We start from the raw sequence: 56,626 nt of genomic DNA on the forward strand, positions 1-56,626 counted from the left end.
CTTGAGGTCGTGCTTGGTACTGGTCACCAGCCAAGCGCCGAGGATCGCGCCGAACAACGCTTCCCCGTCGATGATGGGCGTGATGGTTGCCAGGCCCAGGCCCATGAGCAGGCCGGTCACGGCGCTGGAAGTCGGATCAGCCATGGTGTGGGTTTCCTTGGTTACAGGGGATCAGTCCCATAGCTGCACCATCTGCCGCTGCGGGGCGCTGGCTTGGGCTTCGGGCATGTTGACGACAAGGCCTTGCGGCAGGATTGGGCCGTGATCGGCCAGGCCTGGGTTGGCTTCAAGGACGGCCTCGGTGACGCCTGCGGTGCGGCCGTAGAAACGCCAGCACAGGATGTCGACCGTATCGTTTTGATTGGCACGGACGGCAACGGTCATTACTTGCCCTCGGGCTCTGGCGGCGTTAGCGGGTTGGCGTACTCAAAAACACCGTCGGGCGACACGTAAGCGCCGGGGGATGCACCTGTTTCAACTACCCTGAAAATCGCAAGACCAAGCGGGTGCATGATTTCCCGGTTGATGCGTTCGTGCAGGCCGAGGCGGCTGATTTCATTCCAGTCGATGACTTTCATGTCGCTCATCAGATCAACTCCACAGTGGTGCGCGTCCGGTCGAGGAAGTCACGCACGGCCCAGCGCAAGTCGCGGCGGTAATCGTCGATGGTGGGGGTGACTTCTTCGGCCTTCTGGCTGCCAGTATTGGTGGCGCTGTAATCGCGGTAACGCTCGCAGACTTCGGCGCCGGTAGCGGCTTCGATGGCGCGGCGGTAGAGGTGGGCCTTTACCGACACGTCATTGATGCGATCACCGGGTACGTCGTCCAGCTTGGCGTGGCCGGCTGCTTGCTGGGCTTCCCGCCATCCGGCCAGCTCTCGGTTGAGGTTGATGGCAGCAGAAATAACAGCGGTTTCAAGGCGGGCCGGGGTGACGCTGTCGTTGATGCGCAGGGTGGCGCGCAAATGGTCCAGGTCAATCGACGGCCAGAAGGGGTCGGTGTTGATATGACCGCCTGCGACTGGGCCGCTGGCTACAAATGCGCTCATGAACTGCACTCGAAAATAGGTCGCCGGTGGTCGGGGCTTCACGTTCAGGAGGAGCGGCCTGGCCGATCCGCCCCGAGCCGGCGGGGTGCGTGGGGACGCTCGGTTAGCTGCTTGGTGCAGCGTGTTTCTTGAGGAGACGCTCAACGCGCTCCAGATCCTTCTTGCCGCCGCAGTTGGTGTTCAGCTCAATAGCGCGGGCCAAATGTTTCTTCGCGGAGTCCAGGTAGCCGAAGACGATTACCTGATTTTCGGAGGTGTCATCGTCAGCAACCTTTTCGGCGAATGCCTTGCCCAACGCCAGATGCAGCTTGGCTTTAGCCTGGTCGGGCATGTCTTCTTCACCCGCGATCTGCTCGGTGCGCAGCAGCAGACCAAGATCAAAGGTGCCACCAGCCTTTTGCGCCTTCAGGGCCACTTCGGCGATTTCTTCCGCGACGATGGTGCCGGTGGTGCGTTCGAAGCGGTCAGGCATCAGCAGCGCGTAGTTGATGACGTATTCGGCAATGTCCAGGGCCCCGGCAAAGTCCCCGGCGTCCATCCGCCAGACCATTAGCGTGGTCAGCACCTGGTCCTGGGCGCCTTTGCCTTCGGCAAGAACGCCCTCCACATAGGGGACGTACTCCGGCAACAGCTGCCGTTTCAGCTCCGCTTTGCCTTCGGTCGACTGCACCTGTTTCAGGCGCAAATAGTCCTGCTGGAGCTTGGCGAGGTGCAGCTCGTAAACGGTTGAACCTTCCATGGTCATGGCAGGACCGGCCACGGCAGCCGCTGCAACGGCTGCTGTGACGCGCTGGAAGTGACGACGGCAAGGGTTGGTCATGATTGCCGGCCTCAGCTCAAGGTGATGTTTTCGGCCATGGCAGCGCAGCCCAGGTCTTCAATCACGTAGCTTTCATTGACCGATTCGAAGTTTTCGATGCGGTCGCGTTTGGCGTTGTCGACGACGGTGCGGCGGCGGGTGCCTTCCTGCCAGTAGATCGACAGGTTGTCGAGGCGGGTTACCAGCAGCCCGTTGGCCGGGAAGTGCGGCACACGCACGGCTGGCAGGTTGCCGATGCGCTTTTGGCTGGTGACGATATCGGCCGCCAGCATTTCGGTCGGGGCCTGGGTTTTGTTGATGATCGGGAAGTACTTGTCGGCCAGCAGTTGGCGACCGCAGATCACCACCAGGTCGGTGTCTTCTTGGTACCAGGGCTCGATGAATTCATTGACCATGCTCACGACCAGGGCGTCGATGTTTTCAAAGTCCTTGCCGGCGCCGATCTGAATTTTTCCGCTGCCGTCGACCACTTCCTTCATCACACGGGCGGGGTTTTCAAGACGCATTTTCTCCAGCCAGCCGATGTTGACGTCTTGCAGCAGTTGGTTGATTGCCGGGTTGGAGGTTGCGGCGCGACTGGTGCCGTTCCAGCCGATCATGATCCGGTTGAGCGCTTGGGCCTTGATGATGGCGTCACGAATACGCGCCTGGAAGTCCTTGAACTTGGCCCACTGGTCCAGCTTCTGGTAGCGAATGCCCGTGTCAAAGTTGGTCTGAGTGCAGACGTACCCACGGTTGTCCAGGCCGCTTGGGTCGCGGGGTTCGCGGTCCTTGAGGGTGGTGTCGGTGGTGCTGGCAATGGTGCCGTCGATACCAATGCCGATTTTTTCACCCGACTGCTCGGAGACGCCAAACACGTTGATGGCGCTGAGGAACGCGCTGGATTCCTGAATTCGGGTTTCCAGCGTCTGGGCGACGCTTGGGGCGGCGGTAAATTTGGTGGTGACGTCGCCCACCCCGTGCAATTGCGCGAGTTGTTGCAGGTAGGCGTTGAAAAGGACGCGAGTATCGTTACGCATGGTGTTCTCCGATGTTCCTTGGCTGGGTGTTGTCCGTGATGTGGATCAGCAGTCGGTGACGAGCTTCCCGTCACCGCCCGTAGCAGCAGGGCGAGCGGCGAACTGCGTTTTCGTGCCGGTGTTGTCCGGGGTGTTTTCGAGCTTTTTGACCAGCTCGCTGAAGTCAGCGGACAGCTTTTCGTGAGCGTTTTGCAGCTTTTCGCGTGCGGACTTCTCAGCGGCAAAGGCTTCGCCTTGGCTCGCAACATGCTCGGCCATGGCCTCAACGGCCGAACCGAGTTGAGTAAAAAGAGCGGCGTCCATGCCTACGTTTTCCTTGCTCTTGCCGAGGAGTTCGAGAACACGGTTAAACAGGCCTACGACCTTTCCGGCTTCGTCCTCAATTTCCTCGAATTCAAATGCGACCTCGATAGCCTCGGAAAACAGGTTGTCGGGGTTGCTTTTGCGACTTGCCAGCGGGTTTTTGTCCGGGTGCTGGGAGCTGAAGGCAAGCATTTCAGTACCCAGGCTCGCCGGGCTGTCGGTGACCGCGATACCGTCCAGATAGGCGCGGCCGGTGTCAGCGAACTTCGGGCGAATCTCGATGCTGGTGAACATTTTCTGCCGGGCCTTGTTCATGGTGACCAGGTCGGCAGTCGGTTCGATTTGGGCAAACAGCGCCAGCTTTTTAGCCCCGGCGATTTCGATTTCTTCAGTCTTCAGCGCAACCACATCGCCGTAGGCACGGAAGGGGCTGTCGGGCAGCATGCTGCGCATGTGTTCGATCCAAACCCGTGCCCCGTAGGTGTTTTGGCTGTAGGTCTCGGCAGCATCGACCAGCCATTGCCGTTCGATCTGGCGACCGTCAGTGGTGGCGCCTTCAACGGCGACGCGGAAAAACTTGGAGCGTTGTTTCTTGGCTGGGGTGTCGGTTTTGCCGGCCATGCGTGAATCCTCAGTGCGGTGGCTGTGTGCCTTGGCGATGAGCGCATGTTGTTGAGCGCGAGCGTGACGGGCAACGACGTGCTCTTGTAGAACGGGCTGTTACAAGGACGGGCGCGGGTACTGTACGCGCGCGGGCGGCAGCATCTGCGCCATGAATGCCATCGTCGAATTACCCACCGATCACCGCCGCCATGCCAAGCACCTGTATTGGCAGGGCTATCGCGTGTGCGAGATCGCCGAACTGATCGGGGAGAAGGAAAAGACCCTGCACAGCTGGAAGGCCCGCGACGAATGGGACCGGGCCACGCCTCTGGAGCGTATTCAGGCTGCGACCGAAGCGCGGTTGGTGCAGTTGATCCTCAAAGACCCCAAGTCAGGATCGGACTACAAGGAAATTGACCTGCTGCACCGCCAGCTTGAGCGGCAGGCGCGCATTCAGCGCTTCAATGAGGGCGGTACCGAAACCGAACTGAATCCGAACCTGGCCAAGCGCAACGAAGGTCCGAAGAAAGCGCCGAAACGCAACGAGTTCGACGAAGAACATATCGAAAAGCTGACCGAGGCCTTCATTGATGGCTGTTTCGGCTACCAGCTCGATTGGTACAAGGCAGGGAATCAACGCACCCGCGCAATCCTCAAATCCCGGCAGATCGGCGCGACGTACTATTTTGCTCGGGAGGCGTTGATTGATGCGCTGACCACTGGGCGCAACCAGATTTTCCTGTCGGCCTCAAAGAATCAGGCGCACATTTTCAAGGCTTATATCCAGGCGTTTGCCCGTGAGGTGGTCGGTGTTGAACTGACTGGCGACCCGATCATCCTGAGCAACGGCGCCGAGCTGCACTTTTTGGGTACCAACGCCCGGACGGCCCAGGGCTATCACGGCAATTTCTACTTCGACGAATTCTTCTGGACGTTCAAGTTCAAGGAACTGAACAAGGTCGCCAGTGGCATGGCGATGCAGAAGCAGTACCGCCGGACCTACTTTTCGACGCCTTCCAGCATGGCGCACGAAGCCTATACGTTCTGGACGGGGGAACGCTTCAACAAGGGCAAGCCAGCGGCGCAGCGGGTCAAAATCGACGTTTCCCACGACTCGCTGCAACAGGGCCGGCTTTGCGAGGACCGTGTCTGGCGGCAGATCGTAACCATCCTGGATGCTGAAGACCGTGGCTGCGACCTGTTCGACCTCGACGAACTGCGCCAGGAGTACGACGCCGAGGCGTTCCAGAACCTGCTGATGTGCCAGTTCATCGACGACGGCGCCAGTATTTTCCCGTTGGCAATGCTGCAGCCTTGCATGGTCGATAGTTGGGACCTATGGGCCGAGGACTACAAACCGTTTGCTGCCCGGCCGTTTGGGGATCGTCAGGTCTGGGTCGGTTACGACCCCGCCGAGAATGGTGACAGCGCGGGGCTGGTGGTAATCGGCCCGCCCACGGTGCCTGGCGGCAAATTCAGGGTGCTGGAAAAACACCAGTTCCGGGGTATGGACTTTGCGGCCCAGGCCGAAGCCATCCGCCAGGTGACCAGGCGCTATTGGGTGACATACATCGGGATCGATATCACTGGCATGGGCTCCGGCGTGGCGCAGTTGGTGAAGCAGTTCTTCCCGAACATCACCACTTTCAGCTATTCGCCCGAAGTCAAAACCCGCCTGGTGCTGAAGGCTTACGACGTCATCAAAAACGGCCGCTTGGAGTTCGATGCCGGCTGGACGGACATGGCGCAGTCACTGATGGCTATCCGCAAAACAATCACCGCCTCCGGGCGCATGTTCACTTACACGGCCGGTCGCACAGACGAAACGGGCCATGCCGACTTGGCGTGGGCGCTGTTCCACGCGCTGCACAACGAACCCCTTGAAGGGCAGACCACGGCGAATACCGGATTTATGGAGTCTTACTGATGAGCAGACGCAAGCGCGGAACCCAATTAGCCACCGCCCAGCCTCCCATTGAGGGGGATCTGCTGCCACCCGAGGCTGGACCCGTTGAGGCGTTTACCTTTGGCGACCCGACGCCGGTACTCGATGGCAGGGAAGTCCTGGACTATCTGGAGTGCTGGGCCAATGGGCGTTGGTTCGAAACCCCCATGTCCATGGATGGCCTGGCGAAGACGACGCGGGCCAGCGTGTACCTTCAGTCGGGGCTGAACTTCAAACGCAACATGCTGGCCCGCACGTTCGTTCCCCACCGGCTGCTGAGTCGCCAGGCCTTTGAGCAATTCGCCCTGGATTGGCTCTGGTGCGGCAACTGCTACCTGGAGAAGCGCAGCAACATGCTGCGCGGCACCATGGGCCTGCTGCCACCGCTGGCGAAGTACATGCGCCGGGGCGTCGACTTGGAGACCTATTACCAGGTGCGCGGCTGGAAAGATGAGCACGAATTTGCCCCCGGCTCGATTTGCCATCTTCGTGAGGCGGATATCAATCAGGAGATCTACGGCTTGCCAGAGTGGCTGGCTGCGCTGCAAAGCGCGCTGCTCAACGAGAGCGCCACGCTGTTCCGTCGCAAGTACTACAACAACGGCAGCCATGCCGGTTTCATCTTGTACATGACCGACGCGGCGCAGAAAGAGGAGGACATCGACTCACTGCGCACCGCGCTGAAGAACTCCAAAGGGCCAGGCAACTTTCGCAACCTGTTCGTCTACGCCCCGGCCGGGAAGAAGGACGGTATCCAGCTCATTCCTGTGAGTGAGGTGGCGGCAAAGGACGAATTCAGCTCGATCAAGAACATCAGCCGCGACGATCTGCTCGCAGCGTTGCGCATTCCGCCGCAGTTGATGGGCATTGTGCCGCAGAACGCGGGCGGGTTTGGATCGTTGCGGGAGGCTGCTGAGGTTTGGGCGGTCAACGAGCTGGAGCCGTTGCAGGCGCGGCTGGCTCAGGTCAATGAGTGGCTGGGGGAGGAGGTTGTCAGCTTCAAAGAATTTGAGCTTCCAACGGGGGGGAAGTAGTACCCCCGCGCAGTAAACGAGGCGACGAGCCGGTGCGCTAACACCTGCTCGACGCTGAATCACTCGAACACGCCGAGTGCTCCAACCAAGGCCTCGCCCCACTGCGCAGGGGGTGCGAAGCCTAAGCGAATCCAATTGTCGAAACAAGGATCACTTATGAGCACACCAATAATCCCGTGGATGGGCGGCAAGCGCCGCTTGGCAGATCGTCTAATTCCACTGTTCCCACCCCATGAATGCTACGTCGAGGTTTTTGCCGGTGGTGCCGCGCTTTACTTCATGCGGCCCCAAGCGGCCCCCGTTGAAGTTCTCAACGATATCAACGGCGACCTGGTGACGTTGTACCGGGTTGTCCAGAACCACCTGGAAGAGTTCGTGCGCCAGTTCAAGTGGGCGCTCAGCTCCCGCCAGGTGTTCGAATGGCAGAAGATGACCAGGCCGGAAACCCTCACCGATATCCAACGGGCTGCCCGGTTTTTCTACCTGCAGCACCATGCCTTTGCCGGCAAGGTCAGCGGGCAGACCTTCGGTACCGCCACCACTGGACCAGCCATCAACTTGCTGCGGATCGAGGAGAACCTGTCTGCGGCCTGGCAACGGCTGTCGGGCACCTATGTCGAGAACTTGGGCTGGCTGGAATGCGCCGAACGCTACGACCGGCCGCACACCTTCCATTACATGGACCCGCCTTACTGGCAAACCGCTGGTTATGGGGTGGACTTCCCGTTTGAGAACTATGAGCGGATGGCCGAGTTCATGCGGCGCTGCAAGGGCAAGGTGATGGTCAGCATTAACGACCACCCAGATATCCGACGTGTGTTTGCGGGGTTTCATTTCGAGACGGTGGACATTCGATACAGCACAACTAATCAGCGGCAGGTAAAGGCTGAGATTAGTGGGGAGCTAGTGATTATGAACTGGGCTCCAGAGGCGCTGGGGATGTTGTTTTGATTTAAAGGGGAGCGGGTATGAGGCCATACCCGCTTGACCTAAGCGCCGCAAAGACGGCTTTATGTTTCGTTACAGAGTAACCCCTGTATGCTTTTCTAGCTGCTGCTTGACCAATCCCTTCGCTAATTGGCCCAGTAGTTCGAATGTGAATCCGCTTGCTTTGAGCGCTCCTTCTTTCGTCATACTCCAAATTTTTTCGTCCCTGACCGAGTCGGCAAAATCGTGTCCAGATGGTGTGAGTCCAGAAAAAATATATAGTCCTCCGGCATTACGCGGCATATCAAAAAGTCCGCTTTGGATAGCGAGTTTGAGGTGGTACTCGACTTGGGCTGGGGTAAATCCATCAATTACCATGTCGCTCTCAAAGTCTTCGTAACTTACTAAATCGTTTGGTCCTTTATGATCTTTCTCGACTTCTAGAACAACAAGTCTCATCAAATCCATATCTCTTTGCATGTGTCTCTCCTGACGGATCTTGGCAGGGATGCCTGTAACCAGTAAAAGACGCTCCCACACCTAGTTAAAAGGGGGGATCTAACTGTAACTGGCGCTATTCGTAACGCAATAGAGCTTACTTTCGCATTCTTTTAGGCACCAGCAGACCAGCCGAGGCGGTCGGTTCAGCGGCACGGCCTAAATGGTACTCGGCATATTGGTCGTTACCATCGCGCCGGTCGAACAACCCTAATAACTTCCAGCCGTCATCCAGCAGCTCTTGGGCTTGCGCCTGGGTGGTCACCATTTTCAAAACTTTCGTGTCTTCAATCGCCATCGATCCAGCTCCTGGTTGAGTGAGTGCTCAGTGTAGGCACGGTGTTGGCCGTTGACGTAGTTTCAATGTGTCTTCGGTCGCGCAGATTGCACACCGAGGGGGATTGCTTGTTGTTGAAATATGTGTTGCTGGTGAGTGCGTTTTTCCGACTGTAACGCGTCTTCCCCTGGCGCGCGCCGTCGTCCCCCCACCTCGCCTGCGGGCTAAATGGGTCGCTTTTTCTGCACACCTGCAACCCCCTCAACACGGCGCTGGCCGGGGGCCTTTTTCCGATTTCCGAACTCGGAAATACCTGCGGAACCCTGCGCCGAGGGGATATTTTGTGGAGGGGCCCTGGAGGCTCTGTTGTTGAGGGGGAGGGGGGGAGTCTCAAAAAGAGTAATTTCAGTAATCTCCCCACAACAACGGTCTGGAGGCCACGTATTCCGTGGGTTAAGAGATTACAAAAAGGGGTAACAGAGAAGTAATTGAAAAGGTAATTTATTGTCAACTTATTGATTTTAAAGGGTTTTATAAAAGTTGAGAATTACATTTACAAAGAGTAATCAGATTACTTCAATATTACTTAAAGATTACCTTTTGCTCGAAACGTAAAACCCTTTAATTTCAATGGGTTGAGCGTAAATAGCGGTCAAGATTACTTATGTTACTCTTTTTTTTTGCCCAAAAAATTTCGAGTCTCAGCCCCCTCTACGTGCATGTGCGCACGTGTGAGCCGCTTCTGTTGATCACAGTGATTCGTCTGGGCGATAGGAGGTGCTTGGGCGGTGTGTGGATAGTGCCGATGTTGAGCCGTCATTTAGACGCAGTGTTGGCTTTCATTGGCAGATGATTGCTGCTGCATCAAGCACTTGATCTTGTGCGGATTCATATGCGGTGTTCTCGGTGGTAAACAACATTTTTCTGTCGCGCTTGGAACAGATCACCCGGCGCTTGGATTCCTGTCAGAAAACAGTGCTCCCTTTTCGGGCTGGCGATTAGTGGGCAGAGACTCCAGACCAAGCGGGCAATCTACAAATTTAGCAACACTATTGTGATGTTATCTCCATATCGGGGCTCAAGGTTCCCAGCCATGCCACTAGCCCCACAACTAAAATAGCTGCCGATAACTCGACCAACACGCTACGCCTTAATCTATTCGCGGCCATTTGATACTCCCCCTTGCGTAATGACTGCTCCAAAAGCGGGCCAAGGTGAAATCGGTTCAGTGCGGCCAGCACTAGCATCCCGGCAAACAACCCCACTTTAAAGATCAGCAAAATTCCATAGGTGCTGAGGATTACGTTATCGAGTTTTGGGCCCACGATGAACAGGTAGTTCACGATGCCTGTGACCGCGATGAGGGCCACGATCAATGCACCTACTATTTCGAACCGGGTGATGGCGCGGGCCAGCAATCTAATACGCTCTTCGGTTTTTAGCGTGTTGAGCTTTGCCATCCAGGCAAATGCAAATAACGCGCCGAGCCAGGCTCCAGCCGCCAGTAAGTGGAGTATGTCCGTTGAAAAATGCCAAAAACGACGACTGCCTTCATCCATCGCGCCATGACCGTTCCACGCCAGGCTTGCAAGGGCGATCCCTCCGGCAATAGCTGTAACTAACAAGCTAACGCAGGGCGCACGTGGATTGAATATCACCGCTAAACCACTGACGACCAACGCGATAATTCGCACGATGCTGGCTAGCCCTACGTTCGTTTCTAATACCATCATCTCAATATGCGGGCGCAGCTCAGCGAAGTCCGCCTCCCCGCTCATGGCGCTCGTCATCATCACCATGCTAGCGACAGACACCAACACACCGAGCGCCACGGTCTGCGCCAACATAGATTGAAATGGCAACACGGAGCCCGACACTCGCTCTTGCCCTTTAAGGCAGTACAAGCCAAAAAGCGGCACGCCAAAGAGCAGCATCAAATCCATGTACAGGAAGAAGCGCAGGGCAATGCTGGCCCAATCGCTCATCAATTACTTCACTTTGAACGTAACGTTGCCAGTGATCGGATGAGTGTCCGATGATACCGCGCGCCATTCGACTTTATAGCTACCAGCAGGCAATGGAGAGAGCGGCGTGATAACCATGGTTTTCGGGTCACTGCCGCCAGAAACCTTGGCTTTCATAGGCATTGGAGAGTGGGCCATGCCGGGCATTTCAGTCATGATCAGTTTTGCACCAGAGAACTGGGTCGTGAGGCTTTCGGAAAAGTGCAGTTCGATCTTGCCGGGAGCCATACCCTCCGCGCCTTCCTCCGGGGCTGAGGAGAGCAATTTCGGATGCGCCTGAGCGAGCGAGCTAAGAAGCAGGCTGGAGGAAAGTGCAATGGCAACAGCGGTGATTTTGATCAAGCGCATACAAGGCCTCTCACCGCTTCAAGCGGTAATTATTGTGATTGTTAAGTTGACGCATTCTAGAACCACAGCCGAATGCCAAGGACGAGACGTGCTTCGCTGCGATCCTCGCCGTCGTCGTTGGCATAATCAGCTGTTTTGCCGTAGGTGCGGTTCCAGGTCACGCCGATGTAAGGCGCAAACTCACGACGGATTTCATAGCGCAGGCGCAGGCCCGCTTCAGTGTTGGACAGGCCAGAACCGATACCTCGTTGCGGGTCGTTTTTGCCGTAAAAATTAATTTCGGCGGTTGGCTGCAAAATGAGTCGGTTCGTCAGCAGGATATCGTAGTCGCCTTCCAGCCGCGCGGCGGTTTGGCCGCCTTCACCAACGAACGCCGTGGCTTCGGTTTCAAAGTTGTACAGCGCCAAGCCTTGCACGCCGAACGCCGCCCAAGTTTGCGGGTCGCCGGGTTTGAAATCTTGGCGAATGCCGGTTACCACGTCCCACCATGGGGAGATCGCGTGGCCCCAGAGGGCCTGGATTTCCGCATCGTCGGTTTTGCCGTTGTTGCGCTCGCCTTCGGAGCGCAGCCAAAGACGGTCGATATCTCCGCCGATCCAGCCTGAGAGATCCCAAGCCAGGGTGCTGCCCTCATCGGCGTCCTGCCATTCAAGTTTGTCAGCGAGGAAGTAAGTATTGACCGCGGAGTCGTGCACATTATGTCCACCGGGGCTAACGAACACGGCGGCGCGATCAGCATCGGTCAATGTCGGAATCAGCGTGCGACTTTCGGTCGGCGCGGCAGACTGCATTTGGCCATCGTCCATGCTTTGCATCTGGCTGTGGTCCATTCCCTGCATCTGGCTATGATCTATGTGCTGCATGTCGTCCGTGGCCGCTAACGCCGAGGAAAGTGTCAGGCTCGCGGTCACGAGAACCAAAGAAATCGGGGTGATCCTGTTCATGGGTAGCGCCTCATTCTTCCACGCGAACTTCACGGAACATGCCCATTTCCATGTGGTACAGGAGGTGGCAGTGATAGGCCCAGCGGCCCAGCGCGTCAGCGGTCACTCGATAACTGCGCCGTGAGCCTGGCGGCATGTCGATGGTATGTTTGCGCACCATGAACTGCCCGTTTTCGTCTTCGAGATCGCTCCACATGCCGTGAAGGTGAATGGGATGAGTCATCATCGTGTCGTTGACCAGCACAATGCGAATTCGCTCGCCGTACTTGAGGCGCAGGGGGGCGGCATCAGAGAACTTCACACCGTTGAATGACCAAGCGAACTTTTCCATGTGGCCAGTTAGGTGAAGCTCTATGGTTCGGCTGGGATCGCGGCCATCCGGATCTTCGAAGGTGCTGCGCAGGTCGGAATAGGTCAGGACGCGACGTCCGTTGTCACGCAGGCCGAGGCCAGGGTCATCAAGCTTGGGGGAGGTGGTCATGGCTTGCATGTCCACCAGCGGATTGTTGCTTTCCGTCGCGGGGTGGGATTGCATTTCGCCCACTCCAGCCATACTGCTGTGATCCATGCCGGACATGCTATCCATGCCTTGCATCGAACTGTGGTCCATACCCGTCATTTGGCTGTGATCCATGCCCTCCATGCCGCCGCCCGTACCGCTGTGATCCATGCCGCCCATACCCATGTCATCCATGGTCAGCAGCGGCCTCGGGTCCAGTGGTGGTATCGAGGCGGACGCACCCGTCTTTACCGCAAGCGTGCCACAGGCATAGCCTGTGCGATCCATCGACTGGGCGAACAAGGTATAGGCATCCTGAGTTGGCTCAACGATCACATCGAACGTTTCCGCCACCGCGATGCGAAACTCCTCGACGCTAACCGGTTTGACGTGCAGACCATCTGCGGCGACTACCGTCATTTTCAGACCGGGAATGCGGACGTCGAAGTAGGTCATGGCGGAGCCGTTGATAAACCGCAGGCGCAGTTTCTCGCCGGGCCGGAATAACCCCGTCCAGTTCATGTCAGGCGGCTGTCCGTTCATTAAGTAGGTATAAGTCGCGCCGCTGACGTCGGCTAGGTCTGTGGGATTCATCTTCATTTCAGCCCACATCTTTCGGTCTGCGATCGTGGAGCCCCAACCTTTTTCACTGACATCGTGGATGAAGTCACCCACGGTGAGCTTGTTGTAGTTGTAATAGTCCGACTGTTTTTTTAACGTCTTCATCAGGCCAACCGCGTCTTCATCGGTCCAATCGGTAAGCATCACCACGTAATCGCGGTCATATTGGAACGGCTCCGGCTCTTTCGCATCGATCACCAATGGACCATAGACGCCGGACTGTTCCTGAAGCCCCGAATGACTGTGATACCAGTAAGTGCCGTTCTGCCGGACCTTGAACTGATATACATACACTCCACCCGGTTCAATGCCATGAAAGCTCAGGCCCGGCACACCGTCCATGTTGGCCGGCAGCAGAATGCCGTGCCAGTGAATGGAGGTGTCAGCTTTGAGTTTGTTCCTCACCCGCAACGTAACCGTGTCGCCCTCGCGCCAACGCAGCAGGGGGCCGGGTATACCGCCATTTATGGTCATTGCTGTTCGGGGGTTACCCGTGATGTTGACTGGGGTTTCGCCGATGAACAGGTCGAAATCTTTACCGGCCAGGACATTCGGCTCGCCGGGGCTGGTGATTGCCCAGACAGGTGTGCGCCATAGCCCAAGGCCACCGAGAATCCCGGCGGCTGTGAGTCCCTTTACAAAAGTTCGTCTTGATGCTTCAGGTTGCATGGCGCTTTTTTCCCAGTCAGTCGGATGACAGAGCAAGCAGGAGATACTGCCAAATTTGATGAAGAGTGTGATGGGAGCAAGCTTTCAGTTGGCTGAGCGAAAGATTACGGTTTTGTCAGTTTCATCCGCGGCTATGCCGTGACCCGCTGAATGGCCGCTCTTGGCCGGTTGCCGCCTATCGTGAGAGGGGGGGGGCTCACTGCATGGAGCGGTGTTGGTACGAAAGTGGTACGCAGGTTTCAGGTTGGCTCTGTAGGGCAAGGAATACGTGGCCTACAGTATTAGTGGTTCCAATCCATCATGGGGGCGACGGAGAAGCGACGGGAGAAAGCTTGTGGTGGAGCTGTGTGTTGGGGCATGAGGGTCTGAGGTGAGCTTTGCGAAGGGGAGCCTCTTGGGGAGGGATTGTTGGAGTTAAATAAATCTGTCTCCTTTCCATGTTCAACGATCAGTATGCAGTCAGTGGTGGGCAGCCGATGGAGGCGTTTGTTCACGCGATTCGGCAGATCATCCGTGAGACTAAGGCTGACCGCTGATCGTTATCTGCGGGTTTTTTCCCACTCAGTGGGAATCTGGTTTCAGTTAATGGAAAACTCGGTGCACCATGCCCGCAAGAGCATGAGGCCGATATGAACTACAACACGCCCACTGATCGCTTGCTGCAAATCCTCGTCACTCTGGGGCAATCCAGCGAGGCGATCTCCGCCAAAGAACTGTCCGAGCAACTGGCACAGCCGCTCAGCAGCACTTATCGCCATCTCAAGACCTTACTGCGCTGGGGGCTTGCCGAAGAGAACGGTCAGGGTCGCTATTTGCCAGGGCCAACCTGTTTGCAACTGGCCAAGAAATTCGACCGCGAAGCCGTGCTGGTGACCCTCGCCAAGCCGGAACTCAAGCGCCTGGCCGAGCAAAGCCAGGAAAGCGTGGCGTTAATGGTGCCCAGCAATGGCCAGGCGATTTGCATCGAGCTGGTCGACAGCCCACAACCGCTGCGTTGCTGCTACCAAAAAGGGTTGGCCCAGCCGCTGTTGGTCGGTGCATCGGCGAGAGTGCTGTTGGCCTATATGGATGAGGCGCAAAGCCTGTCGGCTCTGTTGGCGCAAGGCGTTGAAAGCGAGGAAGTCGCCACGTACCAGCGCAGTTTTGCCGATATCCGCGCTGCCGGTTATGCCGTGAGTGTGAGTGAAATCGACGACGGCATTTGGGGTATCAGCGCGCCGTTGCTTGACAGCCGCAATCGCCTGCAAGGCGCCATCAGCCTCATGGCTCCTGCCTCCCGGGCGCACACCCGCAGTGAACGCCTGATCCGCTGGACCCAGGACGCGGCCCTGCGCCTGAGTGCTCGGCTCGACTGAATTTGACTGGAGTTTCAAGCATGACTGCTGTTTCTGACATACCCCTATGGACAGGTCGTATCGACGCTGGCGAAGGGCAGGCTGCGCTGCGCTGGCATCAATGGGTCAAGCCCTTCTGCGAGGGTCAGTCTGCGGGTGCAGCACTGATTGGGCTGGCCTGTGATGAAGGAGTCAAACGTAATCAAGGACGCACCGGCGCCCGTCTTGGCCCGTCAGCACTGCGCAAGGCGCTGGCCAACCTGGCGTGGCATGGCCGGGCGCCGTTGTATGACGCGGGCGATGTGAGTTGCACCGACAGCAACCTCGAAGGCGCGCAGCAGATTTACGCTCACCACGTCAGCTATCTGCTCAACCAGGGGCATTTGCCGTTGGGGTTGGGTGGCGGCCATGAAATCGCCTTTGCCAGCTTTAGCGGCCTGGCCGATCACCTGCGCCAGGCCACCCCGCATGCGCGGATCGGCGTTCTCAACTTTGATGCCCACTTCGATCTGCGCCATGGTGAACAAAGCAGTTCGGGTACCCCTTTTCGCCAGATAGCCGAGTACTGCCAGCGTGCACGGATGCCGTTCACCTATTGCTGCCTGGGTGTCAGCCAGTTGAACAACACCCAGGCGCTGTTTGAGCAGGCGCAGCAACTGAATGTGCGTTACCGCCTCGACCGGCAAATGAACAGCTGGGACATACCCGCCTGCGAAGCGATGATCGATGAGTTCTTGCAAGACGTCGATCACCTCTACCTGACCATCTGCCTTGATGTCCTGCCCGCCAGCCAGGCGCCCGGTGTCAGTGCGCCGTCTGCCCATGGCGTGGACATGCAGATCGTCGAGCATCTGATACGCCATGCCAAGGCCAGCGGCAAATTGCGCATGGCCGATATCGCCGAACTCAACCCCGGCCTGGATATCGACAATCGAACCGCCCGCATTGGTGCGCGTCTGCTTGCCAGCCTGATCGATTAAGTTTTTCCGTAAATCCCTGAAACCGCTTGTTGAATCATAAGAAAAAGAGAAATTCGCCATGCTGACATTCGAACTGGATGCGCTGAGCACCCTCGCTCTCGCGCTGCTCCTGCTGGGCCTGGGTGCCCAACTGAAAAAACGTAGCTACTGGCTGCGTCACCTGTGTGTACCTGCACCGGTGATTGGTGGTTTTGGTTTTGCCTTGGTGATCTGGCTGTTACGTGATCAACAGCTGCTCAACCTGACCCTCGACACCAGCCTGCAAACCCCGCTGATGGTGGCGTTTTTCACCACTGTCGGTTTGGGTGGTAGCCTGGGTTTGCTGCGCAAGGGGGGCAAATTGCTGTTTATCTACCTGGGTGCGTGCTGGGGCCTGGCGCTGGTGCAAAACGTGGTGGGTGTCAGTGTCGCCAAGCTGCTGGGCATCGATCCGTTGCTGGGGATCATGGCCGGCGCGGTGTCACTGGAAGGCGGTTTTGGTGCGGCGGCAGCTTTCGGGCCGATTGCTGAAAACCTCGGTGCGGTCGGTGCGACCACTGCAGCGCTGGCAGCTGCAACTTTTGGCATGGTGGCAGGCGGCTTGCTGGGTAGCCCGCTGGCGCGCTGGTTGATCGAGCGCAACAAACTCGTGGTCAAGGCCGAAGCCGTTGGTAGCCTCAAGGCGTTCGAAGAAGTGGTCCATACCCCGCCGCCCGCGCTGGATGCTGCCACCTTGTTGCGCTTGTTGACCTGCATTGTGGTGATCATGGTGCTGGGATTCTGGCTGGGCTCCAGCTTGCAACAGCATCTGGGTATCGTGCTGCCGAGCTATGTGGGCGCCATGTTCGTCGCGATCATCCTGCGCAACCTCAATGACCGTGCTCAGGTTATCGAGATGCCCGACCAGGCCGTCAGCACCATCGGCGATGTGTGCCTGGGCATGTTCCTGACCATGGCAATGATGAGTCTGAAGTTTTGGGAGCTGGAGAAGCTCGGCTTGCCGCTGCTGGTGATTCTGGTGGTGCAGGTGGTGATCATGATTTTGCTGTGCGTGTTCGTCCTGTTCCGCCTGTTTGGCCGCAACTACGACGCGGCAGTCTTGTGTGCGGGCTTCATGGGGCATGGGCTGGGCGCGACGCCCAATGCAGTGGCCAACATGGGCGCCATTTGTGACCATTACAAGGTGTTCTCGTACAAAGCCTTCATCATCGTGCCGCTGTGCGGTGCCGTGCTGATCGACATTGTGGCTATCCCGATGATCACCTGGTTTATCAACGCATACAGTTGAGAATCACCTGGTTGCTTCATTGCTAAAGCGCGCCGAAGCCATCGCCGGCAGGGCGGCTTCTGTGTTGTGGGAGCCGACTTGCCGGTCAGGCGCCGATTGCCCGGCGTTTGGCCAGCGGCCGGGCCACGCGCATAGACATGCAGGACCCGAGCCCCTGCCAACCAATGCGCGTCCGGAAATTTTCTTCGTTGGCTCCGGTGACTATCATCACCTCACGCTGGCGTTTATTGCCGACTTGAAAGCGCCCATCAGCTTGATCCACTTCGATAACCACCCCGATTGGGTAGGCTTTGCGCCCAAGCGGTATTGTGGTTCGTGGGTCAATCGCGCGCTGAACATGCCGGCGCTCAAGCGCATTGAACCGCCCTGGGGTTCGCGGGGATAACGAAACCCCTTCAGAGATGTGGAAATCTTTGGATAAGCCATGACTCTGTGTTTATCAACGCGGGCCGCTATCCGTAAGGCCTAAACAACCTGACAGTGCCCCTGGAACACCTGATGGTGGATGACAGCATAGTGCGCGTTCATCACCATGGTGCGGCAAAAAACCATGTCAGGACGCCGAAGCCATGGGCAAGTCCAGAGGCGGACTGAGCACCAGGATTCATGCTGCCGTCAATGCCCTGGGGAACCCGGTACGCCTGCTGCTGACGCCCGTACAAGGCTCTGAATATGGCCAAAGGTTTACAAGGTTATGACTCAGATGCCTTCGTGGAGTTGATACAGCGCAATGGGGCTGAAGCCGTCATCCCCTCAAGAGGGAATCGTCTGACGCCCCGAAAGCTGGATCGACCTACCTACAAGGCACGTAATCTGGTGGAGCTTTTTTCTGAGGAGAGTACGGTTCCGGTGCCTTCCCACATCACTCGACGCGCCCCGGCAACATCCCCGCCAGTACCTTGTCCTTATCAACAAAATGATGCTTCAGCGCCACCATCACATGCCCACCTACCAGAGCGCCGCATAACCACGCGCTGTAGGTGTGAATCGCTTTTGCCAGGTCATAGAGGCTTTTATCCGGCTCCACCAGCGGCGGCAGCAGGAATAGGCCCGCAACCAGAATGGGTTTGTCAGCCACCGAGCTCCAGTACCACCCGGATATCGGCAATCCGAGCAGTGCCACGATGTACAGCAACAGGTGGCCAATAAACGCTGCACGCTTGAGCCGTGGTGTCATCGTATCGGGCATCGCCGGTGCTGCATGGGTCAGGCGCCAGGCGATGCGCAGGACGATAAGCAATAGCAGGGTGCTAGCCATCGCCTTGTGTAAAAACGTGAGTTGATGCTGCGGGTTGAATTCATCGCGCCAGTGAACGGCGACAATTCCCACCAGCCAGGCGGCAATCCAGATGAGTGCCATGCCCCAGTGCAGCCATTTTGCGGTGGCCGTATAGCTTTTTGTCTCTGTCATCTGGATGCGCGCCTGTGTTTTGGGTAGGCGCGATTATCGACAATTGGGCAGGGCGGAAAACCGTAAAAACTCGATGATTCCCATCGGCTTTTCTGATTTTCAGCATTTCTCTCCATCCTGCCGGGACTACAAACGCCGGGTCACAGGATGCCCTATTCCTCCGGTGGCGCTGAACCTGTCGCGAAGACGACCACCAAGTCCAGAACAGACGCCCGATCCCGCCGGAGCATGATATTCTGCGCGCCATCTTGGTCTATCCTTTCTCTGGTACGCACTCCCGAATGCGTACCGGCAGAGAGCTGTCGCCGAGGTAGCTGAAGCCAATAATGATAAAAAGTCAGCGCAGAAGGGACATAAAAGTGAGGTCGATACGTCGGCCTTGTGTGCCCACCCTGCAGTTCATGCGAGTACGGGACCCAGCCAAGCATTGCCTGATGTTTGGCGCACCACGGTTGCCGGAAGGTCAAGGACGGTAGGGCGGAAGGCGTTTTATCATAGGTGCTACGATGTTTAAAAAAGTGAACACTGCCCTGCTGGGGCTGGCTTTGTCGATAGGGATTACTTCCGTCCAGGCGGAAGAGGCAAAGAAAGTTGATGTGCTATTGATCGGCGGCGGCATCATGAGCGCGACCCTGGGTGTGTGGCTCAATGAGCTGCAGCCGGATTGGTCGATGGAGATGGTTGAGCGCCTGGACGGTGTCGCCGAAGAAAGCTCCAACGGTTGGAACAATGCCGGTACCGGTCACTCGGCCCTGGCTGAGCTGAACTACACCCCGGAAAACAAGGACGGCACCGTTGAGATCCCGAAAGCGGTCGAGATCAACGAAGCGTTCCAGATCTCCCGCCAGTTCTGGTCGTGGCAGGTTCAGCAAGGCGTTCTGAAGAACCCGCGCTCGTTCATCAACTCCACTCCGCACATGAGCTTTGTGTGGGGCGATGACAACATCAAGTTCCTGAAAAAGCGTTACGAAGCGCTGCAGGCGAGCCCGCTGTTTGCTGGCATGGAATACTCCGAAGATCCGGTACAGATCAAGAAGTGGGTTCCGCTGATGATGGAAGGGCGTGACCCGAACCAGAAAATCGCTGCGACCTGGTCTCCGATCGGCACTGACGTGAACTTCGGCGAGATTACCCGCCAGTTCGTCGCTCACTTGCAGACCACGCCCAAGTTCGACCTGAAACTGTCGAGCGAAGTGCAGGACATCACCAAGAACGCCGACGGTTCGTGGCGCGTCAGCTACAAAAACCTGAAAGACGGTACCAAGACCGAGACCGACGCCAAGTTCGTGTTTATCGGCGCGGGCGGCGGTGCCCTGCACCTGCTGCAAAAGTCGGGCATTCCTGAAGCCAAGGAATACGCCGGCTTCCCGGTGGGTGGTTCGTTCCTGGTGACCGAGAACCCAACGATTGCCGAGCAACACCTGGCCAAGGCCTACGGCAAGGCATCGGTTGGCGCGCCACCGATGTCGGTTCCGCACCTGGACACCCGCGTGCTGGATGGCAAGCGTGTGATCCTGTTTGGCCCATTCGCGACCTTCTCCACCAAGTTCCTCAAAGAAGGCTCGTATCTGGACCTGCTGACCAGCACCACCACCCACAACATCTGGCCAATGACCAAAGTCGGTATTCGTGAATACCCACTGGTCGAGTACCTCGCCGGCCAGTTGATGCAGTCGGATGACGACCGCTTCAAGGCGCTGCAAGAGTACTTCCCGAACGCCAAGAAAGAAGACTGGCGCTTGTGGCAAGCCGGTCAGCGTGTGCAGATCATCAAGCGTGACGAAGAGCAGGGCGGCGTCCTGAAACTCGGTACCGAAGTGGTCAGCTCCGCCGACAACACCATCGCTGGCCTGTTGGGTGCGTCGCCAGGTGCATCCACCGCAGCACCGATCATGCTGACGGTGCTGGAAAAAGTGTTCAAGGACAAGGTCGCTACCCCGGCCTGGCAGGAGAAGCTGAAGCAGATCGTGCCGAGCTATGGCACCAAGCTGAACGGCAGCCCTGAGCGCGTTGCGCAAGAATGGGCCTACACCGCCAAGGTGTTGCAACTGACGCCTCCGCCAGCCATGCCGCAAATGGCTGCTCCACAGGCGACCGAGGCTGCCAAGCCTGCGGCCGAGCCGAGCAAGCCGGCGGCTGACATTGCACTGTAAGCGGTTGACGCAGTCCTGAGACAGGATTGAATCGACAGTTAAAAAACCGCTGAACCGGTAACGGTCAGCGGGTTTTTTGATTGTGGCTATTCGGTCTGCTCAAAAGGGCCGAATACTGAACCCTTTTTTGATCTGCTCATGTAGGTGCAATGCCAGATGATTAGCGCTATCAGAAAGTAAATAAAGCTGATGCGGCGGCAGCCCAGGTAACTGTATTCCGGGGATGAGTTTGGTCAGCCCGGTGGGTTTGAAGAGGCAGGCGATGGTGCGTGCGTCGTAAACATCATGCCCAGGTCGCCTGGATAGGGTTCTTCAGGTCGGCTTTTTGGTTCCCAGCAGCCGCACTTCCTTGAGCAACGCCGCGCCCAATTGCTCCGTTCCCAGTTCCTTGTACCCAACCGCCTTGATCTCACCGTTCTCTTCCGCCTGGATGATGATCACCGGCGTTTCCTTGCCTGTGCCCGCTTCGACGTGCATGGCGTATTGGGGGATCTCCAGCTTGATGGGCGTGCCTGCCGCCTTGCCTTTCACATTGATCAGAAACGCCGCACAGCCATTGTCGACATCGTCGTTGGTGGCCGACCGGCCGCTGACGAAACAGGTCTCTGGAAGGTCCGGCCAGGCGATGGTTTCTGCCAGGGCGAGGGTGGGTGTCAGGAGCAGGGCTGCGAGCAGAAGCGTGCGCACGTTGGGCGGTCTCTCAAGGGGCAGTGGAATACAGGTTTTACCAAAGCAGGTCCGTTGCAGCAACGCCAGGATTCAGCCCAGGCGACGCATGCCGACGGCTTTCGCGGCGTCGATATCAAAGGTGGCGGTGTATTCGCACCCGGCAGCGTGGGCACAGCGTTCGATCAAACAGTCGGCGAAGTCAGCCTTGGTCGTGGTAAATCGGCGCACGGCCTGCCAGATGAGTTCGGCATCTTCGATGATCAGTTCACGGGTGCGCAGCAGGGTTTCCAGAACCGCCACCAGTTGCGTCTTGGTGCATTGGTAGCAGCTCTGTAATACCCATACCAGCTCCACGACCGAGACCAGGCTGACGAAGCCCGGTGAAACAACGGTCAGGGATTCGATCAGGTTCGAGGCCGTGGCCGATTGAACCGGATCGTCCTGAGTGACATAGCGCACCAGCACATTGGTATCCAGGCCAATCATCCCGCTTTCGCTCCCTGCGCGGCGATGGCCTGGTTCATTTGTTCAATGCTGACGGCCTTGGCGGGCTTGCGGATCAGGCCCTTGAGGTCCTGGACGCTGTGGTTGGCAGCGATAATGGCAAACTTGCCATCTTCCATTTCGACAAACTCCACCCGGTCTCCAGTGTCCAGGCCCAACGCGCTGCGGACTTGAACGGGGATGGTGATTTGCCCTTTTGAGGTGAGTGTGGCGGTGGCCATAATGAAGATCTCCATCGGGATATTCCTTACCTTAGGGTAAGGAATAATGGAGGACAAGATCCGTTGGTCCATAGGTCGCTCTGCTGGTAGGTGTCGGTGGTCGGAATAGATAAAACCCTAGTCCGCTTTCGCTCCCTCGACACCCCTCAGATGGCTCTAAAGCAATACAACCTATGACCTGGCAATCTGCCTTATTGCACCACGCGATAGCACGGCACATACGCCGCGCCGCCAGGCAGTTTCATCCGGTGCTGCTCCACAAACGCCTTCAACAGCTCATCCAGTGGTTTCATGATGGTCGGGTCGCCGTGGATCTCGTACGGGCCGTTCTGTTCGATCAGGCGGATACCCTTGTCCTTGACGTTACCCGCCACGATCCCCGAGAACGCCCGGCGCAGGTTGGCCGCCAGTTCATGGGGCGGCAGGGCATGGTTCAACTGCAGGCTGGCCATGTTGGCATGGGTTGGGTCGAACGGACGCTGGAAGCCTTCGTCGATCTTCAGCAGCCAGTTGAAGTGGAAGGCGTCGTTGCGCTCGCGGCGGAACTGTTTGACGTCCTTCAGGCCCGCGGTCATCTGCCGGGCGACTTCGGCGGGGTCATCAATGATGATCTGGTAGTGGGCCTGGGCCGCTTCACCCAGGGTCGCGCCGACAAACGCATGCAGCTGTTGCAGGTACGGCGCCGCCTGTTTGGGCCCGGTGAGGATGACCGGGAAGGGCACGTCACGGTTGTCCGGGTGCATCAGGATGCCCAACAGGTACAGGAACTCTTCAGCCGTACCGGCGCCGCCGGGGAAGATGATGATGCCGTGCCCGACACGCACGAAGGCTTCCAGGCGTTTTTCGATATCCGGCAGGATCACCAGTTCGTTGACGATTGGGTTCGGTGCTTCGGCGGCGATGATGCCCGGCTCGGTGAGGCCCAGGTAGCGCCCGCCGGTGATGCGTTGCTTGGCGTGGGAAATGGTCGCGCCCTTCATCGGACCTTTCATCACGCCCGGGCCGCAACCGGTGCACACGTCGAGGCTGCGCAGGCCCAGTTCGTGCCCGACTTTCTTGGTGTATTTGTATTCTTCGGTATTGATCGAGTGCCCGCCCCAGCACACCACGATCTTCGGCTCGACACCCGGGCGCAAGGTACGCGCGTTGCGCAACAGGTGGAACACGTAGTCGGTGATGCCCTGGGAGGTGCTCAGGTCGATGCGTTGGCTATCGAGTTCGTTTTCGGTGTAGACAATGTCGCGCAGGGCGCTGAACAGCATTTCCCGGGTGCTGGCGATCATTTCGCCATCTACGAACGCGTCGGCTGGCGCGTTCAACAGCTCCAGGCGCACGCCGCGATCCTGTTGATGGATGCGGACTTCGAAGTCCTTGTAGGCGTCGAGGATGGTCTTGGCGTTGTCGATATGGGCGCCGGTATTGAGGATGGCCAGGGCGCACTGGCGGAAAAGCGTATAGATGCTGCCGGAGCCGGCTTCGCTCAGTTGCTGGACTTCACGTTGTGACAGCGTTTCGAGACTGCCCTTGGGGCTGACGGAGGCATTGATGACTTGGCGTTGAGGCATTCTTATTCCCTGAAAGCGCAGCCACCGGGCGATGGACAGCCAGTGGCTTGAGGATGACGAGCGCCGAATACGGTCGCACAGGACGGGCATTTTCCCTGCCCTAAAGGCAGGACGCAAACTCTGTCCTGCCTCATCATGCCGCAGAACTTGCTGAATTCGCGCCCTTGTCGGAAAAATATAGTGCCTTTGGCTGGTGTGGATTGGATTTTGCGAACAGAAGAATTGCGACTATCGTGACGCTTCGGTTTTTCGGACGTCATAGACCAGTACGATTGACGCCGTAATGGCCACCATTGGCCATCGGCACCTTGGAAGAGGCAGAAATTTTATGATCATCAAACCGCGGGTTCGTGGCTTTATCTGTGTGACCGCCCACCCTGTTGGCTGCGAAGCGAACGTCAAAGAGCAGATCGACTATGTGACCGAACACGGTGCCATCGAAGGCGGCCCGAAGAAAGTCCTGGTGCTCGGTGCGTCCACCGGTTACGGCCTGGCTGCGCGTATCAGTGCCGCGTTTGGTTGTGGCGCCGACACCCTTGGCGTGTTTTTTGAAAAAGAAGGCGAAGAAGGCAAGCTCAGCTCTGCCGGCTGGTACAACAGCGCCGCTTTCCACAAGTTTGCCGCCGAAAAAGGCCTGTACGCCAAGAGCATCAATGGCGATGCGTTCTCTGACGAGATCAAGCGCCTGACCATCGAAACCATCAAGAAAGACCTGGGCAAGATCGACCTGGTGGTCTACAGCCTGGCCGCGCCGCGCCGTACTGATCCGCAGGGCGTGGTGCACAACTCCACCCTCAAGCCGATCGGCAAGGCTGTGACCCTGCGCGGGATCAACACCGACAAGGGCGTTGTGGTCGACACCACGCTGGAGCCGGCGACCCAGGAAGAAATCGACGGCACCGTCAAAGTGATGGGCGGCGAAGACTGGCAGCTGTGGATCGACGCCCTGCGTGACGCCGACGTGCTGGCCGAAGGCGCCAAGACCACCGCGTTCACCTACCTGGGCGAAAAACTGACCCAGGATATTTACTGGAACGGCTCCATCGGCGAGGCCAAGAAAGACCTCGACAAGAAAGTCCTGACCCTGCGCGACAACCTCGCCGCACTCAAGGGCGATGCCCGCGTCTCGGTGCTCAAGGCCGTGGTTACCCAGGCCAGTTCGGCGATCCCGATCATGCCGTTGTACCTGTCGCTGCTGTTCAAGGTGATGAAGGAGCAGGGCACCCACGAAGGCTGCATCGAGCAGGTCTACGGTCTGTTCAAGGACAGCCTGTACGGCAGCGATCCGAAGCTTGACGCCGATGGCCGCCTGCGTGCCGACCTGGCGGAGCTGGAACCGAAAGTCCAGGACGCCGTGGCGGCGCTGTGGAACCAGGTGACCGATGACAACGTCAACGAAATCAGCGATTTTGCCGGCTACAAGGCAGAGTTCCTGCGCCTGTTCGGTTTCGAGATTGATGGCGTGGATTACGACGCGGACGTCAATCCGACTGTGAAGATTGAAGGTCTGGTTCAGGTTTAAGCTCTAACAAACTAAGCGAAACCCTTGTGGGAGCTGTCGAGCCCCGGCGAGGCTGCGCTAGCGGTGGTTCAGGCAACATAATGTTGCAGTGCCGCCGCTATCGCAGCCTCGCCGGGGCTCGACAGCTCCCACATTTGCTTCATGCTGGGTGTTCCAGTGACCACACTCGGCTAACGGAGGATCTTCATGACGATTCGTGCAGTAGTTTTTGATTTCGGCGGTGTCCTGTTTGATTGGAGCCCGCAGCATCTGTACCGCAAACTGATTACCGGTGACGAGGAGCGCCAATGGTTCCTCGAGAACATCTGTACCCAGGCCTGGAACACCGAACAGGACGCTGGGCGCACCCTGGCTGAAGCCACCCACAGCCTGATCGCCGAGCACCCGCAACATGAGGCCCTGATCCGGGCCTACTACGACCGCTGGCATGAAATGCTGCGCGGCCCGCTCGCCGACGGCGTAGCGATTCTTGAAGACCTGCATGAGGCTAAAGTGCCGCTGTTCGGCTTGACCAACTGGTCCGCTGAAACCTTCCCCTATGCTCGCGCCAACTACCCCTTCCTGAAGTACTTTCGCAATATCGTGGTGTCCGGCGAGGTAAAGCTGATCAAGCCCGACCCTGCGATCTACCGCGCCAGCCTTGACCAGGTGCGCGCCCATTTGCCGGATATCCGCCCCGAAGAACTGGTGTTTATCGACGATGTGGCTGAAAACGCCCACGCTGCCAGTGCTGTGGGCTGGCGGGGTATTCATCATGTATCACCCGAGCAGACCCGCGGTGAGCTGAAGGCCCTGGGGGTGAATTTCTAACGCGCCCATTGTTCGATCACGAAGTCGACGAAGGCCCGCAGCTTGGGCAGGCGGTAGCGGTCCTGTGCATATAGAAGGTGCATGGAGCGCGAAGGTGACTGATAACCTGGCAGTAGCGCCACCAGTCGGCCCGCCAGCAGGTCGGCGGCCACCAGGGCGTCGGGTAGCATCACGATGCCCATGCCTTCGACGGCCGCGCGCTGCAGGGCCTGGGAGCTGTTGATGGTCATGGGCCCGGACACGGCGACTTCGACTTCACCCTCGGCCCCCCGTAGGCGCCAGAGCTTGTCGGCGTTGCGCCAGTCATCGGTCGATGGGTAGGCGAACGCCAGGCAGTCGTGGTTCTGCAAGTCCATGGGTTGCTGGGGTGTACCCCGGCGCGCCAGATAATCCGGCGATGCGCACAGGGTCATGGTGTAGTCCTGCAAGGGCCGGGCGATCAGGCTTGAAGGTTGCAGCTCACCCAGGCGGATCGCGACGTCGAAGCCACTGTCGATCAGGTCCATCGTTTGATTGCTCAACACCACGTACAGCTGGATCAGCGGGTAGCGGCGGGAAAACTCACTGAGCGCCGGTGCCAGGCGCTCGGCCCCGAACGCGGGCGGTGCGGTGATGCGCAGCAACCCTTGGGGCGCTTCGCGGTGGACCTGTTCCGCCAATTGCTCGGAGTTGGCCACCAGCCCCAGGACTTCCAGGCAGCGCTGGTAATACAGGCCGCCGAACTCGGTCAGGCTTTGCTTGCGGGTCGTGCGCTTGAGCAGGCTGACGCCGAGGCGTTGTTCCAGGGCGCGCAGGTGGTTGCCGACCATGGTCGTAGACAGGCCGCAGACCTGGGCGGCTGCGGTCATGCTGCCGGTTTCTACCACTTTGACGTAGACGCTCATTGCCTGGAACAGATCCATTATCAAGTCCTGATTTAAAGTCATTGCAGGTATGCGCAGTTTATCCAGCTTGAGTGGCTAACGATACTAAGGCCATGACCTTGATGGAGCCCGATGCCATGACCGCCGCTTGCCTGATGACCACCTATCAACCCCTGGCCCTGAGCTTTGCCCGTGGCTTGGGCACCCGCCTGTGGGACCAGCAAGGCCGTGAATACCTTGACGCGGTGGCCGGGGTTGCCGTGACCAATGTCGGTCACTCCCACCCGCGGCTGGTGACGGCAATCAGCGAGCAAGCCGGGTTGCTGTTGCATACCTCCAACTTGTACGGCATCGACTGGCAGCAAAGGCTGGCCCAACGTTTGGCCCGGCTATCGGGCCTGGATCAGGCGTTTTTCAACAATTCTGGCGCCGAGGCCAATGAAACCGCGTTGAAACTGGCGCGCCTGCACGGTTGGAAAAAAGGCATCGAGCAGCCGCTGGTGGTGGTCATGGAGAACGCCTTCCACGGCCGCACCCTGGGCACCATGGCCGCCAGTGACGGGCCATCGGTACGCCTGGGGTTCCAGCGTTTGCCGGGGGATTTCATCAAGGTCGGCTTTGGCGACCTGACGGCATTGGACGCAGTGACCCGTGAGTTTGGCGCCCGGATAGTCGCGGTATTGCTGGAGCCGATCCAGGGTGAAAGTGGCGTGCAACTGGCCCCGCCGGGCTATCTGAAAGCCTTGCGCGCCCACTGCAGCCAGCACGGTTGGTTGTTGATGCTCGATGAGATCCAGACCGGCATTGGCCGTACCGGCACCTGGTTTGCCTTCCAGCAGGAGGGGATTGTCCCGGACGTCATGACCCTGGCCAAAGGCTTGGGCAACGGCATTCCGATTGGCGCCTGCCTGGCCCGTGCCTCGGTGGCCAAGCTCTTCACCCCAGGCAGCCATGGCAGCACCTTTGGCGGTAACCCGCTGGCGTGTCGCGTGGGCTGCACGGTGCTGGATATCATCGAGGAACAAGGCCTGCTGGAGAACGCCGCGCGCCAGGGCGAGCGGCTGCTGGCGCGGCTGCGAGTGGAATTGAGTGAGCATCCGCAGGTGCTGGCGATCCGTGGTCGTGGCCTGATGATCGGCATTGAACTGGCCACGCCGCAGCGCGACCTGGCCGAACGGGCTGCACGGGAGCAGGGGTTGTTGCTCAACGTTACGCGGGGCAAGGTCATTCGCCTGCTGCCGCCCCTGACCCTGGACAGCAAGGAAGTGGAGATGATTGTGCGGGCCATCGCTCGGTTACTGTGAAGCGGGTCCGTTCAGCCACTCCTGGTTCAGCGTCTGGCTATCCCCCAGGTAGTCCAGGAGCCAGGCCATGGCGGGTGACAGTTTGTTCTGCGCCCAGGCCACGCAGGACGGGCTGGCCGGGAAGGGCCGGGACAGTTGCAGGGCCGCCAGTTCACCGCTGTCGATCAATGGCTGCACCAGGTGCGCCGGCACCATGCCGACGCACAACCCGTCCTGCAGGCAATCCATGGCCGATGCCCAGTTGGGGACCACCAGGCGCCGCTGGTTATCCAGGGTCCAGGTGTCGCGCTTGGGCAGGTTGCGCGAAGTGTCGGTCATGCACAGCGACGCAAAGGGTCGCAGTTGATCGTCACTGAGCAAACCGTCGAGCTGGGCCAACGGATGCCGGGCGCTGACCACACACAGCCAGTTCAACAAGCCCATATCACGAAATGTGAAGTGGCTGGCCACCGGCACCGCGCTGGTGGCGCCGATCACGATATCGGTGCGCTCGTCCGCCAGGGCGTCCCACACCCCGTTGTACACCTCGTACTCCAGCAGCAGCTCCACTTCCGGGAACTGGCGATAGAAGTCCAGCACCAGTTGCCGGCAACGCTGCTGTTTGACGATGGAGTCCACCGCCACCTTCAGCTGGCCGCTCCAGCCATTGGCCACCTGCTGGCACAGTCGGCGGGTGCCGAGCATGGTTTTCATCACGCCACGGGCTTCGTCGATAAACAGGCGGCCGGCGGGGGTCAGCTCTACATCGCGGTGGCGGCGGATAAACAGCGGCACTGCCAGCCATTCTTCGATTTGCCGCACGGTGTAGCTGATGGCCGAGGGTACGCGGTGCAGTTCCTGGGCGGCAGCGCTGAAGCTACCGTGACGGGCCACGGCATCCACCACATCCAGGGAGTATTCGGACCACATGAGGGTGCCTTCAAAAATATTGATAAGAGCGTCCAATTATTATCGCTTCACAGGGCAACTGCCAGCTTCATAATAGGCGCCAGTCAGCAAATTGTTTGATGGCAGTACTTACAAGGCTTCAATGAAAAACTCTTTTGGTTTTACCTGGTACCTGGCGGGGCTGAGCATGCTCGGCTATCTGGCCATGGATATGTACTTGCCCGCGTTCGGCGCCATGGGCGAACACCTGCAGATTTCCCCCGGTGCGGTGGGGGCCAGTTTGAGTATCTTCCTCGCCGGTTTTGCCGTGGGGCAACTGCTCTGGGGGCCGCTGTCGGACCGCCTGGGGCGCAAGCCGATCCTGCTGGCCGGCCTGAGCCTGTTTGTGCTCGGCTGCCTGGGGATGTTCTGGGTCGAGACCGCGCCGCAACTGCTGGCGTTGCGTTTTGTACAGTCGATTGGGGTGTGCAGCGCCGCAGTCAGTTGGCAGGCGCTGGTGATTGACCGGTACCCGGCCGACAAGGCGCACCGAGTGTTTGCCAGTATCATGCCGCTGATGTCCCTGTCACCGGCGCTGGCACCGTTGTTGGGGGCGGTGGTGTTGAATCACTGGGGCTGGCAGGCGATCTTTGCCGTGTTGCTGGTCGTCTCGCTGTTACTGCTGTTGCCGACTCTGTTCCTCAAACCGATGCCCAAGCGCCTGGCCACTGATGGCGAACAGTCGCGGCTGGGTTACGGGCAATTGTTCAAGTCGCGGGTGTTTACCGGCAATGTGATGATCTTCGCCGCGTGCTCCGCCAGCTTCTTCGCCTGGCTCACGGCCTCGCCGTTTATTCTCGGTGGCATGGGCTACAGCCCCAATGACATCGGCCTGAGTTATGTGCTGCCGACCCTGGCGTTTCTGGTGGGCGGCTACAGCTGCCGCAGTGCCCTGCAACGGTTCCAGGGCAAACTCCTGTTGCCGTGGTTGCTGGTGGCCTATTGCGTGAGCATGGTGGCGTTGTATCTGGTCGCGACCTTGACGGTTCCGACGTTGACCACCTTGCTGATTCCGTTCTGCCTGATGGCCCTGGTCAACGGCGCCAGCTATCCGATTGTGGTGGCGAATGCGCTGATGCCGTTTTCGGAAAACTCCGGCAAGGCCGCCGCCCTGCAAAACACCCTGCAACTGGGCTTGTGCTTTGTCGCCAGCCTGCTGGTGTCATCCTTGCTGGAGCAGCCGTTGCTGGTCACGGTGATCGTGATGCTGGCGACCGCGCCGCTGGCGGTGCTGGGTTACTGGCTGGCGCGGACCAAGGCGGATGAGTCGCAGATGGCGCCGGCCTAGCCTAGAAGGTCACTTCCATATTCAATGTCGGTGTCGAGGTGCGGCTGCCACGGCCGCCATCGACCCCGAACTTGTTATGCCAGTATTCGTAGCCTACCCCCAGGTACAGGTTGGGCTTGACGCTTTTGCCCGGCCGTACCGCGACCATCAGCGCGGTGCGCATCAGGGTTTCTGCGGCGGTGTCGCGACTGTTGTAGTCATGGCCTTTGTCACCGACATGGTTGATAAAGCCCTGGAACTTCGCGCCATGGTTGCCGAGTTCGAATGGGCGCATCCAGGTCAGGTTGAGCATGTAGGTGTCGTCGAAGGTGTGGTTCGGATCCTTCGCACCGGGGATGCCGGAATGGTTGTTTTCCTTGTAGTACATCAGGCTCAGGTCCAGCACCCCGACCGTATTGAACTTCACGGTCGGCCCGATCACCAGGGCGCGTTTTTTCGCGGATGCCAGGTTGTTGTTGCGGTTGGCATCGAACCCCAGGGTCAGCGCGTAATCCTTGATCAGTCCGGTGCCCAGCGGCCTGTCGAAGACCCGTGACGCATACAGCTGATGGCGGTAGACCGCATACACCTCGCTGCCGCCGTGATCGGTGCCCTTGCGTGGGTCACGGCTGTCGGACAGGAAGACGTCGAGGTTGAGGAAGTTGCTGCCGTACTGGTAACCACTGGCATGGGTGAAGCTGTAGATGCGCTTGCTGAATTCGTCGGGGTTGTTCGGATTGGTGAACTGTTGTCCGTAGCGAAATCCTACGCTGTTGTTCATCCATTCCACCGCGACAGCCTCCCCGCCGCCGAGGAGTGTGAGTAATACGGTTGCGCCGTGCAGTGCCTTTTTCATTGTTTTAGTTCCTTTGGCGTTTGGCTCGTGGCAGCCGTGCAGGGGCCGCCGGGCGCAGTATCGACACAACCGCCGTGATGCTCAAAGAACAGAATATCGACTGGGCTGCTGCCGAATCGGCAGCACTGAAGCTGGCCTGAAGGTCAGGAAATACGCGGTGTACAGGGCAATTCTTCGCGTTCACGCAAAGCGATTTCCTCGCTGATCAGGTGGGCCATCGACTCGACCGCCGTGGGCAAATCCCGACCTTTACGCGCATACAGCCCCAGGTCGCTGAACATCCCGCCCTGGTCGCTCAAGGGAATGTGCAGCAACTCACCCCTGGCCAAATCGGCCTCGATCCCGATGCGCGTCTGGAACGCCACCCCCAACTGCTGGCGCGCCAACTGCCGCGCCAGTTCCATGGAATTGCTTTGCAGCAAGGGCTTGTGCGCGGCCGACGAGCGCTTGTGCAGCGGGGCGATCAGGTGATGGATCGACAGCTCGCTGTTGGCCTGGATCACCCCGTGCTCGGCGCACAGGGTGTAGCTGACGCTGGCATGGGAAGCCAGTGGATGCCCCGGCGCCACCAATGCCCCGAGGCGGAAATGGCCGACACACAGTTGCGTGGTTTCCGCGCTGCGCGGCAGGGCAAAGGCCAGCCCCAGGTCTGCCTGGCCATTGATCACCGCCGCCGGAATGGATTGTGAGCCCTGCACGGTCACACCGATGGTCACCGCCGGGTAGCGCTGGCGCATGCGTTTGAGCACGGCGGGCAGCAACTCCACTGTCGCGCCTTCCACCGTGGCGATCTCTACATGCCCGGTCTGTACCTGGTTCAGGCCTTCCAGTTCGCCGCGCACCCGTTCCACATCCTGCAACACCAGGGTCACATGGCGGGTCAGGATTTCCCCGGCCGCAGTCAGGCGCAGCCCACCGGGCAGGCGCTCGAACAGGACTGCGCCGACTTCGTCTTCGAGTTTGAGAATCTGCCGGTTCACTGCCGACGAGGCCACGTTCAGCCGGCGCGCGGCTTCGCGGATCGAATGGCAGCGGCGGACCATATCGAAGTAGCAAATGGCCGCAGAGTGGATACGCAGCGTGCGGTTGAGCATTTTTTTCAGGTCCTTGTGGGCACGGCTTGAGGCCTTTGGGCAGGGCGGCTGAATGGATTTTTGTAACGTCGATAGCGGGCATCTTGTGGAAATGATTGTATACAACTCTATGGACATCCAATCTTTCTATTGCATACAGTGAGCGCACAACAAAAACAGAGAACCCCTCACCATGACTATCCCGAAGGCGTCACCGCAACGGCCAGAAGATGAGAATCTTGGCGTCGCTGCCAACATGGCTTACGGCCTGCAGCATGTACTGACCATGTATGGCGGCATCGTGGCCGTGCCGTTGATCGTCGGCCAGGCAGCCGGGTTATCCCCCGCCGACATTGGCCTGTTGATCGCTGCGTCGCTGTTTGCCGGTGGCCTGGCCACGCTGTTGCAAACCCTGGGCCTGCCGTTTTTTGGCTGTCAGTTGCCCTTGGTGCAAGGGGTGTCGTTTGCCGGTGTGGCGACCATGGTGGCGATTGTCGGCAGCGACGGCGCGGGCGGTGTGCCAGCGATCCTGGGCGCGGTGATGGCCGCGTCGCTGATCGGGTTGCTGATCACCCCGATATTCTCGCGAATTACCAAGTTCTTCCCGCCGCTGGTGACCGGAATCGTGATTACCACCATTGGCCTGACGCTGATGCCGGTCGCCGCCCGTTGGGCCATGGGCGGTAACAGTCGCGCCGCTGACTTTGGCAGCATGCCGAACATCGGCCTGGCGGCCATCACCCTGGTGCTGGTGCTGTTGCTGAGCAAGGTGGGCAGCGCCACCATTTCGCGCCTGTCGATCCTGCTGGCGATGGTGTTTGGCACATTGATCGCGGTATTCCTCGGCATGGCGGACTTCTCCACCGTGACCCAGGGCCCGATGATCGGCTTCCCCACGCCGTTCCACTTCGGCATGCCGACCTTCCATGTAGCCGCGATCCTGTCCATGTGCATCGTGGTCATGGTGACTCTGGTGGAAACCTCGGCGGATATTCTGGCGGTGGGCGAGATCATCGACACCAAGGTTGACTCCAAGCGCCTGGGCAACGGCCTGCGTGCCGACATGCTGTCGAGCATGTTTGCGCCGATCTTCGGTTCGTTCACCCAAAGCGCCTTCGCACAGAACGTTGGCCTGGTGGCGGTGACCGGGGTCAAGAGCCGCTATGTGGTAGCCACGGGTGGTCTGTTCCTGGTGATCCTTGGCCTGCTGCCCTTTATGGGCCGGGTGATTGCGGCAGTGCCCACCTCGGTGCTGGGCGGCGCCGGGATCGTATTGTTCGGCACCGTGGCGGCCAGTGGGATCCGCACGCTGTCCAAGGTCGATTACCGTAACAACATGAACCTGATCATTGTTGCCACCTCCATTGGTTTCGGCATGATCCCCATCGCTGCGCCGAGCTTCTACGATCAGTTCCCCAGCTGGTTTGCGACCATCTTCCACTCGGGGATCAGCTCCTCGGCGATCATGGCGATCCTGTTGAATCTGGCGTTCAACCACTTCACAGCCGGCAACTCGGACCAGCAATCGGTGTTCGTCGCCGGCACCGAGCGCAGCCTGTGCTTCCAGGATGTGGCGGCACTGCGGGATGGGGACTACTTCAGCAAGGGCAAATTGTTTGATGCCGAGGGCAAGGAGATCCCGGTGGTGGATGCATCACCGCAGAAAGCGACGGTGGCGGGGCGGGCTGAAACCAGCGAGGTGTAACGCCACAAAAAACTGAATGTGGCGAGCTTGTGTGGGAGCGGGCTTGCCCGCGATAGCGGTGGGTTAGTTGATCACTATTTGACTGACACTCCCCCATCGCGGGCAAGCCCGCTCCCACATTGGATTTGTGGTGTTTAGAAGACCGTTGGCGAGCACACCTCATCCAAAAATTTCACCACTGTGCCCATGCACGGCTGGCGCTCCTCCACATGGGGCATATGGCTGGAGTCTTCAAACAGCGCTCCGCGCACATCGCCGATTTCATCGAGGAACGCTTTGAATTCCAGGGAAGCGGCCTGGTCGTGGCGCCCGGAAATCACCAGGGTCGGCACCTTGATCTGCGACAACCGGCCAATGTCGAGGGGGCCATGCAAGGCGTTGTACACCGTAGGGTCGGCCGCCATCTGCGCGAAGGTGCGTGCCACTTCTTCGGGCCACGGGTTGATCCGGCACAGGGGCTGGTCATCGAAGCCGGCCGCCAGGTTGGCAGCGATAAAGGCGCACAGGCCCCGGGGTTGGCGAATCGCGTGTTCACTGCCGAGTCTGCCGCCCCAGGCGTGCCCGAGAATCGCGTAATGGTTGTGGATGTGCAGATGGTCGAGCAGGTTGTCCAGCTCTTCGAGAAACAGCTCAAGCGTCCAGAAATCTGCGGGCTGGTGGGGCAGGTGGGTGGAGTGGCCATTGCCCAGTTGGTCATAGTGAATCACCGCATGCCCACTGGCTGCCACGTCCTTGAAGGCTTCCAGATAGTCATGGGTACCGCCGGGGCCTCCGTGGAGGATGACCAGTGGGGCCTTGCCGCTGTCGAGGTTGCCGGTCACGCGATACCACGTCTGGTAACCGCGAAAGGCTGCATAGCCTTGGCGGGTCTGTTCGATGAATTCCATTTCCGGCCCTGCCATCAAAAATTGGTCGGGTACACGATAGTTTGAACAAAACGTTTAAGTAACTGGCAAAACGGCTAGGTTTTCGTGGCGAGTCGGCAAGGCCCTGGCGGGTGTTCATCGACAGGCCCGCTAACAGTGCTGTCAGTCGGACAGCAGTTTGCTCAGGGCGCCTATATCCATCGCTTCATTGATCGTCACAGGGGCCGAAAAGGTAAAGCGCTCCTTATAGAGCGATTCATATTCCATATCGGCAAACACTTCATTCTCTTGCAGGAAAAGACTGAGTTGAAACAGGCAATAGCCCCCAAATAGTGTGCTCTTGGTCGGCGATAGGATGGCTATCTCATTGCCGGGCCTGACAGCCGCACCCTCGGTGGGCCAGCCTTTGGAGAAGCACTCGGGTTTTAGCCGGGCTTTTTTCAACACGGCTGGCCAACGGCTGTCACCCAGACCGTCGAATTGTTCGCCACCCACCCGGATTTTGAATGAGGTGATGATGCCGGGCCCGATACCTTCGTTGGAAAGATACAGGCCTGCTTTTTCTGCGGTCAGGTGGGGGGTGACCATCAGATACGGCCTGACAGACAGCCGGTTGTGCTCACGCATCAAGTCCAACTGCCAGAAGGAAATCGACGCGGCGGCAATGGAAATCACCACGGCCGCCAGCGAGAGGACTGTGCCGGAGGAGAACCGGGGCTTTTTCGGTGTCAGGGCAGTGGTGGGGCGACGGGGTTTGAAAAGGGGATGGTCATGCTTCTTTTTCACGGGGCGACGTCCTGTCGGGAGGGTTGCAAGATAAATCTCGGGCAAAAAAACCTGCATGTCTGCAGGCTGCTGCTGGCGTGGGGCTCACGACCTGAACTCGAATATACAGACAGGGCATTGATGCCCCCCCGGAGGATGAGGTCACAAGCGTTTTTATACCGGCCGGGCCACGGCCAGATCCTTCCCTGGATCTGGCGACAAACGGCTGTTTAGAAGCTGTAGCGGGCGGTCAGTTTCACATTACGGGGGTCGCCGTAGATGTCGTACGGGGTATAGCCGCCATTGGCTACGCTGCTGTAGTAGGTGCGGTCAAACAGGTTGTTGAGGTTGAGTTGCAGGTCCAGTTGCTCGCTGGCCTTGTACCCTGCCACTAGGCCGACCACCGTGTACGAGCCCTGCTGGTTTTTCCAGGCAGTGGCGCCGGTACCGCCCGAGGTGCGGATGCGGCTCTGCTGGTAGACATCACCGCCAACGCGCCAGCGCTGCAGCTCACCGGGCAGGCTGTAGATTGTCGACAGCTTGAACAGTTGGCGCGGTTTAGCGCGGTCGAAGTCCTCGCCCTCGCGGGCGGCGTTGGCGTCGTTGACGTATTTCGTCTGGGTGTAGGTGTAACCGGCGGACAATTGCAAATCGTCGGTCAGGGCGCCCTGGATTTCCAGGTCAATGCCCTTGCTGCGCACCAGGCCGGCAGCCTCAGAGCATTCACTGGCGGGGCCCGAACCGCAGCCTTTGAAATCGGGCAGGTCCTGGGCGCGATTCTTCTGATCGACCTGGAAAACCGCCATGCTGGCGTTCAGCGCGCCATCAAAATATTCGCCCTTGATGCCCACTTCGTAGTTCTCGCCCACTATCGGCGCGATCACTTTTCGGTCGAGGCCTTTGTTGCTCTGGGGCTTGAAGATATCGGTGTAGCTGACATAGACCGAGTGATTGGCGTCCAGATCGTAGACCAGGCCGGCGTAGCGGGTCAGATTACGCGTAACCTTGTAATTGCCTTCACTGTTTGCGCTGTCTTCGAACGCGTACCAGTCCAGGCGGCTGCCGAGAATCAGCGACAGTGGCTCGGTCAAACGCAGGCGGGTGCTGGCATAGAAACTGTCTTGAGTGGTGGTCTCTGGCAGGCCGTTGTCGCCCCTGACGTAATCGGGTTTGGCGTGACCCCGAGGGTCCCACTCGAAGGGATTGCTGCCCTTGTCGATGAACGCGCTCCAGGCCTTACCGGAACGATAATCCAGCTCGCGCCGACTGAGGCCGACCGTCAGGTCATGCTCTTGGCCGAGCATCTGGAAGGGGCCGCTGAGTGCCAGGTCGTAGCCGGTCTCCTTCTGCTCCATGGCTTCTGTCCATAGATAGTGGCGATCGTAATCCCACACCGAAGAGGCCAGCACGTCAGTGTCGGTCTTGGACTGCATGGCTGCCAGGCGCAGCTTCCAGTCGTTGGCCAAGCCTTGCTCCAGGGTTGCGAAATAGCCAGTGGTGCGATTGTCCGAGTATTCCCAGTCATGCCCCAGGAAGGTGTCGCGCGGCAGCCCCAGATGACCGCCGCCACGTGCCATGGGCAATCCGCCCCAAATGTAGTTGGTGTGGTTCTTCTGCCGGTAGGCCCCGAGTGTCAGGGTGGAGTCATCGCTCAGGTCGGCGTCGACCACCCCATAGAACAGATCGGCATCACTCTCCACCGAGTCTCGGAAGCTTTTGGCGTCTTGCCGCGAGACCACGGTACGGGCGCGCAGTGTGCCGTTTTCATCGAGTGGGCCGCCGACATCCAGGGTGCCGGAGTAATCATCCCAACTGCCGGCACTGCCGGTGAGCGTGGCCTGGAATTTATGGGTCGGGCGCTTGCGCACCAGGTTGATGGCGCCAGCAGGGTTGCCCGCGCCCTGGGCCAGTCCGCTGGCGCCACGAACGATCTCGACCCGGTCATACATGGCCAGGTTGGCTTCTCCGCTGGGCAGGTAGGTCAGGAAGCTGGTGGGAAAACCGTCGTACATGATGTTGTCGATGTCGAAGCCGCGCGCACTGAACGTCGGCCGACCAGCCCCGCCGGAGTTATTGAGAAAAATCCCCGGCGCACTTTTGGCGACATCGCTGATGCTGGTCATGGCCTTGTCGTCCATGCGCTTGCGCGTGACCACGCTGACCGACTGCGGTGTTTCGCGCAAGGTCAAGGGCAGCTTGGTGGCAGTCTGCATGGCCCCGGTGGTGTAGGAACCGGTGTTCTCGGTCATTTCGCCCAGTTCCTGACCGACGATTGCCGTTGCCCCCAATTGCAGGGGGCCGCTCGATTCAGAGGCTTTCTCCAGCATCACGCTATTCCCACCGGTAGCCCGCCAGGTCAAGCCGCTGCCTTGCAGCAGTTCAGCCAATGCGGCCTCCGGTTCTTTGGAACCGACGACCCCAGGGCTGTGCTTGCCCAATACCAACGTGCCATCGAATATCACCTGTAAACCGCTTTGAGCGGCCAGGCGGTTCAGTGCGCCTGCCAGGGGTTGCGGTGCGATATCGAATGAGTGGGGGTCGGCAACCGCCAGGCCGGATATCAGCATGCACAGCATTGTCAGTGGGGTTACGAACAAAGATTTGACTCGCAAACCTTTAGGTAACGGATGGTGCATCGGAGCTCTCCCTAATACGAATCATTATCGCTATAGGGAGGGAAGACGGGCGACACGCCCATAACCGTAAAAATAGTTAAGTTTTGGGTGAAACCACCAGCAGGTAGTTCGTGTAGCGCTCGATTTTGAGTGGGAAGACCTTCTCCAACGTGGCCAAGCCCTCGTCCAAATGATCGAGTTGAAAGGTGCCGCTGACCTTGAGCGCGCCCAGACGCGGGTCTCGTATTATGAAAATTCCCGGCCGATAGCGTTCGACCTGCTCCAACACCTGCGCCAGTGGTGTCAGCTCAAATACCAAGCGACCCTGCTCCCACGCCAGACTCTTGTCGACATCCACGCGCTGCTTGGCGCCCAGGCCGTCGGCACGTCCGGCAACGGTCTCGCCAACGCCCAGCGTCAGCGTGTCAGGTCCGTCGGTGACAGCCACACGGCCGCGGCGCACCGTGACATCAACGTGTTCGCCCTCACGGCGCACTGCGTAGATCGTACCCAGGGCCGTTGCGTTGAAGGCACCAGCCTGCACACTGAAGGGGCGCTGCGGGTCCGGCGTTACATTGAACAGGGCCTCGCCCTTGCGCAAGGTAATGCGCCGCCCATCGCCCGTGAGATTCACATCGACAGCGCTGTTGGCATTCAGGGTGATGTGCGAACCATCAGCAAGGACGACCTGTCGACGCTCACCGGTGCCGGTGTAATAGTCCGCATCCAATGCCATGCGTTGCATCCACGCCACGCCAAGACCGAGCACCAACGACGCCGCGATGCCCATCGCCCACATTCGCCGCGAAGACGGCCGTACTGCAGCAGGAGGCTCGGCCAGATACGCACTTAAACACCACACCCGCCGCGCCTCGACAAAAGCCCGCTGATGCTCCGGTGCCTGTTCGCACCACGCCCGTGCCTCTGCCCGATCAGAGGGCAGCGCCGAACCTGAGGTGAGGCGAATCACCCATGCATGGGCAGTGCGCTGAACCTCGGTAACGGACGGGGTGGTGTCGGGCTGATCGTGCATACCGGCTATCGTTGTAGGCATTGGCTGAGAAAGCCGAGCGCAATGGCTAATTGTTTTTCAACCGTACTGGTCGAGACTTGCAGTTGCAAAGCCACTTCTTTGTGGGGCAGGTTTTGCAGCCGACACAACGTAAATATTTGCTGGCACTGGGCAGGTAAACGGTGCAGGGCGTGGGCCATTGCCGCGAGATCTTGTTGTGCAACCACGACATCGAACAGCGCCGGGCTTTCACCTGTCACTTCGTAAAGATAGCCCATGCCTTCGTCGAGGTGCTCTCGGGTTTGTCTGCTGCGTGCATGATCAATGGCCAAGTTTCGAGCAATTTTAAAGATAAAACCGCGAAGATTGAGCACCGGCTTGCGCGGCGGCTGACGGAGCAGGCGGAGGTAGGTTTCCTGAGTCAGATCGGCCGCAGCCTCAGGATTTCGCAACTGGCGATGAAGAAACGAACGCAACTCGCTGGCATGGGCCCGGAAGGCCAGCTCAAGCTCGTCGGTGGTCATGCTCGACATTGGCAGGGGTCACGCAGCGGAAAGTCATGCACTTTAATGATAACGTTTCGTATTAACAATGTTTTTTTGGGGCTGCCATTTGAGTGGCCGGCTACTGAGAGTGGTGGCTTGGGGATGCAGGTGAGGCAGATGATCGGGCTGCGTTGGCGATCAGCTCGTAAGCGCCGCCAGGGGCCTTATGCGTTAAGGCATAAAACGACGACAGCGAAGGCTGGTGATCAAGATCAATGACGAGGGGGCGAAGATCGGATTCAGCGCAGAAAGCGCCTAGATTGGTTGCGACTGTGGTTGAGAGTGCTGTTGCGATATTCGTGGCGCTGGTCTCTGAAGTGCAATTTAGAGACGGCCTGTTGATTACGCTATACCTACATCACCGATTTCAGTGACCCAGTTGAGAGATGGCTCCACGACCTGGACTCGAACCAGGGACCCAATTTATTTATTGAATATAAATATCCGTTCTTTGATCCATTTTATAAGCTCTTCTGCACCCACAGATTGGGGCTTTCTTTTTTTAACTAGAAGACGAGCATAAATGTTTTGGAATAGTGGGTGATCGATTGATCGAGTCACAAGATCTCCGCTGATCATATCGTTAAAGGCGGAAAATTCGCTCATCATCGTTACCGCATCTCCGCTCATCACATAACGTCGGAGGGCGGTGAGAGAGTTCGTTACCATGGCCGGTCGAATGGATAGATTTTCTGTATGGGTTACGAGTTGAATAACCTGGCCTAATCCGTATTGAAGCGGCATCACCGCTAACGGGTAATGCAGTATCTCTTCGAGTTTCAGGGGTTCACTGAGATGCGTAAGCGGATGATCTGATCGCATGAGCAATCGAACAGGTTGCAGTGATGATGCGCGGTAAATGACTTCAGGATGCGCAGGTGGATTGTACGCGAGGCCGATATGGGCAGCGCTCTGAACTACTTCCTCCAGAACGCTCTTGACCGGAAGCACATCTAGACTGATACGAATGCCGGGATAGGTGGCGGTGAAATCCCTCAAAACATTGTCTATCAGCAAGTCGATGAATCCCTCGCTGGTAACGATACGGACTTCACCCTCCCTCAACCCCTTCAATCCTCGCAAGCGGTCTTCAAGATGCTCTTGTTGTGCCTGGCAGCCACGCCAGAACTCCAGGAGAAGGTGGGCTGCTTCGGTAGGAACCACGCCACGTGCTTGCCTTTCGAACAATACAGTTTCCACTTCCTCTTCCAGAAGTTGGATTTGACGGGTAATAACTGAAGGTGCCGTGTTCAGGTTTTCGGCTGCCCCACGAATTGAACCGCTGGACAGAACCTCATAGAAATAGCGCATTCGGCGTTGATTCAGATCTCTCACAAAAAATCCTCCCCCCGCATGACCGTTGCTCTCAGAGCAACGATACCATCAAAAAGTTGCTATTGCTTGCCTTGCCATTCCGCCTGAATATCAATCACACAATAAAAACGCCTATAGCGGAGGCAGTATGCAAAGGTGCATTAATCCATCGACCGAGCTATCGACCATCTATCGAAAAATAGATTGGCGGTTATTACCCTTTTTGCTCCTATGTTATGTGGTGGCGTATCTGGATCGGGTAAATGTGGGATTTGCCAAGCTTCAGATGCAAAGCGATCTAAGTTTGTCTGACGCTGCTTATGGACTGGGTGCCGGATTATTTTTCGTAGGCTATGCACTGTTCGAAACGCCTAGCAATTTGCTATTGCCGAAGATCGGAGCACGCAGGACGCTCAGCCGGGTAATGATTTTGTGGGGTATTACATCTGCATGCATGGTGTTCGTCGAAAGCGAGAGATCATTTTACGTGCTGCGTTTTCTCCTCGGAGTCTTTGAGGCGGGTTTCGCCCCCGGAATGATTTTTTACCTTACCTATTGGTATGGGCGTGAGCGGTTAGGCAGAGTGATGGCAATCGTTATGCTGGCGGGGCCACTGGGCGGCATATTTGGGGCTCCTTTGTCCGCGTGGATAATGACCGCCTTCGCAGGTTTCCACGGCTTGGCTGGATGGCAGTGGATGTTTTTTCTGGAGGCATTACCGGCTGTAGTGTTGGGTCTCATAGCGTTGAAAGTTCTTAGCGATAAACCCTCGGTCGCGCCGTGGCTGAGCGTGCGTGAAAAACAAGTGCTGAATGCGCATATCGGTGAAGGGCAGGGAGCCCACCATTCGTTTGTACAAGTGCTAAAAGACCCCCGTGTGTATCTAATGGCGGCTGGTTATTTCTGCTTGATTTGCGGAATTTACACAATGAGCTTTTGGCTGCCATCCATTCTGAAGGACGCAGGCGTTCAAGGTGTCATGCAGATCGGCCTGTACTCAGCGATTCCATATGTGGGGGCGATGGCAGGGATGTTGGTCTTCGGTCGTACATCAGATTACTTTTTTGAGCGGCGTTGGCATACCGCTGTACCGGCGTTAATTGCAGCCATCTGTTTAATGGGGTCTGTGATTTACAAGAATGAGTTTGTTTTTGCACTCACTTTCTTGACGCTTGCTACGACCATGATGTGGGTTGCTTATACAGTGTTCTGGGCAATTCCTTCGCAATACTTCAAAGGTGACACTGCTGCGGGGGGTATCGCAGTTATTAATACCATTGGGTTAACGGGCGGGTTTCTCAGTCCCACGGTGATCGGTTATACCAAGTCCATCACTGGCAACTCTGATTCAGGTCTTCTGGTCATGGCTGCAATTCTAATACTGGGTTCATTGATACTTGCCGCCAACAAGCCGCAACGTGTTCAGCAAAAAGTTTGCATTACACAGCCTGTCTAAAAATTTCAACGAGGCGTTTAATAGCCATGACATATCGAATTCTGATCGCTGGTTTTCAACACGAAACAAATACGTTCGCGCCCTCTAAAGCTGAATATGAGAATTTTGTCAGGGGTGAAGGTTTTCCTCAGATGGTAAGAGGCGTTGAGATGTTGGAGCTTCGGAATGTTAATATTCCGGCAGGCGGGTTTCTGATTGAAGCAGAGCGCTTGGGCTATGAAGTAGTCCCGGTGATCTGGGCTGGAGCCAGCCCATCCGCGCATGTTACTCGAGAGACCTACGACCGCATTACCGATGAAATCATAAAAGCCGCTGCAAACGAAGCATTCGACGGTATATATCTAGACTTGCATGGCGCAATGGTTGCCGAACATACGGACGACGGAGAAGGAACGCTCCTAGCTCGGCTGCGAGCTGTTGTCGGCCAGGATATTCCGATAGTCATATCTTTGGATTTACACGCTAATGTTACTGAGTTGATGCTCAACCACGCAGATGCAATGGTTGCATTTCGTACTTATCCCCACGTGGATATGGCTGATACTGGCGCACGAGCCGCCAAATTACTTGAATTGCGGCTCCGCTCGGGAAAACTGCATTGCGAGAGCCTGCGACTCCCTTTCCTGATCCCGATAAACGGGATGTGCACGCTCATGGATCCAGCACGAAGCCTTTACGAGCAATTAGAACACCTTGAGTCCGAAGGTCTTTCATTGTCATTTACTCCAGGCTTTCCGGCTGCTGATTTCGAGGAGTGTGGGCCGGTTATCTGGGGTTATGGAACAGACAGGCAAGCGATCAAGGCTGCTGTTGCTGTCCTCTATAAAAAGGTAGTGGGGGAGGAGGATCAGTGGGAAGTACCTTTTCTGCTCCCGGACGAAGCCGTTCTCCGAGCAATGACATTAGCAGAAACCGCCCAGCGTCCAATCGTCATTGCTGATACCCAAGACAACCCGGGAGCAGGCGGGGATTCGAACACAACAGGAATGCTTAAAGCACTCATTAAACACGGTGCTACTAATGCCGCCGTAGGATTGCTTTATGACCCGGCAGCAGTTCAGTCCGCCATTGCAGCCGGGGTAGGCAGTTTCATTGAAATAACGCTGGGAGGACAGTCAGGTGCACTGGGCGATAGCCCTTTGCAGGGTCGCTTTGAGGTAATGCATCTATCCAATGGCCGCTGTCGTTTTGCAGGCCCCATGATGAATGGTATGGAGGTTGATGTGGGGCCTGTTGCATGCTTGAAAATCGGGGGAGTGAAGGTTGCTGTCAGCTCTGGTAAATGTCAGATGCTGGACAGGAATTTGTATCGGATAGCAGGTATAGAACCCGAGCAAATGAGTGTACTGGTTAACAAAAGCTCTGTTCATTTTCGGGCCGATTTCGCGCCGATTGCCGACCAAATACTCGTTGCTAAAGCGCCTGGGCCCATGACTGCAGATCCTGCGGACATTCCGTGGAAAAGACTTCGTGAGGGAATCCGGCTAAAACCAAACGGGCCTTCATTTATTTGCCAATCGCAACCGTCATCTGACGTTGAACCCAGGTAGACACGCAAGAAAACAAATCCCGGAAAAGCAGGAACCAGGCAGGCGAGATCGCAAAATCCTCGCTTTCAGAAAGCCAGTCTTTCGAGGCGCCTTTCTCAAGTTGCGCTACCGAGGCGAAGAACCCGTCAAGTAGATGCTGGTTATCCGCAGCGGAAATCCATTCTGATGTGATTTCTGCGTGCAGATCAGTGCCCGAGAGTCGAACGACAATGCAGCCAGTCCGGCCGCTTGCACATGGAATGAGGCAACTGCCATGATAACGCCGTGGCCGAGAGCTTTTTCCAACTTCTAAAGCGGGAACGGATCAAGCGAAAAACCTACACCACGCGGGAAGATGCTCGGAATGATGTGTTCGATTACATCGAGATTCTGCTCGACCATCGAAGACTCATGCCTGCGAAAGCTCTGGAAGCCCCCTCCCTCTCAGTGGTTCATTACTCAATAATGCTCTACCGAACTTACATCCATGTCGACTCAAGCGATCTTTTAATTACACTATTCGATCGCAGATTCACTTGAGATACATTGCGATATAATTCGACTGCTCCAGCCACCATGGTGATTTCCATTTGAGTGGCGCCCAATACATCGAGCGCCACGTACAGAAGTGAGTCGCACTTGGTGCGTGAAATGGTGACAGGAGTACCATCAACGGTAATTGACAAGTACTCACACAGTTGGTCATGCGCCACATAGGCTTGCCCAAACTTGCCCCAAGGGGAAACGAAGCTCAGGGCAACCCTAGGGATAGTTCCACCATCAGTCAGAATCCCGTCGGGTATGAAAACCCACTGCCGCTCACTAAGCATTAACCGAAAAGGCTGAAGCACCCGCCAATGATCCCGGCCTAGCAAACTGCTGGCTTCTGCGTCATAGCGTGTGTCCAGTGGAGCATCAAAATATGGATATGTGCGGTTCATAGGCGGCTTGCCCTCTTGAAGAAATGATATGTGAGAGTGCGTATTTTATCGGGTGCTCGCATAAGTCGATTGTCGCTTGGGTGTTTCAATACTTGACTATGGATTGCGTTATTTACATGACCTTTATTCACTAAATGACATCGTAGCCGTCGTCAGAGTATTTCAGGTAGTCGGCTCTGGTTTCAAATTCATCAAATGATGGTGTATTCGTCTAGTGCAGCAGCGGTCTGACATTACCTGCTTGCCAACCCGAGAAGGCATTACAAAGCATCGGCAGAGGGAACAATGGTTGGTACATCATTCGGATAGAGGCAGTATTGCTCGGGGATGTGTCAGCAACTGCATGAGAAACACGGCATCGGAAGTTCAATTACGGACGGCTATGGCTGCAGACAAAACACCATCGCATAGAGGCCAAAGAGATATTGAAGACAGCGCTTATGCTCCAGAGAGCGCAGAATATGATGCAGGCCAGCAGGATGGTGAAGGCGTCGGGGGGATTTATAACGGAGAGAGACCTCACCTGGCGCTGAAATACATAATGCCCGGTGCTGTGCACCGGGCATTGGCGTGAAACTGATTCAGGTGCGGTCAACTCAGCCAGATCAACCGCACCATGTTTTTAGTTGATCATGACACTGTTGTAGTCCTTGGTCAGCACCTCCAGATGAGTTTTGTATCGATTCAGGAATGTGGCCAAATCTGCTTCGCTGTAATCACCGCTTTTCAGCACTGCAAGGTTCGTTGAGAACTCAATCCAGATACCCACTACTATGTCAATCTCCTTACCAGCTACCAAGCGCTTTAGGCTGATCTCTGCAACAGCAGACACGTCGGACAACGTATTCTCTGCACTTTTAAGCTCGCCATTCAGACCCGAAATAGACTGATTGAGTACGTCAATCTCTTTATCCAGATTAGTCCGTGCCGTCGCCAGCTCAATATATTTAATACCGTCCGATACAACGCCAAGGATTTTCTTGAGCAGAGCAATCGCCTGCTTGATAGCCTCTTTTTCAGGAGTAGCCAAATCCAAACTGCTCAGTGCACCGGCGTCAGGCAGGTAAGTTTGAAAGATATCGGCCAAGTTGGTTTGGCGAATCACGTCCTGCGCTTTGATGAGCGTATCGCGCTGTTCCACGCAGGTAGACTTTTTAAGGTTTTGCTCATTTAACTGAGCCAGCACTCTGTCCATCAGATCTCGCGCCAGCTTGAGCGGTTGATCCGTGCGATCGCCAATTTCTACCTTGTAAAGACTGATAACCTCCTTGTCCAGGAGACGAGAACGATCGTTGAATTTTGCCGCAACCTCGTTCAGCATCAACTCGATATTACCTTTGATACTCAAGAATTCTTTGCTGACCAAGTCACGATCACTGTCGCCTAGGTCTTTTCTGTCCAGCGCTCCTTTCAACTCATCAAGAGTATCAAAGAAGCTCTGTCCGTACGAGTTGCTCAGCGCGGTCAACAACATCGGAAAAGACTCCCGCATGGTTGTATCAATGTTTTTCAAATACGCTGCTACTTGCCGCGCTCTTTCATGCAATACGTCGTCAGACAGAGCATTTTTAAAGTTAGCCAACCTTGAAATATCACGACTGGTTTGAACAATTTTATTGACATCAACAGCAGAGATAATGCCGGAGGCGATCGATATTACATTACTCATTGAAACAATCCTTCTATTGGCAAGATAATTAATTAAAGCTTTTTTTGTATTCTTCCAACGCCTCGTTAAACACCTCAACCAATGTGCCAGAGGTGTCTTTTACATCCTGCCATGGGTTAATTACCAGCTTAAACTGGGCAACAAACGAAGTGAGTTTCAGTGCGTCATCAATGCGTTCGAACTGTGCAGCCGACCCATCGATCTTAGTCAGCATATTTTGCCACATCGTGTTCAAAATATTGAGTGCCGCTTCGGCACCTAGCATTCGGTTATTGAGGTCCAAGAAATCCGATTTGTTACGATCCAAAGCGTGCTGCAAGTTTTCTTGACCCGCGACGAAGGACTCCAGAGAATCGACTTCTTCTTTCAGTACATTACGCTCTTTCTTTGCGTTTTCTGCTTTCGCGCCAAATATCCCACCGGTAATGGCCAGGCCGATAAGCCCCCCCGCGATCCCGGCGATCGCATTTTTGACATATTGATCGTAGTCCTTATCCAGCTGGACGATTTTTGCCTTTTTTTCAGCGATAATTTCGTTATTATCGGCGATGGACTTGATGAAGCTGTTCTGTTCCATCAGGTCGTACTTCCCGATTAAATCGGGTTGTAACCCATCAACACGCTCACCGGTCGACAGTTCTCCGCCCGACAGTTCGATTTTGAATTTAGAGATGCTGTCTTTGAGTTCACGTGTAGCTGTTTGCTGCGCGTTAATGTCGACCTTCATCAGCTTAATGATCTCACCTACAGCAGAGGCAATCTCACCGTCTTCGGACGTATATTTAATCCCCTCAAGCTCGGCATTAGTCAAGTCCCCCAGAGAACTCCTAACGCGCTCCAAGATAGGCATTTCTTTAATATCGGAGATAATGCTGTTACCGCTGCTGAGGATGCTTTGGGCAGCAGAACCTAAATTAATGCTTTGCTGAATGATTTTACTTTCTACCGCATCCCAGCTGGAGGCATGGAATTTGATTTTTTCGAACAGTACCTTAATATCGCTGGGCTCAAGCCCGGCAATGTTCACAGCTTCGTATCCCAAGAATAGCTTAACCTCCGGCAACTCACTTGGGAGTGCGAGACTTTTTTTCACGTATTGCTTAATCTTGATTACATCTTCTTTGGTAAACACCCCAGCAGCGCGCTCCACTCCGGGAGATGAGCCTCCAATCAACCCCATCACTTCTCGCGGAAGATCATTGGTAAGTTCTGACATTTGCACATTAACAGCCATATCCTTCACCTCAATTTATTAAATTTTACGAATTAAACCGCTATGGTTTTTTACTTCGGTGTAATTAGAGTTGGGTATATCCCCTCATGGTGTTGGAACGTCGTGATAGACTACGGCAGGTGTCGGCTTCAATTCGAATCCACCAAGACCGCTATTTATGGTGGTAACTTATTGGAGCAATGCATCATAGATTCGCAATAACTTTGAATCTTCACAGATCGTAGAGCCAGCACGTCAGCCTATCAACAATAAATACGATTTCAGACCACGGCCCTTATCACCAGGACTTTTTTCATTGCTAACGGGCTTTAGTGCCAATTTGACTTTAATTGAAGTGCTTTGATTTATCGATCCAAAATCCGATTTAAGACTTATACAGTCGGGAGCAACTAGTCTTTCCTGAGCACGCTGACACCACATACAAAAAATTATTTAACGATGCGCTCTTCAACTTTCAAAGCGCCGCCACTACTGGCTAATAATGACTAACGCCTGGTCGCACAAAGCTTGAAAATACCAGGCTGCCGTCAACAAGGATTCTTAAACGTCGCTTAAAATGTTTTGAAGTACCCGCCGCTTTCAGTCCTCGTTGCTTAAGGCTCCAAAAACGTGTGTCTGCCGAAAAACAGACCTTTCCTGTCGTTAATTCATGGTTCTTTCCTTGAGCCAAGCCTGATTTGGTGTCAACGCCGATGTACGTTTTCATCCCGAAGAAATACATGCTTTTTTCTTCGTCTGATGCATTTCAGGGTTGTGTTTGCCGTCCGTGTTATTGGTAGAACTTGACGCATGAATGAAGGTATTTGTTTTTAATCGAGACTCACCGTGGTATTCATGTCGGGCGGAAACTTCAACAGAAATGGGAGTTCTCTTCAGTCCACCAAAAACTATTTTGGTTATATTGAGTAAGGGCTCCCCGTACAAGGCGAAACTATTTACAGCATGTCCCAAGGGGCATTGAAAACTCTTCGTGCCTCGCTCTCTGATCAAGGAGCGCATGCGGTAAGCATGTAATGGCGAAATGGCTAAGAGTGGGGCTGAACACTCAATGTGTTATATATGTCAACGCGTCTTGCTTTTATTGCTGACGTCTCTGAGAGCAATTGCTATTTACTGCTATTCACCATTTTTAATTTTAAGTTTTTTGTAAATGTAAGATTGTAATAACATTAATGTAGCATCGGCACCGAGCCAGCCACATAATCCAATTATCACCCCCGAGATTTCTGGAGGAATACCAGCAGACCGACACCCTAACAGTACCAGATACCCAGCAAATGCTGCGCCTACGCCTTGCAACGTCGTCTCACCTATGTGGATTGGTTGTTGAGCTCCTAACCTACGCATCATGTGACCAAGCACCCCTCCAACTGCAGAAATTAAAATATATGCCCAAGACTTAATAAAATCGGATAGCAGATCGTAGTCATTCATACCCATAAAATCCTTATAATACAAAAAGCTCTTCGCCAACACGGCCTACACTACTTGATTAACAATCTAAAAAACGGCGCTGAATGAAATTGGTGTCGCCCCTACAGAACTAAAATATGTCTATAAAAGACATTGGTCACTAATAAAAAGGCGCCAATTCAGAGCGTATTACCGAGGGCATACAATAAAAATCTATAAACAGCGCAGCCTACCCAGGTTGTTAAGTTTTAGTATCCATACGCTTTCTGCCATGTATCATGCGGTCATATGCACTACAAACCAGTGGTCGTCAGTATGTCAACACCGAATACACTTTCAGATTATTCGTGATTTTCAATATCCAGGATATTAACGTAAATATAACTACCGAAAAATCTTAGTCATTGTACTAATCTGGCGCGTGACGATTTCTTATTTTTGGGCTGTTCCCCGAGAGGCTAAAGTAGTCAGCGATTTTTACAAGCTGTCTACTTGAGATTGAAAATCTCCGGCCACTTCAGCCACTTCTTCATAAGCGCTAGACACTATTATCATAGTGACGTGAGGGCACCTCAAGCAGGTGCAATATATATTTAATAATCCACCGTTTCTTCAATGAGCCAGTGTTGCAAAAAATGTAGATCTCCATAGAGATTCGGTCCAACCTAATAGCCATCAGGTAGTTTTTTTATAATGTGCACAAGATACCCTCCATCCACCTCGATGTACCCTCCTTGTTTCAAGGATTTCATGATTGAAAGTGCATGAGACCTGGAAACCCCCGTGGTGTCTGTGATAAATGATATGGCGGTAAATTTTGTTTTTACTGTCTCGGGCAACACATTCATCCACTCTAATGCATATTTAACCTCGGCATAGCCATCGTTCATGCACTGACCAAGCCATTTATTGGAAATGTTGCTTGCGTTCAATTTCATAAAATCTAAAATACTTTTTAGCAATGACTTGTCGGCAGCAGCCAGATGAATACACTCTTCAGGTAGCTCGTAATAAACAGAGCGCGACACAATTTCACATTTATTTGGAGGGTTGTTATAGTTTTGCGTTGATTTATTTAGCAAAACGACACCTCCTGACCCGACGATGCCTATAACCTTTCGATCGCCTATGAGCAGCCGCCACACACCACTTTCAATTGAGAATATTGAATTATTACTGCTCCTAAAAGGCGTGGCTCCCGCTTCAGCAATTTTTATAGTGCCATTCATTTTAATCCAGTTATGCAGGTAACTTATATTTGAGCTGCTAACTTTGTCGTTTCCACTGACAAATCCTGATAGACGAAAATTATTCATTCCTTCTCCTTTTTTAAATTAAATGCATCGTTTGTTTTGCTAGCGCATGAATAAATTCCCCTGGGGGTTTTATACTTTGAATTGGTTTTCGGATGCCAGTATTTTTATTTATTTTTGGCAACTCTTTAGAACGCTTCGATCTAGCACGTTTCTAGTGAATGATTAACTATTCTGTTGAAAATTTACTTTCAGTCAATACAAAGTCTGATTCTGGACAGCTCTATTAGGATTAACTGATTGCCACGACGCGAGTGAGAAACGAAAAGTCACACACCATTGTAAGGGTGCGCTATCTTACAATCAGATGAACGTATGAATAATTGTCGGTTGGCGAACTGAATTTTTTAGCACTGAACTATAGTTTTCTAGTCCGTGGTTATGTTTCTATTGTCAGTTTTCACTCAGCACCAACATACCTTGACTCCGTTGTATTTCATGGTGATTATCGGCAACCGCGGCAGCGTTCCAGCCATGACTGTCTGGGTGGCCAGCAGCCAATCATCCTGCAACTGGATACAACTAAGCGACTCTAAAAGTCGCACTCAAGTGGATAATCCTAAGAAGGGCGATTGCAATGTGTGGCAGCCAAAGCGGGTAGCTTTTCGTGAGGTAATGCCGAGCGAGGTATTCTTCACCTCTGCTGAAATGGTCTGATTGCCCTAATCAAGCGAAATAGCTCTGCCGGGTATTGAGCATCATCTAACGCCTCATGGTTTCCCTCCGATTTGGGGTGAAGCCAAGCGGCCATCTGGCTTGAACGCGTTCCGGCCCAACTCGATTCTGTCGCCCCCATATAAAGCGCTTTGATATCCAGTGCGGCGAAGCCAAAAGGGTTCGACTTCAGAAGGTAGTGGAAATAGTAATTGATGAACGACCAGTCAAATGGGGCGTTCAGTCCAACAAACACGGGCACACCGTCTGCACCTGCCGCCCTCTCTACCCAACCCTGAAATTGCATCATTGCAGCTTCTGGACTTAACCCCTCGAGTTCGAGGGGCTACAGGGACAGCCCTGTTACTGCCAGTGCTTCTTGATCGAGGTTGGCCGAAATTGGCTTCGGTTCACACGAAAAAACTTGTTCTGGATCGTATTCCGTCTAGCAGATTCAGCACAGTGAAAGCCTGCTGGGTGATCTGGGTGGGGGGCGTCGCAAAAATATCGCTGTCCCAATCAGATGGCCGAACCACTACAAAACCAATGCCCCAATCGCTTTGAATGAAGTGGTATTGAGGCATTGCTAGCTCATCGGCTATATCGTGTACCAGGGCTAAAATGTCGCTACGTAAGGCCTTTGGTCTGTCTACAGCGCGTTCGATGGGTGGGATCACCATGTCGGCACCTATAAGGGCCATTTCCAGGATGATGGATCGTGCGCCTTGTGTGTCGACCAGTACGAGGTCGAAATCTGGTTCAAACGTCGAGATGAGGTTTTTGAGTCGAAGGCGTCCGTCGGCGGCGTGGAGTAACAGAGTGCCTAGCTGGTTGAAGGGATCATTTGAATGAATCAGGGAAAGGTTGGGTATGCAGGTTTGGGAGATGATCTGATCGCGTCGGGTCTCATTGTTGGCAATCAGCTCGTAAGCGCCGCCAGGTGCTTCATGCGTTAATGCATAAAACGACGACAGCGAAGGCTGATTATCTAGATCAATGAGCAGGGTGCGAAGACCGGAGTCGGCGCAGAACGCGCCTAGACTGGCTGTGACCGTGGTTTTCCCCGGTCCGCCTTTTGTTGAGAGTACTGCAGCGATTTTCATGGCAATGGTCTCTAAAGTGAAGAATCAGAGACGACGCGTAGATTATGCTATGCCTGGATCACCAGCTTGGGTGATCCGATTGAGATATGGCTCCACGACCTGGACTCGAACCAGGGACCCAATGATTAACAGTCATTTGCTCTACCAACTGAGCTATCGCGGAATGCGGCGTATCTTACTGATTGAAAAGGATAAGTCAAACGTTTTGTATGATTTTCAGCCTGTGCGTGGCAGGGTGTGGAAACGTTTTACTCTTCGCCGAAATGCTATGGATATTGGGCGTTTAAGGAAAAACCATGAATATCAGCTGGTTGGATTTAGCCTTCGGCGCGGTGGTGGTTATCGGTCAGGGGCTGTCGTTTTGGTTCATGTACTGGCTGTTCAAGAAGCTGCGCAAACCCAAGTCGGCAGCTCCTGCCTATGCCCCCGGTACTGGCATTGATGGCAAGGCGATTCCGGTATTGGCCAGTTTTGTCGGGTTGCGCAGGGTGCCTTGGGTGGCGTTGGCCACCAACAGCCTCAACCCGGTATTTCGTCTTGATGGCCAGCAGATGATTTACCGGGTTTTACGTCAGAAGCAACGGCCGTTGTGCGATGTGTCGCGGGTGGATGTGCGCAGTGCTTATGGCACCTTTAATCTGGTGTTTGAGTTCAGCGACTCGCCGTTCACATTGATCGTGAACCTGGGGAGTGCGTCGCGCATGGCTTATGTGCTGTCGTTGCTGCCACCCAGCATGCCGCTATCTGAACGGGCGCAAGCAGCGCGGCTTCCAGGGAATGCTGCCGAATAGAGCTGTCCATACGCCTGCACCAATTGCTCCAACGTAAATGCCAGATTCCGCCCGCTGGGATTGGGCAGTACCCACACGGCAGCATCCCCCAGTGTCTGCGGTTGCAGCCCCCACGTCACCTCGCGCAGCCCCGACAGCGCGCAATAACCCGCCTTGCCCAGGAACGCCACATGGCGCGGTGCATAACGGCGGATCTTGTGTTCAAACCCGTCGGCCGCCGCCTTGAATTCATCCCGCGACAATTGATCGGCCCGCGCCGTTGGCCGTTCCACGACGGTCGTCAGCCCGCAGTGGTACTGCAGCAGCGTCCGGTCATCCTCAGGTAGCACTTGATGCGCAATGAACCCGGCCAGGTGCAAGGTGCGCCAGAAGCGGTTGCCACGCCCGGCAAAGTGATGGCCCTGAGCGGCCGCCAGCAGGCCCGGATTGATCCCGCAAAAAATCACCGCCAGGCGCTCGGCCAGGATGTCCTCCAGTGCTTCACTCATGTGCGGCACCCTGTGCCAGGTTGTCCAGTAACCACTGGCTGAAGCTGCGCGCCAGTGGGTCGCTTTCGCTGTCGCGGTGGGTCAGCAAGGCCCAGTTGGGGCCGCGAATGGTGGCGTCGACCAAGGGGTGCAGCAGGCCATTTTCGCGTGCGTGCTGGCTCAGTAACTGGCTGACCAGTGCGATCCCCAGGCCACCGCAGGCCGCGTCCAGTAGCAGGCCGGGGTCGGAAAAATTCAGCCCCTGGTCCTGCTGGCCGACATCAATCCCGGCTTCCACCGCCCAATGGCTCCAATCCATTTCCCGCTCGCCATGCAGGGTGGTGCGTTGCTCGCGGGGCAGGGCCAGTACGCTGGGGTGGGCGGCGGGATACAGGCGGTCGGTATGCAGCACTTTGAAGCTGCACTCGGCCTGGGCGCTGATGTCATCGCGCACGGCGAGGTCGATGGTCTGGGTGGCCATGTCGGGTACTTCGTCGGTGCTGAACAGCCACAAATCCACGTCCGGGTGGTGCCGGCGGAAGTCGGCCAGGCGCGGCAGCAGCCAGTGGCGAGCAAAGGCTGGGGTGGTGTTGAGCACCAGTTGATTGGCCTTGCGGTACTGCCCCAGTCGGCGCACACCCACGGACAACTGCTGCAACAGGGCCTGGGTGGTGCTGAGGAAATCATGGCCGGCATCGGTCAGGGCAACGCTGCGCCCGTTGCGAAAGAACAGCGGCTGTTCCAGGTACGCTTCCAGGCTACGGATCTGCTGGCTGATGGCCGATTGGGTCAGGTGCAGTTCGTTGGCAGCCTTGTGAAAACTGCCCAGCCGCGCCGCCGCTTCAAAGCCGCGTAGTGCCCCCAGGGGCGGCCAGTGTTTAAGCATGCTGATAAGTTTTTCTAATCATTTATCTGCAAAATCCATCGTTTGTTTGGCGGTTTGGCCAAACGTAGCATGGATCCCCATAGCGTGTACGCCGTTTTTGGTGAACACAAGGGCTTAACTCAGAAGGGGGTTGTCATGCTGCAGAACGAGATGCCACACAGCGGCTGGAGGATGCCGGCGGAATGGGCCAGGCATGCTGCGACCTGGATGGTCTGGCCCCATAACCAGGCGCTCTGGGAGTCGGGATGGCGCGTAACGCTGGCCCAGGTGCAGGCGGATTTTGCCCGGGTCGCCAATGCCATCGCGCGGTTCGAGCCGGTGAAGCTGGTGGTTGACCCTTCTGCACTCGACACGGCCAAAGCCCTGTGCGGCCCCAACATTGAACTGATCGCGCTGGCGGTCAACGACAGTTGGTGCCGCGACTCCGGCCCCAGCTTTATTGGCCACCCGCAATTGGGCTTGGCCGGTGTGAGCTGGCGTTTTAACGCGTGGGGCGGCAAGTCAGCCTATGACCTGGATGAAAGCCTCGCTCGGCGCACCCTCAACCACTTGGGCCTGCCGTGCTTTGGCACGCCGTTGAGCAATGAAGGCGGGGCGATTCATGTGGACGGTGAGGGCACGTTGATCACCACCGAGTCGGTGTTGCTCAACCCCAATCGCAACCCGGGCATGAGCAAGGCCGAAATGGAGGCGATCTTTGCGCGCGGGCTTGGGGTGACAAAAACCATCTGGTTGCCAGGCGACCCGCAGCATGTCACCGGGGATGTGACCGATGGCCATGTCGATGGCGTGTGCGCCTTTGCCCGCCCCGGCGTGCTGCTGGTAGATGCCACGCACGACCAGGGTTCGGTGTACGCCGAGGTCGCACGGGAAAACCGCCGCGCCCTGGAATTGGCCACCGATGCCAAGGGCCGCCGGTTCGAGTTGATCGAACTCTTTGAGGCCAGCGAGGCGGTGGATGCCGACGCCGAGGTGTTTTGCGCCTCCTACACCAACTTCTATATTGCCAACGGCGCGATCATCATGCCCGCCTATGGCATCGCGGCGGACCAGGTGGCTGCCGATGTGCTGGCCCAGGTATTTCCGGATCGTGTGGTGGTGCCGGTGCGCATCAACCACCTGGCCCATGGCGGCGGCGGTGTGCATTGCATCACCCAGCAGCAGCCAGCCTGGCCGGTAAAGGAGTGATGCCATGCGCCAGCTGACCATTGCCACCACCCAGATGCCCTGCACCTGGAACCTGCAACACAACCTTGATCAGGCCGAACAACGGGTGCGTGAAGCGGCGGCCCAGGGCGCGCAGGTCATCCTGCTGCAAGAGCTGTTCGCCACGCCGTATTTTTGCATCGAACAACAACACAAGCACCTGGCCTTGGCTGAAGAGTACCGCCACAGCGCGGTGCTCAAGCGCTTCGCCGCGCTGGCCAGGGAGTTGGGAGTAGTGCTGCCGCTGAGCTGGTTCGAAAAGGCCGGCAACGCCTACTTCAATTCACTGAGTGTGGCCGATGCCGACGGGCAACTGCTGGGGGTATATCGCAAGACCCATATCCCCAACGCTATTGGCTATCAAGAGAAGGAATACTTCAGCCCCGGCGACACCGGCTTCAAGGTCTGGGACACCGCGTTCGGCCGCCTCGGCGTGGGCATCTGCTGGGACCAGTGGTTCCCCGAGACCGCGCGTTGCCTGGCGTTGCTGGGCGCCGAGGTGTTGCTGTTTCCCACTGCCATCGGCTCCGAACCGGGTTGTGCCAGCCTGGACTCCCGTGATCACTGGCAGATGACCATGCGCGGGCATGCCGCTGCCAATCTGCTGCCGGTGGTGGCGGCCAATCGTGTGGGTCGGGAAGTGGCGAGCAGCGACTCAACCTTGCAGATGGAGTTCTACGGCTCGTCATTTATCTGCAACCACAAAGGCGCGTTGCTGGCCGAGGCCGACCGCGCCAGCAGCGGTGTGCTGCTCCAGTGCCTGGACCTGGCGGCCATGGCCGAAGAACGCCTGACCTGGGGCATCTACCGCGACCGCCGCCCTGACATGTATGGCGG

General features: G+C 56.5%; 54 protein-coding genes, 1 tRNA gene and 3 pseudogenes (2 of these 58 cut by a window edge). 19 read left to right on the forward strand and 39 right to left on the reverse strand.

Annotated features, from left to right (window positions below):
- From HBO24_RS23025 to HBO24_RS23055, 7 genes are all read right to left on the reverse strand, one after another.
- Window positions 1–144 carry the start of a putative holin gene (locus HBO24_RS23025; RefSeq protein ID WP_070994593.1) on the reverse strand. Its footprint begins 210 nt before the window's first position, so the window shows 144 of its 354 coding nt (coding positions 1–144); it begins with the start codon at window positions 142–144; the stop codon falls past the left edge of the window.
- A gap of 27 nt (window positions 145–171) precedes the next feature.
- Window positions 172–384 (reverse strand): tail protein X, encoded by a 213-nt coding sequence (locus HBO24_RS23030; RefSeq protein ID WP_170060384.1) that lies wholly within the window; start codon window positions 382–384, stop codon window positions 172–174.
- The gene (locus HBO24_RS23035; protein WP_170060385.1) at window positions 384–587 is read right to left on the reverse strand and encodes a hypothetical protein; all 204 of its coding nucleotides are present in this window, start codon (window positions 585–587) and stop codon (window positions 384–386) included. The genes HBO24_RS23030 and HBO24_RS23035 overlap by 1 nt, the downstream gene beginning before the upstream one ends.
- Window positions 587–1,048 (reverse strand): head completion/stabilization protein, encoded by a 462-nt coding sequence (locus HBO24_RS23040; protein WP_170060386.1) that lies wholly within the window; start codon window positions 1,046–1,048, stop codon window positions 587–589. Before HBO24_RS23040 ends, HBO24_RS23035 begins: the two co-directional genes overlap by 1 nt.
- A 103-nt stretch (window positions 1,049–1,151) precedes the next feature.
- Entirely contained in the window at window positions 1,152–1,868 is a 717-nt protein-coding gene (locus HBO24_RS23045; RefSeq protein ID WP_092231619.1) for a terminase endonuclease subunit, read from the reverse strand.
- 11 nt (window positions 1,869–1,879) lie between these two features.
- Window positions 1,880–2,887: a phage major capsid protein, P2 family gene (locus HBO24_RS23050; RefSeq protein ID WP_154906858.1), complete on the reverse strand. Its 1,008-nt coding sequence runs from the start codon at window positions 2,885–2,887 to the stop codon at window positions 1,880–1,882.
- Window positions 2,888–2,932: 45 nt separating this feature from the next.
- A complete protein-coding gene (locus HBO24_RS23055) occupies window positions 2,933–3,811 on the reverse strand; it encodes a GPO family capsid scaffolding protein (RefSeq protein WP_170060387.1) in 879 nt (292 codons plus the stop codon).
- Window positions 3,812–3,962: 151 nt separating this feature from the next.
- Here HBO24_RS23055 and HBO24_RS23060 point away from each other — a divergent pair, with 151 nt between their 5' ends.
- The 3 genes from HBO24_RS23060 (at window position 3,963) to HBO24_RS23070 (ending at window position 7,723) form a co-directional block, all read left to right on the forward strand.
- Window positions 3,963–5,720, forward strand: a complete 1,758-nt coding sequence (locus tag HBO24_RS23060) for a terminase ATPase subunit family protein (RefSeq protein ID WP_169851707.1) — start codon at window positions 3,963–3,965, stop codon at window positions 5,718–5,720.
- Window positions 5,720–6,772: a phage portal protein gene (locus HBO24_RS23065; RefSeq protein ID WP_170060388.1), complete on the forward strand. Its 1,053-nt coding sequence runs from the start codon at window positions 5,720–5,722 to the stop codon at window positions 6,770–6,772. The genes HBO24_RS23060 and HBO24_RS23065 overlap by 1 nt, the downstream gene beginning before the upstream one ends.
- 156 nt (window positions 6,773–6,928) lie before the next feature.
- Window positions 6,929–7,723 (forward strand): DNA adenine methylase, encoded by a 795-nt coding sequence (locus tag HBO24_RS23070; protein ID WP_170060389.1) that lies wholly within the window; start codon window positions 6,929–6,931, stop codon window positions 7,721–7,723.
- Between the two features lie 69 nt (window positions 7,724–7,792).
- Here HBO24_RS23070 and HBO24_RS23075 read toward each other — a convergent pair whose 3' ends face one another.
- The 6 genes from HBO24_RS23075 to HBO24_RS23100 all read right to left on the reverse strand — a co-directional run bounded on the left by HBO24_RS23075 (window position 7,793) and on the right by HBO24_RS23100 (window position 13,579).
- Window positions 7,793–8,179 (reverse strand): DUF2513 domain-containing protein, encoded by a 387-nt coding sequence (locus HBO24_RS23075; protein WP_170060390.1) that lies wholly within the window; start codon window positions 8,177–8,179, stop codon window positions 7,793–7,795.
- Window positions 8,180–8,294: 115 nt separating this feature from the next.
- Complete coding sequence (locus tag HBO24_RS23080) at window positions 8,295–8,495, reverse strand: hypothetical protein (protein ID WP_169960257.1); 201 nt, start codon at window positions 8,493–8,495, stop codon at window positions 8,295–8,297.
- Between the two features lie 1,028 nt (window positions 8,496–9,523).
- Window positions 9,524–10,459 carry a copper homeostasis membrane protein CopD gene (copD, locus tag HBO24_RS23085; protein ID WP_170060391.1) on the reverse strand — a complete coding sequence of 312 codons (936 nt, stop codon included), beginning with the start codon at window positions 10,457–10,459 and terminating at the stop codon, window positions 9,524–9,526.
- Window positions 10,460–10,462: 3 nt separating this feature from the next.
- Window positions 10,463–10,846 (reverse strand): copper homeostasis periplasmic binding protein CopC, encoded by a 384-nt coding sequence (gene copC / locus HBO24_RS23090; RefSeq protein ID WP_170060392.1) that lies wholly within the window; start codon window positions 10,844–10,846, stop codon window positions 10,463–10,465.
- A gap of 56 nt (window positions 10,847–10,902) precedes the next feature.
- Entirely contained in the window at window positions 10,903–11,790 is an 888-nt protein-coding gene (locus HBO24_RS23095; protein WP_170060393.1) for a copper resistance protein B, read from the reverse strand.
- A gap of 10 nt (window positions 11,791–11,800) precedes the next feature.
- A complete protein-coding gene (locus tag HBO24_RS23100; RefSeq protein ID WP_170060394.1) occupies window positions 11,801–13,579 on the reverse strand; it encodes a copper resistance system multicopper oxidase in 1,779 nt (592 codons plus the stop codon).
- Between the two features lie 629 nt (window positions 13,580–14,208).
- Here HBO24_RS23100 and HBO24_RS23105 point away from each other — a divergent pair.
- From HBO24_RS23105 to HBO24_RS29695, 4 genes and pseudogenes are all read left to right on the forward strand, one after another.
- On the forward strand, window positions 14,209–14,934 hold the full coding sequence (locus HBO24_RS23105) for an IclR family transcriptional regulator (RefSeq protein ID WP_128592901.1): 726 nt from the start codon (window positions 14,209–14,211) through the stop codon (window positions 14,932–14,934).
- 20 nt (window positions 14,935–14,954) lie between these two features.
- On the forward strand, window positions 14,955–15,893 hold the full coding sequence (gene hutG, locus HBO24_RS23110; RefSeq protein ID WP_057438548.1) for a formimidoylglutamase: 939 nt from the start codon (window positions 14,955–14,957) through the stop codon (window positions 15,891–15,893).
- 58 nt (window positions 15,894–15,951) lie between these two features.
- Window positions 15,952–17,160, forward strand: coding sequence for a sodium/glutamate symporter (gene gltS / locus HBO24_RS23115; protein WP_057438549.1), 1,209 nt, complete (start codon window positions 15,952–15,954; stop codon window positions 17,158–17,160).
- 59 nt (window positions 17,161–17,219) lie between these two features.
- Window positions 17,220–17,518: pseudogene (locus HBO24_RS29695) on the forward strand (arginase); the annotation flags it as partial.
- A gap of 504 nt (window positions 17,519–18,022) precedes the next feature.
- Here HBO24_RS29695 and HBO24_RS23120 read toward each other — a convergent pair.
- A complete protein-coding gene (locus HBO24_RS23120) occupies window positions 18,023–18,571 on the reverse strand; it encodes a cytochrome b (protein WP_169960252.1) in 549 nt (182 codons plus the stop codon).
- A 506-nt stretch (window positions 18,572–19,077) separates the two neighbouring features.
- Between HBO24_RS23120 and mqo the strand changes: the two genes are divergently transcribed.
- A complete protein-coding gene (gene mqo / locus HBO24_RS23125; protein ID WP_170044378.1) occupies window positions 19,078–20,724 on the forward strand; it encodes a malate dehydrogenase (quinone) in 1,647 nt (548 codons plus the stop codon).
- Between the two features lie 312 nt (window positions 20,725–21,036).
- On the opposite strand, the gene HBO24_RS23130 is transcribed toward mqo, so the two are convergent.
- The 4 genes from HBO24_RS23130 to ppnN form a co-directional block, all read right to left on the reverse strand.
- The gene (locus tag HBO24_RS23130; protein WP_057960278.1) at window positions 21,037–21,411 is read right to left on the reverse strand and encodes a hypothetical protein; all 375 of its coding nucleotides are present in this window, start codon (window positions 21,409–21,411) and stop codon (window positions 21,037–21,039) included.
- A 72-nt stretch (window positions 21,412–21,483) separates the two neighbouring features.
- Window positions 21,484–21,879 (reverse strand): type II toxin-antitoxin system VapC family toxin, encoded by a 396-nt coding sequence (locus HBO24_RS23135; RefSeq protein ID WP_115128667.1) that lies wholly within the window; start codon window positions 21,877–21,879, stop codon window positions 21,484–21,486.
- On the reverse strand, window positions 21,876–22,133 hold the full coding sequence (locus HBO24_RS23140; RefSeq protein WP_057438553.1) for an AbrB/MazE/SpoVT family DNA-binding domain-containing protein: 258 nt from the start codon (window positions 22,131–22,133) through the stop codon (window positions 21,876–21,878). Before HBO24_RS23140 ends, HBO24_RS23135 begins: the two co-directional genes overlap by 4 nt.
- Before the next feature lie 176 nt (window positions 22,134–22,309).
- Window positions 22,310–23,683, reverse strand: coding sequence for a nucleotide 5'-monophosphate nucleosidase PpnN (ppnN, locus tag HBO24_RS23145; protein WP_169960249.1), 1,374 nt, complete (start codon window positions 23,681–23,683; stop codon window positions 22,310–22,312).
- 328 nt (window positions 23,684–24,011) lie between these two features.
- Between ppnN and fabV the strand changes: the two genes are divergently transcribed.
- On the forward strand, window positions 24,012–25,205 hold the full coding sequence (fabV, locus tag HBO24_RS23150; protein ID WP_170060395.1) for an enoyl-ACP reductase FabV: 1,194 nt from the start codon (window positions 24,012–24,014) through the stop codon (window positions 25,203–25,205).
- 186 nt (window positions 25,206–25,391) lie between these two features.
- Complete coding sequence (locus tag HBO24_RS23155; protein ID WP_169960247.1) at window positions 25,392–26,015, forward strand: HAD family phosphatase; 624 nt, start codon at window positions 25,392–25,394, stop codon at window positions 26,013–26,015.
- Here the strand turns inward: HBO24_RS23155 and HBO24_RS23160 are convergent.
- Window positions 26,012–26,917, reverse strand: coding sequence for a LysR family transcriptional regulator (locus HBO24_RS23160; RefSeq protein ID WP_057438556.1), 906 nt, complete (start codon window positions 26,915–26,917; stop codon window positions 26,012–26,014). The two genes, HBO24_RS23155 and HBO24_RS23160, sit on opposite strands and share 4 nt — an antisense overlap.
- A 98-nt stretch (window positions 26,918–27,015) precedes the next feature.
- Between HBO24_RS23160 and HBO24_RS23165 the strand changes: the two genes are divergently transcribed.
- A complete protein-coding gene (locus HBO24_RS23165) occupies window positions 27,016–28,182 on the forward strand; it encodes an aspartate aminotransferase family protein (protein WP_128592933.1) in 1,167 nt (388 codons plus the stop codon).
- On the opposite strand, the gene punR is transcribed toward HBO24_RS23165, so the two are convergent.
- On the reverse strand, window positions 28,174–29,091 hold the full coding sequence (gene punR / locus HBO24_RS23170; RefSeq protein WP_057438557.1) for a DNA-binding transcriptional activator PunR: 918 nt from the start codon (window positions 29,089–29,091) through the stop codon (window positions 28,174–28,176). The genes HBO24_RS23165 and punR overlap by 9 nt on opposite strands.
- A gap of 121 nt (window positions 29,092–29,212) precedes the next feature.
- On the opposite strand from punR, the gene punC reads away from it, so the two are divergent.
- Window positions 29,213–30,397 (forward strand): purine nucleoside transporter PunC, encoded by a 1,185-nt coding sequence (gene punC, locus HBO24_RS23175; protein ID WP_115128661.1) that lies wholly within the window; start codon window positions 29,213–29,215, stop codon window positions 30,395–30,397.
- 1 nt (window position 30,398) lies between these two features.
- Here punC and HBO24_RS23180 read toward each other — a convergent pair whose 3' ends face one another.
- Window positions 30,399–31,232: a nucleoside-binding protein gene (locus tag HBO24_RS23180; RefSeq protein WP_120733672.1), complete on the reverse strand. Its 834-nt coding sequence runs from the start codon at window positions 31,230–31,232 to the stop codon at window positions 30,399–30,401.
- A gap of 143 nt (window positions 31,233–31,375) precedes the next feature.
- On the reverse strand, window positions 31,376–32,326 hold the full coding sequence (locus HBO24_RS23185) for a LysR family transcriptional regulator (RefSeq protein ID WP_057438560.1): 951 nt from the start codon (window positions 32,324–32,326) through the stop codon (window positions 31,376–31,378).
- Window positions 32,327–32,498: 172 nt separating this feature from the next.
- Here HBO24_RS23185 and HBO24_RS23190 point away from each other — a divergent pair, with 172 nt between their 5' ends.
- The gene (locus HBO24_RS23190; protein ID WP_057438561.1) at window positions 32,499–34,010 is read left to right on the forward strand and encodes a nucleobase:cation symporter-2 family protein; all 1,512 of its coding nucleotides are present in this window, start codon (window positions 32,499–32,501) and stop codon (window positions 34,008–34,010) included.
- Between the two features lie 134 nt (window positions 34,011–34,144).
- Here the strand turns inward: HBO24_RS23190 and HBO24_RS23195 are convergent, their stop codons facing one another.
- From HBO24_RS23195 to HBO24_RS23220, 6 genes are all read right to left on the reverse strand, one after another.
- A complete protein-coding gene (locus HBO24_RS23195; protein WP_057438562.1) occupies window positions 34,145–34,897 on the reverse strand; it encodes an alpha/beta fold hydrolase in 753 nt (250 codons plus the stop codon).
- 141 nt (window positions 34,898–35,038) lie between these two features.
- Window positions 35,039–35,662 (reverse strand): hypothetical protein, encoded by a 624-nt coding sequence (locus HBO24_RS23200; protein ID WP_120733667.1) that lies wholly within the window; start codon window positions 35,660–35,662, stop codon window positions 35,039–35,041.
- A gap of 209 nt (window positions 35,663–35,871) precedes the next feature.
- Complete coding sequence (locus HBO24_RS23205; protein WP_233092148.1) at window positions 35,872–38,208, reverse strand: TonB-dependent receptor; 2,337 nt, start codon at window positions 38,206–38,208, stop codon at window positions 35,872–35,874.
- Window positions 38,209–38,353: 145 nt separating this feature from the next.
- Entirely contained in the window at window positions 38,354–39,289 is a 936-nt protein-coding gene (locus HBO24_RS23210) for a FecR family protein (protein ID WP_170060397.1), read from the reverse strand.
- A 5-nt stretch (window positions 39,290–39,294) separates the two neighbouring features.
- Window positions 39,295–39,792, reverse strand: coding sequence for an RNA polymerase sigma factor (locus tag HBO24_RS23215; protein ID WP_225923810.1), 498 nt, complete (start codon window positions 39,790–39,792; stop codon window positions 39,295–39,297).
- 444 nt (window positions 39,793–40,236) lie between these two features.
- On the reverse strand, window positions 40,237–41,148 hold the full coding sequence (locus HBO24_RS23220) for a LysR family transcriptional regulator (protein WP_057438565.1): 912 nt from the start codon (window positions 41,146–41,148) through the stop codon (window positions 40,237–40,239).
- A 127-nt stretch (window positions 41,149–41,275) separates the two neighbouring features.
- On the opposite strand from HBO24_RS23220, the gene HBO24_RS23225 reads away from it, so the two are divergent.
- The 3 genes and pseudogenes from HBO24_RS23225 to HBO24_RS29705 all read left to right on the forward strand — a co-directional run.
- On the forward strand, window positions 41,276–42,583 hold the full coding sequence (locus HBO24_RS23225) for an MFS transporter (protein ID WP_057444899.1): 1,308 nt from the start codon (window positions 41,276–41,278) through the stop codon (window positions 42,581–42,583).
- Between the two features lie 26 nt (window positions 42,584–42,609).
- Window positions 42,610–44,133, forward strand: coding sequence for a M81 family metallopeptidase (locus HBO24_RS23230; RefSeq protein WP_170060398.1), 1,524 nt, complete (start codon window positions 42,610–42,612; stop codon window positions 44,131–44,133).
- Window positions 44,134–44,376: 243 nt separating this feature from the next.
- Window positions 44,377–44,652 (forward strand): annotated as a pseudogene (locus HBO24_RS29705) (IS3 family transposase); the annotation flags it as partial.
- Here the strand turns inward: HBO24_RS29705 and HBO24_RS23240 are convergent.
- The 9 genes and pseudogenes from HBO24_RS23240 to HBO24_RS23280 form a co-directional block, all read right to left on the reverse strand.
- Window positions 44,592–45,053: a DUF1353 domain-containing protein gene (locus HBO24_RS23240; RefSeq protein WP_170060399.1), complete on the reverse strand. Its 462-nt coding sequence runs from the start codon at window positions 45,051–45,053 to the stop codon at window positions 44,592–44,594. The pseudogene HBO24_RS29705 and the gene HBO24_RS23240 sit on opposite strands and share 61 nt — an antisense overlap.
- Before the next feature lie 622 nt (window positions 45,054–45,675).
- Entirely contained in the window at window positions 45,676–46,722 is a 1,047-nt protein-coding gene (locus HBO24_RS23245; RefSeq protein ID WP_170060400.1) for an alpha-xenorhabdolysin family binary toxin subunit B, read from the reverse strand.
- A 28-nt stretch (window positions 46,723–46,750) separates the two neighbouring features.
- Complete coding sequence (locus HBO24_RS23250) at window positions 46,751–47,956, reverse strand: alpha-xenorhabdolysin family binary toxin subunit A (protein ID WP_170060401.1); 1,206 nt, start codon at window positions 47,954–47,956, stop codon at window positions 46,751–46,753.
- 667 nt (window positions 47,957–48,623) lie between these two features.
- Window positions 48,624–48,757 (reverse strand): annotated as a pseudogene (locus HBO24_RS23255) (IS5/IS1182 family transposase); the annotation flags it as partial.
- Between the two features lie 315 nt (window positions 48,758–49,072).
- A complete protein-coding gene (locus HBO24_RS23260) occupies window positions 49,073–49,390 on the reverse strand; it encodes a phage holin family protein (RefSeq protein WP_157717226.1) in 318 nt (105 codons plus the stop codon).
- A gap of 644 nt (window positions 49,391–50,034) precedes the next feature.
- Window positions 50,035–50,685, reverse strand: a complete 651-nt coding sequence (locus HBO24_RS23265; protein WP_170060402.1) for a helix-turn-helix domain-containing protein — start codon at window positions 50,683–50,685, stop codon at window positions 50,035–50,037.
- A 631-nt stretch (window positions 50,686–51,316) separates the two neighbouring features.
- Window positions 51,317–51,646 (reverse strand): exonuclease domain-containing protein, encoded by a 330-nt coding sequence (locus tag HBO24_RS23270; RefSeq protein ID WP_057438568.1) that lies wholly within the window; start codon window positions 51,644–51,646, stop codon window positions 51,317–51,319.
- A gap of 100 nt (window positions 51,647–51,746) precedes the next feature.
- A complete protein-coding gene (locus HBO24_RS29710) occupies window positions 51,747–52,439 on the reverse strand; it encodes a ParA family protein (RefSeq protein WP_232545080.1) in 693 nt (230 codons plus the stop codon).
- A gap of 87 nt (window positions 52,440–52,526) precedes the next feature.
- Window positions 52,527–52,602 (reverse strand) — tRNA-Asn (locus HBO24_RS23280).
- Between the two features lie 133 nt (window positions 52,603–52,735).
- Here HBO24_RS23280 and HBO24_RS23285 point away from each other — a divergent pair.
- The gene (locus HBO24_RS23285; RefSeq protein WP_170060403.1) at window positions 52,736–53,230 is read left to right on the forward strand and encodes a hypothetical protein; all 495 of its coding nucleotides are present in this window, start codon (window positions 52,736–52,738) and stop codon (window positions 53,228–53,230) included.
- On the opposite strand, the gene mug is transcribed toward HBO24_RS23285, so the two are convergent.
- Window positions 53,146–53,718, reverse strand: coding sequence for a G/U mismatch-specific DNA glycosylase (gene mug / locus HBO24_RS23290; RefSeq protein ID WP_170060404.1), 573 nt, complete (start codon window positions 53,716–53,718; stop codon window positions 53,146–53,148). The genes HBO24_RS23285 and mug overlap by 85 nt on opposite strands.
- Entirely contained in the window at window positions 53,711–54,583 is an 873-nt protein-coding gene (locus HBO24_RS23295; protein WP_057438570.1) for a LysR substrate-binding domain-containing protein, read from the reverse strand. The genes mug and HBO24_RS23295 overlap by 8 nt, the downstream gene beginning before the upstream one ends.
- A 135-nt stretch (window positions 54,584–54,718) precedes the next feature.
- Between HBO24_RS23295 and HBO24_RS23300 the strand changes: the two genes are divergently transcribed.
- Complete coding sequence (locus HBO24_RS23300) at window positions 54,719–55,771, forward strand: agmatine deiminase family protein (RefSeq protein ID WP_170060405.1); 1,053 nt, start codon at window positions 54,719–54,721, stop codon at window positions 55,769–55,771.
- A 4-nt stretch (window positions 55,772–55,775) separates the two neighbouring features.
- Window positions 55,776–56,626 carry the 5' portion of an N-carbamoylputrescine amidase gene (gene aguB / locus HBO24_RS23305; protein ID WP_057438572.1) on the forward strand. The gene runs 58 nt beyond the window's last position, so the window shows 851 of its 909 coding nt (coding positions 1–851); it begins with the start codon at window positions 55,776–55,778; its stop codon lies off the right edge, out of view.

This window comes from Pseudomonas sp. WS 5410, assembly GCF_012985645.1.
Classification (GTDB): domain Bacteria; phylum Pseudomonadota; class Gammaproteobacteria; order Pseudomonadales; family Pseudomonadaceae; genus Aquipseudomonas; species Aquipseudomonas shahriarae.

Coding starts and splice junctions, on each gene's coding strand:
- HBO24_RS23030 (WP_170060384.1), bottom strand. CDS start 384: ATGACCGTTGCCGTCCGTGCCAATCAAAACGATACGGTCGACATCCTG.
- HBO24_RS23035 (WP_170060385.1), bottom strand. CDS start 587: ATGAGCGACATGAAAGTCATCGACTGGAATGAAATCAGCCGCCTCGGC.
- HBO24_RS23040 (WP_170060386.1), bottom strand. CDS start 1,048: ATGAGCGCATTTGTAGCCAGCGGCCCAGTCGCAGGCGGTCATATCAAC.
- HBO24_RS23045 (WP_092231619.1), bottom strand. CDS start 1,868: ATGACCAACCCTTGCCGTCGTCACTTCCAGCGCGTCACAGCAGCCGTT.
- HBO24_RS23050 (WP_154906858.1), bottom strand. CDS start 2,887: ATGCGTAACGATACTCGCGTCCTTTTCAACGCCTACCTGCAACAACTC.
- HBO24_RS23055 (WP_170060387.1), bottom strand. CDS start 3,811: ATGGCCGGCAAAACCGACACCCCAGCCAAGAAACAACGCTCCAAGTTT.
- HBO24_RS23060 (WP_169851707.1), top strand. CDS start 3,963: ATGAATGCCATCGTCGAATTACCCACCGATCACCGCCGCCATGCCAAG.
- HBO24_RS23065 (WP_170060388.1), top strand. CDS start 5,720: ATGAGCAGACGCAAGCGCGGAACCCAATTAGCCACCGCCCAGCCTCCC.
- HBO24_RS23070 (WP_170060389.1), top strand. CDS start 6,929: ATGAGCACACCAATAATCCCGTGGATGGGCGGCAAGCGCCGCTTGGCA.
- HBO24_RS23075 (WP_170060390.1), bottom strand. CDS start 8,179: ATGCAAAGAGATATGGATTTGATGAGACTTGTTGTTCTAGAAGTCGAG.
- HBO24_RS23080 (WP_169960257.1), bottom strand. CDS start 8,495: ATGGCGATTGAAGACACGAAAGTTTTGAAAATGGTGACCACCCAGGCG.
- copD (WP_170060391.1), bottom strand. CDS start 10,459: ATGAGCGATTGGGCCAGCATTGCCCTGCGCTTCTTCCTGTACATGGAT.
- copC (WP_170060392.1), bottom strand. CDS start 10,846: ATGCGCTTGATCAAAATCACCGCTGTTGCCATTGCACTTTCCTCCAGC.
- HBO24_RS23095 (WP_170060393.1), bottom strand. CDS start 11,790: ATGAACAGGATCACCCCGATTTCTTTGGTTCTCGTGACCGCGAGCCTG.
- HBO24_RS23100 (WP_170060394.1), bottom strand. CDS start 13,579: ATGCAACCTGAAGCATCAAGACGAACTTTTGTAAAGGGACTCACAGCC.
- HBO24_RS23105 (WP_128592901.1), top strand. CDS start 14,209: ATGAACTACAACACGCCCACTGATCGCTTGCTGCAAATCCTCGTCACT.
- hutG (WP_057438548.1), top strand. CDS start 14,955: ATGACTGCTGTTTCTGACATACCCCTATGGACAGGTCGTATCGACGCT.
- gltS (WP_057438549.1), top strand. CDS start 15,952: ATGCTGACATTCGAACTGGATGCGCTGAGCACCCTCGCTCTCGCGCTG.
- HBO24_RS23120 (WP_169960252.1), bottom strand. CDS start 18,571: ATGACAGAGACAAAAAGCTATACGGCCACCGCAAAATGGCTGCACTGG.
- mqo (WP_170044378.1), top strand. CDS start 19,078: ATGTTTAAAAAAGTGAACACTGCCCTGCTGGGGCTGGCTTTGTCGATA.
- HBO24_RS23135 (WP_115128667.1), bottom strand. CDS start 21,879: ATGATTGGCCTGGATACCAATGTGCTGGTGCGCTATGTCACTCAGGAC.
- HBO24_RS23140 (WP_057438553.1), bottom strand. CDS start 22,133: ATGGAGATCTTCATTATGGCCACCGCCACACTCACCTCAAAAGGGCAA.
- ppnN (WP_169960249.1), bottom strand. CDS start 23,683: ATGCCTCAACGCCAAGTCATCAATGCCTCCGTCAGCCCCAAGGGCAGT.
- fabV (WP_170060395.1), top strand. CDS start 24,012: ATGATCATCAAACCGCGGGTTCGTGGCTTTATCTGTGTGACCGCCCAC.
- HBO24_RS23155 (WP_169960247.1), top strand. CDS start 25,392: ATGACGATTCGTGCAGTAGTTTTTGATTTCGGCGGTGTCCTGTTTGAT.
- HBO24_RS23160 (WP_057438556.1), bottom strand. CDS start 26,917: ATGGATCTGTTCCAGGCAATGAGCGTCTACGTCAAAGTGGTAGAAACC.
- HBO24_RS23165 (WP_128592933.1), top strand. CDS start 27,016: ATGACCGCCGCTTGCCTGATGACCACCTATCAACCCCTGGCCCTGAGC.
- punR (WP_057438557.1), bottom strand. CDS start 29,091: ATGTGGTCCGAATACTCCCTGGATGTGGTGGATGCCGTGGCCCGTCAC.
- punC (WP_115128661.1), top strand. CDS start 29,213: ATGAAAAACTCTTTTGGTTTTACCTGGTACCTGGCGGGGCTGAGCATG.
- HBO24_RS23180 (WP_120733672.1), bottom strand. CDS start 31,232: ATGAAAAAGGCACTGCACGGCGCAACCGTATTACTCACACTCCTCGGC.
- HBO24_RS23185 (WP_057438560.1), bottom strand. CDS start 32,326: ATGCTCAACCGCACGCTGCGTATCCACTCTGCGGCCATTTGCTACTTC.
- HBO24_RS23190 (WP_057438561.1), top strand. CDS start 32,499: ATGACTATCCCGAAGGCGTCACCGCAACGGCCAGAAGATGAGAATCTT.
- HBO24_RS23195 (WP_057438562.1), bottom strand. CDS start 34,897: ATGGAATTCATCGAACAGACCCGCCAAGGCTATGCAGCCTTTCGCGGT.
- HBO24_RS23205 (WP_233092148.1), bottom strand. CDS start 38,208: ATGCTGATATCCGGCCTGGCGGTTGCCGACCCCCACTCATTCGATATC.
- HBO24_RS23210 (WP_170060397.1), bottom strand. CDS start 39,289: ATGCACGATCAGCCCGACACCACCCCGTCCGTTACCGAGGTTCAGCGC.
- HBO24_RS23215 (WP_225923810.1), bottom strand. CDS start 39,792: ATGACCACCGACGAGCTTGAGCTGGCCTTCCGGGCCCATGCCAGCGAG.
- HBO24_RS23225 (WP_057444899.1), top strand. CDS start 41,276: ATGCAAAGGTGCATTAATCCATCGACCGAGCTATCGACCATCTATCGA.
- HBO24_RS23230 (WP_170060398.1), top strand. CDS start 42,610: ATGACATATCGAATTCTGATCGCTGGTTTTCAACACGAAACAAATACG.
- HBO24_RS23240 (WP_170060399.1), bottom strand. CDS start 45,053: ATGAACCGCACATATCCATATTTTGATGCTCCACTGGACACACGCTAT.
- HBO24_RS23245 (WP_170060400.1), bottom strand. CDS start 46,722: ATGAGTAATGTAATATCGATCGCCTCCGGCATTATCTCTGCTGTTGAT.
- HBO24_RS23250 (WP_170060401.1), bottom strand. CDS start 47,956: ATGGCTGTTAATGTGCAAATGTCAGAACTTACCAATGATCTTCCGCGA.
- HBO24_RS23260 (WP_157717226.1), bottom strand. CDS start 49,390: ATGAATGACTACGATCTGCTATCCGATTTTATTAAGTCTTGGGCATAT.
- HBO24_RS23265 (WP_170060402.1), bottom strand. CDS start 50,685: ATGAATAATTTTCGTCTATCAGGATTTGTCAGTGGAAACGACAAAGTT.
- HBO24_RS23270 (WP_057438568.1), bottom strand. CDS start 51,646: ATGATGCAATTTCAGGGTTGGGTAGAGAGGGCGGCAGGTGCAGACGGT.
- HBO24_RS29710 (WP_232545080.1), bottom strand. CDS start 52,439: ATGAAAATCGCTGCAGTACTCTCAACAAAAGGCGGACCGGGGAAAACC.
- HBO24_RS23285 (WP_170060403.1), top strand. CDS start 52,736: ATGAATATCAGCTGGTTGGATTTAGCCTTCGGCGCGGTGGTGGTTATC.
- mug (WP_170060404.1), bottom strand. CDS start 53,718: ATGAGTGAAGCACTGGAGGACATCCTGGCCGAGCGCCTGGCGGTGATT.
- HBO24_RS23295 (WP_057438570.1), bottom strand. CDS start 54,583: ATGCTTAAACACTGGCCGCCCCTGGGGGCACTACGCGGCTTTGAAGCG.
- HBO24_RS23300 (WP_170060405.1), top strand. CDS start 54,719: ATGCTGCAGAACGAGATGCCACACAGCGGCTGGAGGATGCCGGCGGAA.